This window comes from Streptomyces sp. URMC 126, from assembly GCF_051386555.1.
In the GTDB taxonomy this organism is placed as follows: Bacteria; Actinomycetota; Actinomycetes; order Streptomycetales; family Streptomycetaceae; genus Streptomyces.
The window spans coordinates 1-42,644 of record NZ_JBPQTX010000018.1 but is presented as its reverse complement, the minus strand read 5'-3'; the positions used below and the strand labels follow the sequence as shown (position 1 = coordinate 42,644).

Genomic DNA, 42,644 nt, shown 5'->3' with positions numbered 1-42,644 from the left:
AGCGTGCAGGGCCCCACGCCCCGCCCCGGGGTGGCGCCCTGCACGCTCGACGGCGTGTCCGGCCTCGGCCCCGAGGCGTTCGCCGACTTCCTCGCCGACCCGGCCGTCACCGCGGACGGCTGCCTCCGCACCCTCGTCTGGAACTGGGACGCCCGGCTCGCCCCCGTGATGTCCGACGCGCACGTCCAGGCCGTCTCCCGCCGGATATCCGCCCTCGCGCCGGGGCACGACGGCCGGAACGGCGGTCGTCTGCTGGAGATGCTCACCTACCTTCACGCCGTCGTGTACCACGACTTCTCCCGCTCGGAGATCGACGTCACGGATCCGCCGACCGCCGAGGCCATGCGCCGGGCGATCAGCGCCTTCGGCGGGGCGGCGCACAGCTTCGACGTGACGCGCTCGAACGCGGAGAGCCTGCGCGAGGCCCTGTACGCGGGCAGCGGGCCCGGCCTGCGCCAGTCGCAGCTCGGCCTGATCCGCAAGGTGCTGGCGACCATGGACCCGTACCACACCACCACGTACAAGGACCCGTCCTGGGGCGGCGCCGCACTCGCCGGCCTGTCCGTCAACTACCTGGGCCTGTACCCGGGCAACAAGGACACCGCGTTCCGCACGGTGGTGTCCGCCAACGCCGCCTACCGCGAGGCGTTCCGGAAGTTCGCCGGCTACACGCACCTCAAGGGCACGCCCAACGCCTGGGTGGTGCGGGACGCGCTCGGCGAGTACGGCCGCTTCGGCGAGGTCGACGCGCTAAGGGACGAGACGGTGTCCGGCCTCGGCGCGCTGCTGCCGGTGGCCGAGCGGAATTTCGGCGCGCTGAGCTCACCGTGGGCCAAGGCGGCCGGCTGGCTGGTCTACTACCGGGCGTGCGCCGCGTACGACGTCTGTAAGCCGGACATCGAGCGGCGCCTCTTCCCGGCCGCGTACACCTACGACGGGGGCGGCATCAAGGTGCGCACCGCCCTGGACCGGGTCACCGTCGACCGGCTGTATTACGCGAGCAAGCAGGTGAAGGCACAGTTCCACCGGGTGCTGGGCAGCGAGCGGCCGCTGGCCGGCGACGACAACGCCACGCTCACCATCGTCCTGTACGCCTCGCGCGCCCAGTACGAGGACTTCCAGCCGCTGCTCACCGGGCTGAGCACGGCCAACGGCGGTATGTACATCGAGCAGGGCGCGACCTTCTACACGTACCAGCGCCGCGTCCCGCAGGACTCGTCGCTGACGCTGGAGGAGCTGTTCCGGCACGAGTACACGCACTACCTCAACGGGCGGTGGGCCGTGCCCGGCCTGTTCGGCGAGGGCGCCTGGTACCAGGGCGACCGGACGACCGCGATGGACGAGGGGACGGCGGAGTTCTTCGCCGGCGCCACTCGCGGCGAGGGCGTGAAGGTGCGCAAGTCGCTGGTCCGGGGCGTCATCAAGGACACGGCGAACGGCGGCCCCCGGATGAGCGTCGACCGGCTGCTGCACGCCACGTACGACGGCGACGGCTTCCGCTTCTACGACTACGCGGGCACGTTCTTCGGGTTCCTGTGGACGGAACGGCCGTCGCTGCTGCGGGAGATGTACGGTCTGCTGCGGGCGGACGACCCGGCCGGGTTCGACGCGTGGCGCGACCGGATGGGGAAGGACGCCGGGCTCCAGCGGGCCTACGACGCTTTCCTGGACGCGCGGATCGCCGAGGTGGACCGGCTCTACGTGCCCAGCACGGACGTCATCCCGAACGACCGGCTGCGGGACGCCTCCCCCGAGGCCGTACGCGCGTCGCTGGCCTCGGCCACCTCGCTGACGCCCGCCTGCGCCGCGGGGCCCGACCCGTCGGTGCGGCGCTTCGTGTGCACCGGCCGGATCACCGCGAACCTCGTCGACGCGGCCGATCCGGACCGGGTCTTCCGCGATATGTCGGACACGGTCGACTACTTCCTGCTGGAGCGGGCCCGGCCCGCTTCCACCAACCTGGAGGAGATGAACTGCTCGTTCGGCCCGGTCGACGTCTGGCCTGACGGCCGGGCCGGAAGCGCCGACTACTCCTGCGAGGGGCCGCTGCGCGGCTGAGCCGCTTGCGGGCCGGCGGCGGGCCCGCGCCGCCGGCCCGCCCGGTCACCGCCCGGTGCCGGGCTCTTGCTCCATCGGCGGCTCGGCGGGGGCGTGCGGTTCGGGGCGCAGCAGGACGGCCCGGGCGACGGCCGGCGCGAGCAGGGCGGACGGCGGGACGACGAGCCCCGTCACCGCCCGGAAGGCCGCGCCGACGACCGGATCGCCGGTGGCCCGCCGGGCGACGCGGGACATGTACCAGGCGCCCGGCCGGTCGACGGCCCGGACGCCGGCCGCGTTGCCGACGGCGCCGGGCAGCAGCCGGTCGCCGCCGGCGGAGACGGTCCACGCCGGGCGGACGGTCGCGGACAGTGCCCGCTGGACCCGCCGGGTCGTCGGTGCCCGGCGGGTGCCGTCCAGGGCGGCGCGCAGGGCCAGCGCGTTGAGCGCCGCCACGGTCATGCCCTGTCCGTAGACGGGGTTGAAGGCGCACAGCGCCTCCCCGACGGCGAGGAAGCCCGCCGGGCGGCGGCCCGGCCGGTCGTAGCGGCGGCGGACGTTGGCAGTGGCCCGGTAGCCGTGGACGGCGGTGAGCGGCTCGGCCTTGTCGATCCACTCGCGGAAGACCGGGTGCGGGAGGCAGTCGGCGAAGGCGGTGAACCCGGCCTCGTCGGTGGGCGGTTCGCAGCCCCGGAGCCCGGACAGCAGGACGGCCCAGCGGTCGTCCTCCATGGGCAGGATCAGCCCGCCGTAGGGCTGGGTGGCGTCGGGGACCACGTAAATCCCCCGGAACGGCGCGTCCTTGTTGCCGCCCGCCCGGTAGAAGCGGGTGGCGTAGGCGAGTCCGGTGTCGATCCGCTCCTCGGGGGCCGGCTCGGCGCCGAGCTCCGCCAGCCAGCCGGGGGCCTTGGAGGAGCGCCCGGAGGCGTCCAGGACGAGACCGGCCGGGAGCGCACCGGGCTCCTCCCCCGCCCGTCCGGCGCCCCGGGTACGCAGCCGGACGCCGCGCACCCGGGTCGCGTCGCCCGTCAGACCGGTGACCTCCGTGCCCTCGACGAGCCGGATCCGGGGGTGGGCCAGCACGCGGCGGCGCACCACCCAGTCGACGAGGGGGCGGGAGGCGCTGACGAAGCGGATGGTGGCGGGGGTGCGCCGGTACCAGCGGCCCGCCTGCCAGTGCAGCAGGTCGTCGGGCATCCCGATCGCCAGGGCGCCGTGCGCGCGCAACTCGTCGACGACGCCGGGCAGCAGCCGTTCCAGCGCCTGCCGGCCGCTCTCCAGCAGGACATGGGTGTGCCGGTCCTGCGGCAGACCGGGCCGGTGCTCCGGCCCGTCGGGATAGCGATCGCGTTCCACGAGGGTCACCGCGTCGGCGTGATCGGCCAGCACGTGCGCGGCGAGAAGCCCGCTCAGACTCCCCCCGACGACCACGGCATGCCGCCGCCCTTCCCCACACAGACCTTCCGCCGTCTCCGCCACACTCCACCCCCAACGCCCGCCACCGCGACTCGCGTAGCGGCGGCCTCCCTTCCACTGAGCGGTCACGTTACCGGGCCGCCGACCGGTCCGGGGGCGGAGTCCGGGACGAATGGGGGATGCGTTCGGTTCTGCGGAGCCTTTCGGCCGGCTCAGCCCTCGGTGTCCGCCAGGAGCACGGCGATGCCGTCGAGGAGGCGCCGCAGCCCGAACTCGAAGAGGCCGTCGAGATCGAAGTCGTAGGGAACGGCGGTGAGCCGCGCCATCGTCGGGAAGCGCCCGTCGGCCAGCACCTGCCGCAGGGCGGGCTCCTGGGCATCCATCCAGCGGTCGGCGTCCATGCCGGTGGCTTCTTCGGCCTCCTCGTCGGCCTCGATGCCGACCGCGGTGCCGCGAATGTAGTTGATCAGGGTCAGGTGGGTGGAGAAGACCGTCGCGGGGTCGAGGCCCCGGCCGTCCAGAGCGCCGAGCACCCACTCGGTGAAGGGCAGGGCGCTGGGCACCAGTTGTGGGCGGGCCACGGAGAGGGCGGGGGCGAGCCACGGATGGCGGCGGAACGCCCGCCACAGCAGCCGGGCCGCGACGGTCAGCCGCTCCCGCCAGTCGTCCGGCGGGACGTCGGGAAACGGGGTCCGGGCGAAGGCGGCCTCCATCATCCCCATCAGCAGGGCTTCCTTGTCGGCCACGTGCCGGTAGAGCGACATGGTCGCCACCCCGAGACCGGTGGCGACCCGCCGCATCGAGACGGCGGCCAGGCCCTCGGCGTCGGCGATCGCCAGGGCGGACTCGACGATCCGGTCGAGGGTGAGCCCTTGGTCCGTACTCCCCCGCCGGGCCGGGAGGGCCTGCGGCGCGGCCGGGCGGCGGGCGGCGCGCTCGGCGCGCCGGGGCGGCGTGGCGACGACGGTGCCGACACCCGGGATCGCGCGGACCAGCCCCTCGTGGCGGAGCTCGGTCAGCGCCTTCGTCGCGGTCGCCATGGCGACGCCCCACTGCCGGGTGATGTCCCGTGTCGAGGGGACCCGGTCCCCGGGGCCCAGTTCGCCCGTTTCGATCCGCCTGCGGATCTCCTCGACGATCCGACCGGAGCGCGAGTCCGTACGCCGATCCACGATCCCCTCTCTTCCCGCACTAGTGCACTTAGGAGGGCATCACCGTAGCGCCACACCGCGCGGTACACCGAAGGACCGCTCCGAGCAGCCGCCGACGCTCCACCGCGCACTAGTGCGCACCGTTCTCCAACTACCCCTCTGTACCCGCCGATTGCACAGATCATCGCTTACCCCCTCCTCGGCGTACGGCGTACATTCACTGCCATGCAGAACACCGACATCCTCATCTCCGGCGGCGGTATCGCCGGACCCGCGCTCGCGTACTGGCTGTGCCGAGCGGGCTTCTCCGTCACCGTCGTCGAACAGGCGCCCGCCCCGCGGCCCGGCGGCCAGGCCGTGGACCTCCGCGGCGCCGGCCGCACCGTCGTGACCCGGATGGGGCTCATGGAACAGGCCCGGGCGCTCGCCCTGGACCAACGTGGTTTCGCCTGCGTGGACGCGTCCGGCCGAATCTCCGCTCGTATGACGGCGGACAGCTTCGGCGGCGAGGGAATCGTCTCCGAGATCGAGATCCTCCGCGGCGACCTCGCGCGTCTCCTGTACGAGGCCACCGGCCCCGGACGGGACACGGAGTACCTCTTCGACGACACCATCACGGAGCTGACCCAGGACGAGACCGGCGTCACGGTCGCGTTCCGCTCCGCGGGCACCCGCCGGTTCGGGCTCGTCATCGGAGCGGACGGCCCTCATTCGACGGTGCGCGGCCTCGCGTTCGGGCCGGAGCACGCGTACGTGCGCCCACTGGGCCTGTACACGGCGTGGTTCACCGCCCTGGACGGTCCCGACCTCGACGGCTGGTTCATGATGCACAACGCGCCCGGCGGACGCGTCGCCTCAGCCCGGCCCGGCCGGCTCCCCGGCGAGATCAAGGCCGGCCTGAGCTTCCGTTCGCCGCCGCTCGCGGTCGACCGGCGAGACGTCGCCGCTCAACGGCGGCTGCTCGCCGAGCGGTTCACGGGGGTCGGCTGGGAGGCTCCGTACCTGCTCCGGGCGGCCCGGGAGGCGCCCGACTTCTTCTTCGACTCGATGGGCCTCATCCGCCTCGACCGGTGGACGCGGGGCCGGGTGGCGCTGCTCGGCGACGCGGGATACTGCCCCACGCCGCTCACCGGGCTCGGCACCAGCCTGGCGCTGGTCGGGGCGTACGTCCTGGCGGGCGAACTGGCCACGGCCGAGGGCGACCACCGGGTGGCCTTCCCGCGCTACGACCGCGTGATGCGCCCCTATGTCGACCGGGCCCAAGAGCTGCCGCCGGGGGGCGCCGCGGGCTACGCGCCGTCGAGCGCGCTGGGCATCCGGCTGCGGAACCTCTCGATGCGACAGATGAACCGGAGGCCCCTGCGGAACCTGCTCGCCGCCCAGTTCGCCAAGGCGGGATACATCGACCTGCCCGACTACCAGGTCGCCGCCCCGCGGTGACACGTGGCGCGGCCCGGCCAGTCTCCGCCGCGCGTCACCGCGGGATCCGGCCGCCGTGCGGCGGCCGGGGGGTGCGGAGCGGGGTGTGGTCTAGCGGTTGCGGGTCGGGTGTTCGATGACGACGCAGCGGGTTTCCGACAGGACGGCGACCAGGCTGCCGCAGTTGTTGCTGTGGTCGACGGCGGTGCTGGTGAGGACGCCGGTCAGGACGCCGTTGAAGGTGTCGGTGTTGTGGGTGCGGCCGGGGCCGCGGACGGTGTCGTTGCGGCAGTCGCGGAAGGAGAGGACACCGACGGAGTCCCGGCAGTTGTTGGAGGAGTCGTCCGCCTGCTTGTTCCGCACCCCGCTCGCCACTCCCGACGCACCGACCACGTTCCGGTCACCGTTCCGTCCGCCGTCGTCCGCCGACGCCGGGCCCGCCAGGCCGAGCAGGGCAACGGCAACCGAGCTCACCGCGATGCCGGTCCGCATCAGAGCACGCATCATTCATCACTCCGTCACGAGGTCATTCGATCGCACTACGCTCCGCCGAGTGGCGGATCCGTACGACCAACGGCGCACGGCTCATACGAGAAACGGACCACCCCGTCGACCCACCCGAAAGATGAAACCGCTCTCGGAAGATGACAATGGGAGGAGGAGCCCGGCTCCTGCCCGCCTACCGGCTCTCCATGGGAGCGGCACATGACGAACCCCGACCCATCGGCACGGCGCCTGCGCACCCGCGTGGACCTCCACGGCGGTCGCGCCGCCATCCGCCTCACGGGCGAGGTGGACCTCGGCACCGCGCCCGGACTGCGCCGGGCCATCGGCGCCTGCCTCGGGCAGCACCATCCGTGCGCCCTCGACCTGGACTTCGCCGAAGTCAGCTTCTGCGACTGCACCGGACTGAACACCCTGCTGTGGGCCCGGCTGGAAGCCGCCGACGCCGGGACCGCGCTGGTGGTGCGGGGGCCGCTGCAGAGCGGCGTCGCCCGCCTCCTCGCCGTGACCGGCACCGACAGGCTGCTCGGTGCCCTGCCGGCCGCCTGAGCGGGGACGGCCCCGCCGGTCACCACCCGGCCGTACGCCTCCGGCACCGCCGCCTACGGGCCGGTGGGCACCCGGTAGACCACCAGCGCCTCGTTCTCCTTCTCCAGTGTCAGCCCGCCCGGCACCGGCGCGGTCTCGCCGTCGTACGCGAAATGCGCGTCGGGACGCAGCCCGCCGATGCGCAGCCGCCGCAGGCGGGCCGTGCCCAGGACGGGGGTGCTGCGGATGCCGCCGGTCAGGGCCGCGGCCAGCAGGCGGGTCCGGGCCAGCCGGCCGGCGGACACGATCCGGACGTCCAGGACGCCGTCGGCGAGGTCGTGCCGGCGCACCGGGGCCGCGCCGAGGCCGCGGTAGGTGCAGTTGCCGGCGAAGACCGTCCAGACCCGCCGCCGCCTGCCGTTGATCTCCACGGTGACGGGCCGGCCGGTGCGCAGGACGTGCACGGCCGCGAGGATCCCGGCCGGCCACGCGCCGATGCGGGAGGCCCACCGCTCCCGGACCCGGACCAGCTCCGGGTAGGCGCCGACGCTGAACGTGTTGAGGAACCACCGTTCGTCGCGTTCCATGCCGCCGCGGATCCGCACCATGTCGACGGCGACCGCCTCCCCGCACTCGATGGCCCGGCAGGCGTCGCCGAGGGTCTCGATACCCAGGTCGTAGGCGAAGTGGTTGTGCGTGCCGCCGGGCAGGACGGCCAGCGGCAGCCCGTGCCGCCTGGCGACGGCCGCGGCGGCGTTGACGGTGCCGTCGCCGCCGAGGACGCCGAGCGCGCCGCCGAGCTCCCGCGCCCGTTCCGCGCCCGTCTCCAGGGCCTCCTCCAGCGAGGGGCCGGGCCCGTCGGTGCCGGTGCGCACGGTCAGGAATTCGGCGCGTGGCAGCACGGAACGCAGGGGGTCGGCGGCGTCCGGCCGTTCGGTCAGCCGCTGGCCGGAGCCGGGATTCGCCACCACGACCAGGCCCTCGCCCTCCGTGAGGGCGGGGGCGTCGGCCCGCGGCCGGGCGGGCGGCGCGAGCTGCTGCCGGGTGGGGACCAGGCCGCGCACGGCGAACGCGGCACCCGCGCCGAGCGCGGCGCCGACCAGCACGTCACCCGGGTAGTGCACACCCGTATAGACGCGGGAGAAGCAGACGGAGGCGGCGAGCGGCGCCAGGGCGAGCCCCCAGCCGGGGTTCTCCAGGGCGACGCCGGTGGCGAAGGCCGCGGCGGAGGCCGAGTGCCCCGAGGGGAACGACGTGGTGATCGGCTGGCGGGCCAGCCGGCGGACGAGGGGGACGACGTCCACCAGGGGCCGGGCGCGGCGTACGGACCGTTTGCCGAGCGTGTTGACCGTGGCCGAGGCCAGGGCGAGCGACGCGGCGCCCCGCAGGGCCGCGCGCCGGGCCGGCCTGCCGCCCAGCACCGCCGCGCCGGCCGCGAGGCCGAACCACAGCAGGCCCCGGTCGGCGCTGCGCGACAACCGGGGCAGGACGCGGTCGGCGCCGGGCCAGTGCCGGGTCGCCACCGCGCGGAAGGCCGCTTCGTCCCATGAACTCACCGCTTTGCGCATGCGCCACGACTACCCCCGTGGCGAGGGATGATGCGGACGCGCCGGAGGGCGGCGGCACGCGCTTTCGGCGGTGCCGCCGCCCTCCGGCGGGGAATTTTGTGGCCTATCAGTAGGCGGAATTCACGTTGTCCATCGAGCCGTACTTGTCGGCCGCGTAGTTGCAGGACGCGACGATGTTGGCGACCGGGTCCCAGATGTCCCAGGACGTGCCCTCGACGTGGTACGCCTTGAACGTCGGGTCGATGATCTGCAGCAGACCCTTCGACGGCACACCGTTGACGGCGTTGACGTCCCAGTCGTTGATCGCGCGCGGGTTACCGGTCGACTCGCGCATGATGTTGCGCTTCACGCCCTCGTAGGAGGCCGGGATGCCCTTGGCCTTCATGATGTCCAGGGCCTCGGAGATCCAGCCCTCCAGGTCGTCCGCGTACACCTTCGGCGCAGGGGCGGCAGCGGGCTTCTCGATGGGCTTGCGGGTGGTGGAGCGGTTCGCGGCCTGCTTGCCGGCGCGCTCCTTGTCCGCCTTCGCCTCGGCCTTCGCCTTCGCCGCCTCGGCCTTCGCCTGCGCGGCGGCCTTGTCGGTGGCCTGCGCCCGCTCGGCGTCCTGCGTCTGGGCGAAGCTCTCCACGCTCTGCGCGACCGGCTTGACCGACGCCGGCACCGGCGCGGCCACGGCCTGCGAGGCGGCACCGAACGCCACAGCGGCGGCACCGGCCGCGGTCAGCGCCGCGGCGGAGAACTTGTGGGCCTTGGTCAGACGGGGATAGCCAGAGTGAGTGGAACGCATAAGGGGGCTGAACCTTTCGGATCGGGAACCCGCACGGGCCTGGACCGGCGCAAACGAAAGCGCCGTTCTCGGTCGGACGGCGCCGTGCGGTCCAGCCATTCTTAGCGGCGCCCGAAATCCCCGACAAGCACTGTGACCTACTCCCCCGCATCGTTCACGCGCCCCCGGAAGACCCCGGAAATCCCCGGGAAATGCGCGCCACCCGGAACTAAAGAGGGCCGTATGTGATCGAGGCCCTATGCGCGGCCTCACACGCCGGGCCCCTCCGGCTCACGCTGCGCGAGGGTGCGCCTACGAACGAACGGCATCAGGCCCGCCGCCCGTATCGCCGGGCCCTCCCGGCTCCTCCCGGGCCCGCGCGTCACCCCGTGTATCCGCCCGCGTGCGTTCGTCGGCGACGGCGCGTTCCCGGCGCGTGCGCCAACTTGCCGCTCCGTCACGCCGGTTGTGGCGCATCGGCCGGGGAGGAGCGGGCATGCGGTCCGGTGCCCCCCGGCGGCGCGGAGCCGACGGCGATGGGCGCAACGGCACGGACGGCATGGACGGTTGTGAAACCGGGAGGTGAACGATGCTCTGGTGGGGCTGGCTGATCATTGCGGCCGTGGGCCTGCTCGTCGTGGCCGGCGCCTTGGCGGGCGTGCAGGCGCGGCGGCGGTCCGGAACGGTGATCGTGGTCCGGCGTGGGCAGCGGGCGGGCAGGGGAGGTACGCGGTGGACGCGCTGATGCTCGCCTCCGAGCTGGCCAAGCGGCCGGTGGTGACCCTGGGCGGAGAAGTCGTCGCGGAGATCAAGGACACCGTCTTCGACGGCACCGCGGGACAGATCACCGGGTTCACGCTCAACGGGCGCGGCCTGCTGGCCGGGCCGCTCAAGCAGAGCCTGCCGTGGTCCTCGGTGCACGCGCTGGGACGGCACGCCGTGATGATCCCCGGGCGGGAGGCGCTCGCCGAGCCGGCGGCCGTGGTGGTCTCGGGCGAGGCGGCGCACGGCGCGGTGCCGGGGGCGAAGGTGCTGACGGACGAGGGTGTCGAGGCGGGCAGCGTGCTCGACGTGGTGGTGGCTCCGGATGGGCGGGTGGTCGGCTTCCGGATCTCCGCCACCGAGGCGTTCGTCCACCGGGAGCACGGGCGGAACAGCGTCTTCGTGCCCCGGGGCGAGGCGCTCGCCGTCTCGGGCCGGGCGCTGGTGGTGCCTTCCGACGCGTCCCACTTCGTGGCGGACGACCTGCCCAGTTTCACCACCCAGGTCGAGATCTTCGCCGCCAGGGCGGCGACCGCCGGCCCGCGGACGGGCGCCGGCCCGCGGCCGGGCGCCGCGGCGGAAGGGAAGGAGCACCTGTGATGATGCTGTTCAGCGGGACGAAGGGGCTGCCCGTCGTGACGGCGGACGAGGCCGCGGAGCTCGGTACGGTCGAGGCGCTGGCCGTCGAGGCGCCGCTGGGGCTGATCGGCCACCTGCGGCTGTCCGGCGGCCCGGCCCGTAGGGGCCGGGCCTGGCTGCCCTGGAGTCTGGTGCGGGCGGTGGGTCCGGACGCGGTGATCGTCCGCTCGGCCGCGGAACCGGTGGTGTCACGGGAACCGGACCACCACGAGCTCCTCGGCAGCCGGGTGCTCACCGACCGGGGGGACGAACACGGCACGGTCAAGGACGTGGCCTTCGACCCCGCGACGGGGCGCATCGGGACCGTGCACACCACCCAGGGGAACGTGTCCGGGCACCGGCTGCTCGGGCTGGGCGACTACGCGCTGGTGATCCGCGCGGAGTGACCGGCCGGCCGGCTTTCGAGCCGGGCGGCCCGGTCCGCCGGCCGCCGTGCCGGGCGGCCCGTCGGCGCGGCGGAGGGGGCCTGCGAGGCCATCGGGACCGCCTGGCGGGGCAGGACGGCGTCGACCGGGCCGGAAGCGGCCGTACCGGCGCCCGCCACGGGGTCGGGCGCGTCGGCGAGCCGACGGCGGGCGGCCCGCAAGGCGTCGGCGATATCGCGGGTCCCGGTGGTGACGCACAGGGTGTAGGTCACGTCCGCCAGCTGCCGCCGGAGCGCCGGGTCCGCCGGTCGCGCGGTCGCGGAACGCTGAAGCGCCGTGTGGCGCTCGACGAGGTCGCGGAGAACGGCGGGGTGGGCGAGCAGCATGGATTCCTCCCGGAAGGGTGTGGGCAGGCGTACCGACCAGTACGCGCCTGCCCCGTATTCGGCCGCTCATTCCGTTTCCGTTCACCGAGGCCCTCCGCTTCTCCCTCGGCCCGGCCTTTCCGCCGTCGTCCCGGGGCCTCTTCCGTCTCTCCGCTGTGCCGTCTGCTCCGCTTTCCCACGCGGTGCGGCGAGGAGCACGAAGAGCGGTCCTCGGGGGGTGGTCGGGGGCATCAGTTCCGGTCTCGCGGATACACGCACCGGTATGACCGGGGAACTCGCAGCCGTGGAAGAACTGTTGACGGGGGCGCGTACGCGCCGCCAGGTCGCCCGCGCCTACCGGCGGATCCGGGCGGGGGACGGGCCGGGGCGGGACGGGCCGTACGCCCGCGGCGCCGCGGCCGGCTACCGGTGGGCGCTGGGCGCGCCCGGCGGGGCGCCCGTCACCGGCGCCACCCTCCATGCCGGCGTGGACATGGAGACGCTGATGGCCGAGGTGGACGCGGCCGTGGTGCAACTCGACGATCCGGCCCAGCCGCCCGGCGCCGCCCTGTTCACCCAGGGCGCGCACGACGCCCTGGCGTGGATCTGCGGCCTCAGCGACGATTGCCCCTGAGACGCAGCGACCGCCCCTGGCGCCCGCCCGGCGGTCACAGTGTCCCGGTCGGCGGTGCCTTTCCGACAGCAGGTCGCGGTACCCCGCTCCGCGCGCCGGAGGCCCGGGCGTTCACTACGGATTCTTCCTCGTCGGCCACGGAGTCGGCCATGCCCCCATGGTGGCGACGCCCCGTACGGGCGCGGTCGGTGGAGTCCCCCCTGGAGCGGACCGGCGGCCCAAGACCCCGCCCGGCCAGGGCCTCGGAACGGCGTGCGGGAACCGCCCGGGGCAGCGGGCGGTTCCCGGCGGTCGCGGACGGTCCGCGACCCCGTCTCGGGCCTCAGTCGCGGTCCTCGTAACGGGCGAGTGCCAAGCCGAGGGTGAAGAACGTCGGTGCCCACTCGCCGACGAAGATGCCCCAGCGGTCGGCTCGAGCGGTGCCGGCGCTCTCCGCCTTCAGCGACCCGGCCCAGGCCACCACCGTCAGCGCGATGGAGCCGAAGGCCATGCAGTAGGCGTGCTCGCTCCGCAGGCCGGCTTCGTGCAGTTTCTGGACGATCATGCTCCTTCACCCTTTCGTCGGGGGATGTCGAGATCGTCGTTCCAGCGTGCACGCCCGCCCTCCGGGCCGCATCTCGGGCGGGGGCGGGACACGCCCGGGCCGTCGTGGACCCGCCGATAACAGTTCGTATTGCACGTTTTCTGAACAATACGGCCGCAATCTCGTGTGAAAATTAAATCAAACTTACACTTTCCTTTACACCGCTCCGATCTTCCTTGTATAGGGTTTTCGTGTCGGAAGGCCGGTACGGCGTATTCGAGGGGGGATTGTGCGCTTTCTGCACCCCGAACGAGCGACACTCGAGAAGTTACTCCCGGGGCTGGACGCCCGGTTGGCGAAGTACTCACTGGAAGAGCTGGAGAAACCCGGGGGCGAGGCCCTGCGCCTGTTCCGCGAGGCCGCCGGCCCCGCCCTGATCGTCTCCGCGTCGCACGCCGGAAAGGGCGCGACCTGCCGGGAGGCGGTACGCGTCCAACGCGCCGTCGGCGCCCGGTCGCCCTCGCTGGCCGTCGCCACCACGATGCACCACTTCTCGGTGGCCGGGCTCAAGGCCAGTGCCGCCGCCTCGGGCGGCAACGAATGGATGCTGCTGGAGGCCATCGCCACCGGCGACCTGCTGGTCGCCTCCGGATTCGCCGAGGGGCAGTCCGGCCGCGGCATCCTGGAACCCACCATGGAGGCCCGCCGGAACGGCGACCGCTACCTGCTCACCGGCCGCAAACGCCCCTGCAGCCTGGCCCGTTCCATGGACCTCTTCACCGCGTCCGTGACGCTCCTCGACGAGAAGGGCGAGCCCGAGGGCGCCGCCGTGGCCCTGCTGCCCAAGGACTCCCCCGGCCTGAGCGTGCGCCCGTTCTGGCGCACACCCGTCCTGGCCGGCGCCGAGAGCGAGGAGGTCGTCCTCGACGGCGTCGAGGTCACCGAGGACCTGATGGTCCGTATGGCCTCGGCCGCGGACCAGGGGCTGGACGAACTGCAGAAGGTCGGGTTCGTCTGGTTCGAACTGCTCATGTCCGCGTCCTACCTCGGCGCCGCCAGTGCGCTCGCCGAGCGGCTGCTGGACCGGCCGCGGATCGCCGACGACTCCCTGTCCGGCGTCCTGGTCCCCCTGGAGGCCGCCGCGGCGGCCCTGGAAGGCGCGGCGGGCGCCCTCGACGGCGACCTCGCCGGCGCCGACCTGGACGCCGTGTTCGCCCGCACCCTGGCCTGCCGCTACGCCGTGCAGGAGACCGTCCGCACGGTGGCCGCGCGGTGCGCGGAACTGCTCGGGGGCATGGAGTTCATCGGCTCGGGCGACGTGGCCCTGCTGCTGGCCTCCTGTTCCGGCCTCTCGCTGCATCCCCCGTCCCGGGCGCGCACCGCCGGGCCGCTCTGCGACTACTACCGGGGCGCGCCGCTCCTCGTGACGTGACGCCCTCCGGCCCCCGGCGTCCCTGACGCCGCGTGCCTCCCCGCGCGCGAGGTTCCCCGGCAACGGCGCCGCGGCACCGCGCGGGCCAGGCGTCCCGGCCCTCGGGCCGGCCCCGCCCCGCAGCCCCTTCCCACCCGGCCGCCGAGCCGGCGGCGCGGCGTGCGGTGGCGGTGTCTTTCCTTCATCACCGTCTTCCTTCATCACCGTCTTCCTTCATCACCGTGTCATCGCGACAGGCAAGCGGGTAATCGGTATGCCGAAAAACGTTCTTCTCACCGGCGCCTCCGGGGTCATCGGAAGCGCCCTGCTCGGACAGCTCTCCCACCACCACGTGACCTGCCTGACACACCGCCGCCCCGTGCGCGGCGCCGCCGGCGGCCACCCGGTCGTCTCCGTCCAAGGGGACACCGCCCGACCGGACTTCGGGCTCTCCCCCGGCGCGTACCGCGCGCTGGCCGAGAACACCGACGTCGTGGTGCACTGCGCCGGCAACACCTCGTTCGACGCGGCGTCGGAGACCTCGCACCGCGTCAACGCGGACGGTGCGCGGAACATGGTCCGCTTCGCCCGCCGGAGCGGGGCGGTGCTGCACCACGTCAGCACCGCGTTCGTCGTCCGGCGCGCCCGGGAGCGGGAGGTGGCCGGCGAGTCGGCCACCACCGCCCACCACTACCTGGACTCCAAGCGGGCGGCCGAGGAGGCGCTCGCCGAGGAGGGGCACACCGGTACGGTGCTCCGGCCCGGCATCGTCATCGGCCACTCCGTCACCGGGCGCATCAGCGCGCTCCAGGGCCTGCACAGCATCATGCTGGCCACGTTGCAGAACACCCTGCCCATGGCGCCCGTCCTGCCCGACCACCGTGTCGACTTCCTGCCCGTCGACGTCGTGGCGCGGGCGATCCGGTCGATCGTCGACCACGGCGTCGACTCGGGCGAGCACTGGCTCACCGCGGGCGACGCCGCGCTCCCCGCCCAGCGGCTGATCGACCTGATCCTGGAGGTGGCCCGCGACCACGGCCTGGAGCCGCCCCGCCCCCGGCTGGTGGAGCCGGACGTCATCGACCGCCTCATCCGCCCGGTCTTCCTGGGCCAGTTGCCCGAGCGGGACCGCGGGCGCTTCGAGACGATGCTCGGGCTCACCGAGCTCTTCGACACCGTCGAGTGCTTCCCGTCCACCCTCGGCGCGCTGCCCGGCATCGCCCAGCCCACGTCGGACGAGCTCGCCGACGCCTGCCGTGCCTCGGTGGCGTACCTGATCCGGATCCGCCGCCTCGACCGGCGCGGGGCCGCCGCGTGACCGCCGTCCCGGACCGGGCCGCGGTCCACGACGGCTACCGGCGCCATCTGTCGACGGGCCGGGCCCGGCTCTCCTCGATGCTCGGCGGGGCGCTGGAGCTCGGCGGCGACGGCTGCCGGGTCTACGACGACGCGGGCACCCGCTATCTGGACTGCGGCGGCTACGGCGTCTTCCTGCTCGGCCACCGGCACCCGGAGGTCGTGGCGGCCGTCCACGCCCAGCTCGACCGGCACCCGATGGCCACCCGGCTGCTGCTGGAACCGGTCGCGGCGCGCGCCGCGGAGGCGCTGGCCTCGGTCGCGCCGCCCGGTCTCACCCGGGTGCACTTCGCCAACTCCGGGGCGGAGGCGACCGAGACGGCGCTGAAGCTGGCCCGTGCCGCCGGCTGCGGGGCGCTGGTCTCCGCCCACCAGGGGTTCCACGGCAAGACCAGCGGCGCCCTGGCGCTGACCGCCCGGCCGCTCTACCAGACGCCGTTCCGCCCGCTGCTGCCCGGTGTGCACCACGTGACGTACGGGGACGCGGCCGAGCTGGACGCCCTGCTGGCCGAACTCCCGGACCGGGCCTGTGTGTTCCTCGAACCGGTGCAAGGAGAGGCCGGGGTGGTCATACCCGAACCGGGTTACCTCGCCCGGGTGGCGGAGATCTGCCGCGCCCGCGGCGCCCTGCTGGCGGTGGACGAGATCCAGACCGGCCTGGGCCGGCTCGGCACCTGGTGGGGCGCGGACCGGGACGGCGTCTCCCCGGACCTGATGCTGGTCGGCAAGGGGCTGAGCGGCGGTGTGGTCCCGGTCGCGGCGGTGCTGGCCACGGAGGAGGTCTACCGGCCGTTCGGCGAGGACCCGTTCCTGCACAGCTCGACGTTCGCCGCGTCCCCGCTGGCCATGGCGGCGGCCGAGGCGGCGGTCCGGGTGACCCGCGAGGAGGACGTGGTCGCGCGGACGGCCGCGACCGGCCGCGTCCTGCTGGCGGCCGTGCGGGAGGCGCTGGACCCGTACCGCGACGGCGTGGTGACGGACGTGCGCGGCGCGGGCCTGCTGATCGGCGTGGAGTTCGCGACCGAGGCCGCCGCCGGGGAGTTCACCCTGCACATGCTGGAGCAGCACATCCTGGTCAACCACTCGCTCAACTCCGGCCGGGTGATCCGGCTGACCCCCTCGTACCTGCTCACCGAGTCCGACGTGGCGCGGATCGCCGCCGTCTGCGGCGAGGCCGCGGCGCACGTGGCCGCCCGCCTCGTCCCGGTCTCCCCCGTACCCTCCCCGTCGAACGGAGCACAGGCATGAACAACGTCAGGGTCGCCGCGCTGGTCGTGGGCATGGACGCGGACCAGGTCTTCGACCGGGTCAGTGACTTCGCCTCGTACCGCGAGTACACGCCGGCCGTGCGGGACATCAAGGTGGACCGGACGGACGGCAGCACCTGCTCGTCCACCTGGTGGGTGCACTTCCGCGAGGGCGTCATCCGCTGGAGCGAGGTCGACACGATCGACCGGGAGCGGCTGCGGATCGACTTCGAGCAGACGGAGGGCGACTTCGCGCACTTCTCCGGCTCCTGGGAGGTCCGCGCGACGGAGGAGGGTACGGAGCTGCTCTTCGACTCCGTCTTCGACCTCGGCATGCCGAGCCTGGCCGCCATCCTCGACCCGGTGGCCGTCAACGCGCTGACCGAGAGCATCCGGGAGATCGTCTCCGGGCTGATGGACGGCACGGTCACCTTCCGGCCGACTCCGGCCGGGGTCGCCGGCTGACCCGCGCACGGCCGGCGGCCGGTGCTCCGGAAGGGGCACCGGCCGTCGGCCGTCCCCGGGGCCTCAGCCCGCGGGCCGCAGCCGCGGAAGCGCCGCGCCGGCGGGCTCCCCCAGCCGGAAGCCGACGCCCCGGACGGTGGCCAGCACCGACGGGTCGCCGAGCTTCCGGCGCAACGCGCTGACGTGCACGTCCACCGTGCGTTCCGAGCCGTACCAGTTGTCGCCCCACAGCCGGGCGATGATCTCCTCCCGGGTGCAGACCGAGCCGCGTGCCTCGTGCAGGAAGCGGAGCAGGTCGAACTCCTTGCGGGTGAGGCGCAGCGGCTCGCCGCGGAAGGTGGCCTGCCGGGCCCGTTCGTCGATCCGGACGGCGCCGGCCGCCTGGTCCGGCCCGGGGTCCTCCGGCGGGGCGGCCTCGGGCGGGTGACCGCAGTGGCCGGCGCAGCCCGCGCGGGCGGCCCTCCGGGCTCGGGCGGTGAGCTCCCAGAAGCGGTACGGCTTGGCCATGTGGTCGTCGGCGCCGCTGCGCAGGAAGGTGACGCAGCTCAGCTCGTCGGGCGCGCAGTCCAGGACGATGACGGGCGCGCCGTGCAGCCGGCGGAGCCGTCCGCAGCGCAGGTAGGCCTCCTCGCAGGTGCGGGTGACGTCCATCAGGACGACGTCGGCGTCGCGGGGGCCGTGCTCGGCCTCGGCGGCGGAGACTGTCTGGACGGTGTGGCCCGCGTACTCCAGTTCGCGGGCCAGGACGCCGGCGGCGTCGATGGTGTCCTGGACGAGAAGGAACCGCATCAGTAACCCCGATCTGTCGGCGATCATGCCGGTGACCCCTGCCGTTCGTGCCGCTGCCGGAACGGCGGGGCGCGGCACGCCGGGGCGCGGTGGGGCGCGCGATGCCTCACGGCCGCCCCGCGCTCACCCCGGACGGCGCCGGGGCGGACGCGGGCGCGCCGCGCCCGTCGTCCTCGTCCTCGCTCCCGCCCTCGCTCAGCCCGATCCGGTCGTGGAGCCGGCGGAGCGGGCCCGGGGCCCACCAGTTGACGCGGCCGGCGAGCCGCATGAACGCCGGCACGAGCACGGCCCGGACCAGCGTCGCGTCCATGACCACCGCGAGCGCGAGACCGACGCCGAGGAGCTTGAGCAGGGTCACCCCGCTGATCGCGAAGACGACGAGGACGACGGCGATGATGACGGCGGCGGCCGTGATGATGCCGCCGGTGCGCTGGAGGCCGTGGGCCACGGACTCGGTGTTGTCGCCGGTGCGCAGGTAGCGCTCGCGGATCCGGGAGAGGAGGAACACCTCGTAGTCCATGGACAGTCCGAAGGCCACGCAGAAGGTGAGGATGGGGATCGCCGCGTCGAGCGTCCCGGTGTGCGGCGGACTGCCGACGAGGAACGCCAGGTGGCCCTCCTGGAAGACGAAGACCATGGCGCCGAAGGTGGCCGTGAGGCTGAGGGCGTTGAGGGCCAGCGCCTTGAGGGGCATCAGCAGGCTGCCGGTGAAGAGGAAGAGCAGGACGAGGGACGAGCCGACGACGATGCCCACGGCCGCCGGGGTGGCCCGGCCGATGGCCGCACTGCTGTCCTTGACGTCCGCCGCGCGCCCGCCGACGGAGACCCTGATGTCGCCGCCGCCGGCGGGCGGTTCGACCGCGCGGAGCCGGCCGACGAGCCGGCCGGCCTCCTGGGAGTCCTGGTCGGCCGTGGAGACTGCGGTGAGCAGCGTCGTCCGGTCGTCGGCGAGGGCGGCGGACGCCGGGCCGGGGCCGCGGACGCGCCGCCCGTCGGCGTAGTCGCCGGTCGGCGCGGTCACGGACCGGACACCGGGGGTGCGGGAGAGGTCGAGCGCGTAGCGGTCGACGGCGGTCGTGGCGCCGCGTCCCGCGCCCTCGACGACGATGGGCATGCCCCGGGTCACGCCCGGGTCGAAGTCGTGGCGCAGCCGGTCCGTGGCGCGGTGCACCTGGGCGGAGGCGGGCAGCGAGCGGTCGTCGAAAAGGCCGGGGGTGACGTCGGAGAACGGCGAGGCGAGGACGGCCAGGAGGACGACGACCCCACCGCCGTACACCAGCGGCCGGCGCATCACGGCGTGGGCGAGCCGGTGCCAGCGGCCCTCGGCGGCGGTGGCGGGCGCGGCCGTCCCCCCGGTGCCGCCCGGGGCCGGGCGGCGCCGGCGGGCGAACACGTCGAACCGGTTGACGCGCGGGCCGAGGACGGCCAGCAGGGCGGGCAGGACGAGCGTCGCGCCGGCGGCGGCCGCGAGGACGACGACGATGCCGCCGTAGGCGAACGAGCGCAGGAAGAACTGGGGGAAGACCAGCAGCGCCGTCAGGGACAGCGCGACGGTCAGCGCGGAGAAGGCGACCGTGCGACCGGCGCTGCGCATCGTCCTGCGGAGTGCCTCCTCCACGGTGGCGCCGGCGCGGAGTTCCTCGCGGAAGCGGGCCAGGACGAACAGGCTGTAGTCGATGGCGAGGCCCAGGCCGAGGGCCGTGGTGAGGTTCATCGAGTACACCGACACCGATACGGCGCCGGCGAGGGCGTTGAGGACGGCCCGGGTGACGAGGATCGACAGCAGGGCGATCACCAGCGGCAGGGCGGCGGCCACCGCGCTGCCGAAAACCAGCAGCAGGAGCAGCAGGGTGACGGGGGCGGCGATGACCTCGGCGAGCAGGAGGTCGCGTTCGGTGCGGTCGCCGACCTCGGCTTGCACTTGGGCGGAGCCCGCGGCGTGCACCGTCAGGCCGCCGGCGTGTTCGCGCAGCTCGGGGAGGAGGCGTTCGGCGGTCTTCGCCCGGTCGTTCTCGTCGCCGCGCAGGGAGAGGGTGACGAGGCCGGTCCGGCCGTCGGACGACCGCATGGCGGCGGGTTCGCCGGCGGTCCAGTACGAGGTGACGGCCCGTACGCCGCGGTCGGCGGCGGCCCGTTCGCCGAGGTCCCGCGCCGCCGCCCGGGTCGCCGGGGCGCCGACACCGCCGGGGCCGGTGAGCAGCAGCACCATGTCGTCGTCCGCGGCGGGGAAGCGCTCGGAGAGCAGCCGTTCCGCCCGTGTCGACTCCGCTCCCGGGTCGGCGAACCCGCCGTGCCGCATACGGTGTTCGACGCCCAGGCCGCCGAGGGCGGCGAGGATCATCACCACTGTGGTCACCCACAGCACGGTGGTGCGCCTCCGGTGGAGCGAGGCGCGGACACGGTCGGCCATGGGGTGCCTTTCGACGAGCGGGAGCCGGGGGGCGAAGGCGGGGGCGTGCCGGGGCCCGGTAGGGGCCCCGGACGGCCGACGGCGGGGGACGGCCGGCCGGCCCGGGGCCCGCGCCCGGCTTCGCGACCGGGCGGATCGGGGGCATCCGCCTCGAGTCTGGGCGCCCGGCGGCGGTACGGGCTTGTACGCAGCCGCTGTCTTCGCCCGGCGACGGTTCCACCATGAGGGTTGTGCTCCGGCGTATCCGTAGACTGGCGGCTTCCGGCCGGTGGTCCGGGACGGGCGGTGCCGGCCGGGGTGGTGGGGGCGGCGTGCCCCGGGTCCGGGGGACGCGGCGCGGCCGGTGCCGGTGGAGGGGAAGAGGGAGTAGGGAGTGCGGGGGTCTGTGGCGGCGGTGGGCGGACGGCCGTGGGACGGCGCGGTGTTGCTGGAACCGGGGTGGCTGGTCTTCCTGGGGTGGTTCGCGACCGCGCCCGCCCATCTGCACAGCGCCTGGCAGCTGTTGCTGGCGGCCGAGGGCGAGGTGACCCTGCGGACGCCGGAGGGCGCGGAGCGGACGCTGACGGCGGCGGTGATCCCGGCCCGGGCTCCGCACGTCACGGTCGCCCACCGGGCCCGTGGGGTGATGCTGTGGCTCGACGCCAGGAGCGCGGCGGCGCAGGCGCTGGACGCCCGGTTCGCCGGCCCCCGGGCGGGTCGGGGCCCGGCGGACCGCGCCTCGGTCGCCGCCTGGGCGGAGGCGGGCGGGGCGTTCGCGGGCCCGGCGGGCGACCTGGTCCGGGGCCTGTCTCCGGCGACGGCGACCCGTGGCGAACTCACCGACGCGCTCCGCCCGTTGCTGGCGGCGGTCGGCGATCTGCCCGGCGCGGCGGTGGCGCCCCGGCCACGGCATCCCGCGCTGTCCGACGCCTTGGCCCTGCTCCCCCGGCTCACCGGCGGGCCGGTCACTCTCGGGCAACTGGCGGCCGAGGTCGGCCTGTCCGCGAGCCGGCTGGGCCGGCTGTTCACCCGGGAACTCGGCCTCTCCTTCACCGACTGCCGCCGCTGGGCCAGGCTGCGCCGGGCCATGGAGGAGGTCCGGCACGGCGCCTCCCTCACCCACGCGGCGTCGGCGGCGGGCTTCACGGACTCCGCCCACCTCACGCGGGTCACCCGGGAGATGTTCGGCCTGTCGCCGTCGTTCCTGGCCACGTCGGTACGGTGGCTGTGACGCACGGGCGGCGGCTCCTCCGGCCCTGGGGGCGGCTCCGGCGGTCCGCCGTACGGACGTGAGCCGCACGGGCGGCGTCACCGGGGGCGGTCGGGCGCCTCGTCCGGCTCGGTGACCCAGCCGGCGGCCAGGATCAGCCCGGTCTCCCGGTGTACGGCCAGGAAGCCGTACGGGCGGGTGAACCGGACGGACACGCGTCGGGACCGCCCCGTCGGCACCCCGGCCGGAGCCATGCCGAAAGCGGTCACAGCCGCCGCTTCGAACCCCCGGGCGCCGAACGCCGCCACGGCGTGCTGCAGCGCCGACGAGACCGCGAGCGGGAGCGGGCTGACGCCCGGGAAGTGCCCGGTGGAGCGGTCGACCGCCGTCCGCAGGCCGAACGTTTCCGGGCGCGCGAGCAGGTCGTGCTCGGCGCGGAGGGTGAACCGGACGGTGGACGTCACCAGGACGGGACGGCCGTCCCGACCGGCCGCGTCCGAGACGGTGACACCCGGGCCGGGCGTGCCGTAGGGCAGGGCGGAGCCGGGAACCGTGACGTGGTCCCCGGCGAGCACGCCCGGGCCCGCCGCGAGGACGTCCGCCCCCGCGGCGCCCTCGGCTCCGAGCAGCAGGTGCGCGTCCAGGCCGTTGTCCCCCCGGACCTCGGCGACGGTCAGCGGGCCGGCGGGGGTGTCCGGGGCGACGCGGACCGCGTCGAGGTCTCCGGTGGTCCGGTGCAGGCCGACGAGCCGACGCCCCCGCCAGGGGCCGGTCTCGGGGGTGAGCCGGCCGTCCGAGAAGGGCGTCGTCCACTCGGTGCGCAGGGCCAAGGCGGCGGCCAGGACCAGCGCGAGGTCGGTGCCGGGAGGCACGGGCATCGACGTGACGATCCCGCCCGTGTGTCCGGAGGCCCAGGCGCCGAGTGCCCGGCCGTCCCGCTCGGGGTCTCCGGTCAGTTCGCCCCGCACTCCGTCGGGCAGCCGGGCCTCCCACACCGGCCGGACCGGCACGCCCCGCCGTGTCCACAGCCCGACGGCGGCGTCGACGCCGCCGGCCGCGCGCAGGGTCTCGACCAGCCACCGCCCCCGCCCGGCCGCGTCGGCCGTTCCGGGGAGGCCGGCGACGGCGCGGAGTTCCGCGCGGGCCGGTCCGTCGGCGCCGGCCGCGAGCAGGGCGAGCAGCGGCCAGACGGCCGCGGCGGAGAACACGATCCCACGCCCCTCGCCCGGTCCGACGGCGATGCGCGCCCAATGGGCCGTCAGGTCGTTGACGGACCGTACCGAGCCCTCGGTCGGATCGTCGCCGGCGCTTGTGTCGGCTCCGGTCGGCACCGGGCGGTCACCTCTTCCTCAAGGTCGTCTCGGGTGGGTCGAAGGGGCGTCGGGGCCGTCGGGTTCCCGCGCGCGGGCGGCCGGCGACGCCGGGTCGGGTCCGCTCCGGGAGCAGGTGGCTCCAGGTCACGTCCGGCCGGCCGAGCGGATCCGCGTTCCGCGCGCGGTGGACGGCGGTGAGGCCGCACCGGCGCGCCAGGGCGGCCGTCTCGTCGGCGGTGACGGCGCCCCGCCGGGACGGGTCCGTGCCGGCGGGAGAGGACGGCCCGGCCGCCTCGGCCGACGAGCCGGCTCACGGTCGGCATGGCCGTCGAGCGCTCGTCCTCGTCCAGGTGCGTCCACACGGCGGTCGGCGTGACCAGGTCGAACCGCCGCCCTCGCAGGGGCCGCGGTGCGGGCAGGGCGTCGTCGACCCACTCGGTCCCGCGGTCCGCGTGCGGGCGCCGGCCCTCCGCGCGGAACCCGGCCGTCGGCTCCACGGCGACGACGCGGTGCCCGCGCCCGGCCGGAGCGGCGGCGTCCCGCCCGCCGCCCGCCCCGATGTCGAGTACCGTCCCGGCCGCCGGGGGAACAGGTGCGGCACTCCGCCGTGCGCCTCGGCGAAGTCCACGCTCTCGTACTGCGCGGCGAGCGTCGCGGCGGCCTCGTCGTCACCGGCGGCGCCGGGTACGGAAAGAGGTTCGGTGGGCGTCTCGTTGTCCACACCGCCGCACTCTAGGTGGTGAAGCGCGCCCTCCGCTGCCGGTGTCGGTCGCGGACGACGGTGGCCCGGCCTGCAAGGGACGGATCCCGGACGGCGGTTCACCGCCCGCGCCGCGTTCGCCGCCGGCGACGCGGGCGGTGGGCGGTCAACGCGTCCCGCGCCTTGCGGGCCGTCGGCCCGCTCGCGGCGATGAGGAGCGCGGACAACAGATTTCCCAGCAGGTCGTGGGTGACGAAGTCGTACAAGGCGGTCCGGCGCGCGTCAGCGATGCCGGACCGCGCGCCGTACTCCTTCGCGTACGCCGAGGTCACGGACGTCCGGCACCACCCCCCGGCTACCGGCGTCGTGCGTGGCCGCCGCGCTCCCCCGCCCCTCGGGGCGCCGTGGGGTACGGGCGGTCCGGTACCGCGTCCCAGTCTGCACCGGCTCCGGCCGGAGGGGAAGCGGCCGTCTGTGACGGACAAGTGGCGCGGGCTGTCGGGTAGTTGTCCCGCCGTCTCCGTGTCGGCCGGCGGGGGGTGTGGTTCCGGTGGTCAGCCGTAGGAGAGGCGGGAGCAGATGTCGTCGTCGGCGGAGCGGGCCTCGTCGGTCACGCGGGAGGGCACCGAGGAGGGGGCCGGGGCGGACGGCGAGGGGGTGGCCTGTGCGCGGTGGGACGCGTAGGAGGCGCCGAGGGTGACGTCGATCCCGGGGGCGGCCGATGACCTCAACTCCGCGCCCGGGAAGCGGTCGGCGACGGTCCGGGCGCGGTCGTGGAGGCCCGGGCCGTAGGTGACGACGGTCGTCCGCCCGGCACCGGCCGCGGTCCGCTCGCCGGGCCGCGCGTCGCCGGTGCCGGTGACCGTGAAGCCGGCGGCCCGCAGGGCGCCGGCGGCCTCGGCGGCCAGGCCCGGCACGGAGGTGCCGTTGTGGACGCTGACGCTGATCCCGGCGCCCGAGGAGGGTGACGGGGAGGGTTCCGGGTGCCGGGAGGGGCCGGTGGACGGGCTCCGGCCGCCGGTCTCCCGGCCGTCGAGGGTGCGGTCGTGCCGGAGGGCGTCCCAGAGGGCGTCGGCGTCGGGCTGGACGACCGCCACCCGGTTGCCCTGGTAACGCCAGGGCAGGGTGACGAACTTGGTGTCGTGCAGGTCGACGTCCTTGAGCGACATGGCGAAGGAGAGCAGCTTGCGCGCCGAGCCGAGGCCCGGGTCGACGGTCAGGGAGCGGGTCGCGGCGTCGGCCAGCGGCAGCAGCGTGGTGGGGTCGAATCCCTCGCCCTTGACCTTCTTCAGGAGGGCGGCGACGAAGGCCTGCTGGCGTCGGATCCGTCCGATGTCGGAGCCGTCGCCCAGGCCGTGGCGCAACCGCACGTAGTCCAGGGCCTTCCGGCCGGACACGGTCTGCGGCCCTTTCGCGAAGATGCGCTCGCCGCGCGATCCGCGATGGGGGTCGAGGTCGCCCTCGTAGACGTCGCCGGGCAGGCACACCCGTACTCCGCCGACGGCCGAGGTCATGGTGGCGAACCCCGCGAAGTCGACGACGACGGTGTGGTCGACGCGCAGACCGGTGAGCTTCTCGACCACGTTCTGGGTGCAGGCGGGGTTGCCCTTGGCCGTCAGTCCCACGGAGAAGGCGGAGTTGAACATGGCGCCGGACTTCGGCTCGGTCCACCTCCCGTCGGGCAGCCGGCAGGGCGGGATGTCGACCAGGGTGTCCCGCGGGATCGACACGGCGACGGCGTGTCTCCGGTCGGCGTACACGTGCAGGAGGAACGCCGTGTCGGAGCGTCCGACGTCCCCCTCTCCCCCGCCGAGCGCGCTGTTGGCCCCGGAGCGCGAATCCGAGCCGATGACGAGCACGTTCCGGCCGCCCTCTCCGCCCGAGGGGCGGTTCTTGGACAGCCCTCCGGCGTCGAAGCTGTCGATGTTGCCGTCCAGCCGGCAGTAGAACCACACGCCTCCCGCGAGCAGCAGAAGCACGCAGACCCCGGCCGAGACCGACAGGACGCGTATCCGGCCGCGCCGCCGCCGCTTCAGCCGTGTGGTCCGCCGGTCGGCGCGACGACCGACGTGACGGCCGGCTGCCGTGGGGCGCGTCATGTGTACACCTTCATCCACAATTTCATGGTTGCGCAATATAGCAAGTATGGGAGACGGCGCGACCGGACGGCGCCCGGGCCGGGAGCGCACCTCCGTGCGGTGCGAGGGCGGGACTTCGGCGGGCCGCCTGATGGGTAGGCATTTTCCGGGCGGACCGCCCACCCGGGGATGTTCCGGAAGACAAGCCTCCGAGCGGTCGGCCCGGGACATTCGGCGACGGATCACGAGCCGCACCACCTCCCGACGCCCGCAGTACGCCGCCCCCTTGCCCACCGCCCCACCGCGACGACGAGGACCGCGCATGCCGAGCACCGACCCCACGCGGACCGAAGACCGAGCCGACTTCGAGGACATCCTTGAGCAGGGCCTGAGTTCACCCGGGATCACCGAGGCGCTCCGGGCCGCGGACACCGTCACCGGCGACCAACTCCGCGCCTGGGCACTGGAGTCGCGCGCGGCCATCGCGGCCGCCGCCATCCCCGAGTACCGCACGTACGTCGAGCTGCGCTCGACGCGCCCTCGCGCCGCGCCGTCGCGGCTGGGGAACGGGCTGGGCGCGCTGGCCGTTCTCGTCCCGGCGCTGGCGGCAGCCGCGGCGGCGGTGTTCCTCGTCCTGGGGTACGGCTTCCGGCTTCTGGGCGTCCAGCAACGGCTCGCACGCGGACTGCAGGCCGCCGGCTGGCTGGCGGTCGCGGTGGCGACCGCGGCGGTTCTGACCGGGATCGTCGCGGTGCTCGTGATCGCCGTACGCCACCGCATGGCGCGCCCGGCGTCTCGGGACGGCGCACGCGTGGCGGAGGCCCGGGCGGCCTGGCAACGGGCCTTGCTGGAGCGCGGGGTTCTGCCGTTCCTCCGCCACCGGATCGAGGAGGCCGGGCGGCCGGGCTGAGCCGGGCGACGACGGTCGGTTTCTTGCTTGCGCAATTAGGAAACTATAGGGTCCCACCTGGGGTTGTCCTCAGCGTCAGCCCGGCCGATCACGACTCATCCGGAGGAAGTTCATGGCAGTGACCCTGGCCAAGGGCGGCAACGTCTCACTGAGCAAGGAGGCGCCGGGCCTGACCGCCGTCACCGTCGGACTCGGCTGGGACGTCCGCACCACCACCGGCGCCGACTACGACCTGGACGCCTCCGCCCTGCTGTGCGACGTCGACGGCAAGGTCCCGTCCGACGGGCACTTCGTCTTCTTCAACAACCTGCGCAGCCCCGAGGGTTCGGTCGTCCACTCCGGCGACAACCTGACCGGTGGCGGGGACGGCGACGACGAGCAGATCCAGGTGGACCTGGCCGGGGTGCCGGCCGAGGTCGACAAGATAGTCTTCCCCGTCTCCATCTACGACGCCGCTCGGCGCGGCCAGAGCTTCGGCCAGGTCCGGAACGCCTTCATCCGGGTGGTGAACCGGGCCGACGGCCGCGAACTCGCCCGCTACGACCTCACGGAGGACGCCTCCACCGAGACGGCCATGGTGTTCGGCGAGCTCTACCGCCACGGGCCGGAGTGGAAGTTCCGCGCGATCGGCCAGGGTTACGCCTCGGGGCTCGCGGGCATCGCCCAGGACTACGGCGTCAGGGTCTGACCGGGAGCTTCGGGGCGCGCCGGGCGGGGGGGCGGAACGTGAGGTGCGGGTCGGCCACGGCGCGCGGGTGACCGTCCGCACGACCCGTCCCCCGCCCGCGCTTCGGCCGCCCGGCTCGCGCATCAGGGACGGACCAGGGTTCCCTCAGGGCGATCACTGATAGGCACCGGCTCCCCCGTGCAGGAGAGTTGGTCGTGGCCGGCCGGCCGTGCCGCCCGGGCACCCGCCAACGCCTCGCCGAAGGAGCCGCCGTGCGTATCCGCCTCGCCATCGCCGCATTCGCGATGACCGCCGCCGTCATCGTCGGCGGCGGGACGTTACCCGCCGGACCGTGCGCCGCCAGGCTCGGCGCGGCCCGCCTCGGGACGATATGAGCGGCACCCCTTTCGCGATGGAGGCCCGCAGGCCATCGTGCGCATCGCTGTCGCCATGTGCCGGAAGAAGACGGCGGTGTGACGGCTGCGACGCCGCGCCACGGCCGGGCTGCCGCTCCCGAGACAGCCACCCGCCGGCTCACGCAATCCGAGACTCCAGACATAGTACTCTGATTGGAGTGGATAAGTTCGGCACTACGACTGGAGCATTCTCATGGCACGCCGCAACGACCAGCGCCGCGCCGCCCTCGTCGACGCCGCGATCGAGGTGCTGGCCGCGGAGGGGGCGCGGGGGCTGACGTTCCGGGCGGTGGACAACGAGGCGGCCGTGCCCGCCGGCACCGCGTCCAACTACTTCGCCAACCGGGACGACCTGCTCACCCAGGCGGGCGCCCGCGTCTACGAGCGGCTCCAGCCCGACGAGGCCACGATCGCCCGCCAGCGGGCGGCCGGCCGCGACCGCGAGAGCTACACGGAGCTAATGCGGGAGGTCGTCGGCCGTGTGGCCTCCTTCCGCACCGGTTACCTGGCGCTGTTGGAACTGCGCCTGGAGGCCACCCGCCGCCCGAAACTGCGCGAGATCCTCACCGAGCGGGTCCGGGCCGACATCGACGCCAACCTCGCCTACCACGAAGCCTCCGGCCTCCCCGGCGACGCCACGGCCGTCAAGTTGCTCATCGCGACGCTGAACTGGCTGATCGTCGAGCAACTCACCCTGCCCGATGTCTTCTCGGAGGCGGAGCGCGACGAATTGGTGAGGGCCGCGGTGGAGCGCATCGTGGCGGAGTGACCCGGCCGGGCGGGCGACGAGCGGTCGGGCCGGGGAAATAATGCGTGTGCTTCCGCGGGCGGCAGCGGGTAGCGTGCCGGCCATGTCGAGCCCCGAGGCATCCAGGGTGGGGGCCGCCGGTCACGCCGTCGGCCCCCAGCGTCGCTGAGTTCCGCGGTCCCGCCGGACGCGCGACGGACATCCGTCGAGCGCGCGGCGGATCCGCCGTGCGCTCGTGCGCCCAGGGTGCCGGCAGCGGTGACGAGACGAGCCTTTCCGCGCCTCTCCTCACCTCGCTCGGAGCCACTCGATGCCTCTCCCCTTGTACCTGCTCGCCTTGGCGGTCTTCGCCATGGGAACCTCCGAATTCATGGTCGCCGGCCTGGTGCCGGACATGGCCTCCGACCTCGGCGTATCGCTGGGAACGGCGGGCTCGCTCACGCCGGGCTTCGCGGTCGGGGCGGCCGTCGGCGCCCCGCTCGCCGCCGGGCTCGCGCGCGGCAGGCCGGGGCGGAGCAGCCTCCTGCTGTTCGTCCTCGCGTTCGCGGCGGCGCATGCCGTGGGCGCGGTCACGACGAGCTTCCCCGTCCTGTTCGCCACCCGGGCCGTCGCCGCGCTCGCCTACGCGGGGTTCCTCGCCGTGGCGCTGACGACCGCCGCCGGGCTGGTGCCGCGTCATGAGAAGGGCCGGGCTCTGGCCGTCCTGCTGTCGGGAACGACGCTCGCCACGATCGCCGGCGTTCCGGCGGGCGCGCTGCTCGGCACCCTGCTCGACTGGCGGGCCACCTTCTGGGCGGTGGCCGCGCTCTGCCTGCCCACGGCCGTCGGCATCCTCACCGGTCTGCCCGCGCGCCCCGGACACGAGGACGACGCCGCCCGGCCGGACCTCCGCTCGGAACTCGCGCGGCTCAGGAGTCCGCGGCTGATCCTGGTCATGCTGCTCGGCGCACTGGTGAACGCGGCGACCTTCGGGTGTTTCACGTTTCTCGCCCCTGTCGTGACCGACCGGGCCGGGCTGGGGAAGTTGTGGGTGCCGGTCGTCCTGATGCTCTTCGGGCTCGGTTCCTTCGTGGGCGTCACTCTCGCCGGGCGGCTCGCGGACCGGCGTCCCGGCCCGGTGGTCGCGGTCGGCGGCCCCCTGCTGCTCGCCGGCTGGCCGGCGCTGGCCCTGTCGGCCGAGCGGCCCGCCGCGCTGCTCGTCCTCGTGTTCACGCAGGGCGCCCTGTCGTTCGCGCTGGGCGGCACGCTGATCACCCGGGTTCTCTACGAGGCGGCGGGCGCCCCCACCATGGCGGGCGCGTACGCGACCGCCGCGCTCAACGCCGGCGCCGCCGTCGGACCGCTCGTCGCCGCCACCACGCTCGGCACGGCCCTCGGGCCCGTCGGACCGCTGTGGTCCGGTGCCCTCTTCGTCGCGGTGGCGCTGTCCGTCGGGCTGCCCTTCCGTGGGGTGGTCGCGGGTGTGAAGGAGCGCGACGAGTCGGCCCGGTGACGCGTTCCGCGTCCGCCGCGCGGTCCGTGACGCCGTCGCTTCCTCGCGTCCGGCGGCCCTGCCGGGCCGTGGTACGTCGCCGCCTCCCCGGCAGTACAGGGGCGTCGGATCCGCCTTCGACTTTCCGCCAAGTTCCCGTAACCATGCGGTGATCGCGCGCCGAGCCGGCCGACCGGTCCCCTCCCGGGAAACCGCCGCTGTACGCCCTCTTCGGTCCCGGCTGTGCGGCGACCGGGAGTGGCCGGTTCCTTCCCCCTTTGGCCCCTCTCGTTCCGGTTCCGCTCAACGGGTGGGCGCCTCACGGAAGTCCTGTCTCCCGTACACACCGCTCACCTCAACCGACCCGAACGGAGACTGCGCATGAGCAGAAGAACGGCGCACAAGGCCCTGGTCGCCCTGGCGGCGGCCGTGACGGTGGCCGCGACCGCCGCCACCTCGGCCGTGGCGGCCCCGGCGGCACAAGCGGCCCCGGCAGCCGGCCAACACACCTCGCGGCACCAGGCGACGCGGGCCGCGCTGGAAGCACAGGTGCGGGCCGGCCTGCCCGGTGTACTGGCGGAAGCGCGCGACGAGCACGGGCGGTGGAACGGTTCCGCGGGCGTCGCGAACCTTGAGACGCACCGCAAGCGGCTCCCTCAGGACCGGTTCCGAATAGGAAGCGTCAGCAAGGTGTTCAGCTCGGTCGTTCTCCTTCAATTGGAGGCCGAGGGCAAGGTCGACCTGGATGACACCTTGGAACGCAGACTGCCCGGCCTCGTCCGGGGCAATGGCAACGACGGCAGCCGCATCACCATCCGGCAGGTGCTCAACCACACCAGCGGCCTCTTCAACTACACCGAGGACCCCGTCCTGTGGAAGTCCCTCGGCACGGACTTCTTCAAGCACCGCTACGACACCAGGAAGCCGGCCGACCTCCTGCGTACCGCCCTCTCCCACCGGCCGGACTTCCGGCCGGGCACCGGCTGGCACTACTCCAACACCAACTACGTCCTCGCCGGGATGCTCATCGAGAAACTGACCGGCCACTCCTACGCCGACGAGATCGAGCGCCGTGTCCTCAAACCCCTGGGGCTCCGCGCCACGACGCTGCCGGGCACCTCACCGGGCATCCCCGGCCCGCACGGCCGCGGCTACAGCAAACTCTTCGGCGACGCCTCCTCGAAGGTCTACGACACCACCGAGCAGAACCCGTCCTGGGCGTGGGCGGCAGGCGAGATCATCTCCACCACGGGCGACGTCAACCGCTTCTACAGCGCCCTCCTCGGCGGCCGGCTCCTCCCCGAACGGCAGCAGCGCGAGCTGCTGACCACCGTCCCGAGCCAGGGCCAGCCCGGCGAGACCGGCTACGGGCTGGGCATCTCCCACGCCGTCACCACGTGCGGCAAGGAGGTCTGGCTGCACACCGGCGGCATTCACGGTTCCACGACGCTGGCCGTCTCGTCGCCCGACGGGCGGCACACCGCGGCGTTCAACCTCAACGGTGACTGGGGCGGCGACCTGGCCGCCCTCGTCGACGCCGAGTACTGCGGCACGTTCAAGCCCTCACCGGACACCTCCGGCCGGCACCAGGCACTCCGGCGCCTGACCTCACTGCGCTGATCCGGACCGCCGGAGCCCGCTCTCGACCACTCCGCTCGAAGCCCACGCCCCGGCGGTTCCCGGGCGGGGCGGAACGGCCGTCGTCGGGGCGGCGCGGGGCCGCGGCCGTGTCTCGCCGGAACGGATCGCGTCGACGATCCGTTCCCTGGCGCCCGGACCCGCGTCGAGGGCGCCTGTCTCGCGTACGCCGGGCGGCGGGGCGGGGCCGTCGGCCACGACGGAGATCCGCTCGGGCGCCACGCCGAGGGCGAGCGCGGTCTCAGCCGCCTCCCTGACGAACAGGTCGGTCGCGGCGGTGCCCCCCTCGGGCGGCAAGGCCCGCACCCGGTCCGCCAGGCCGGGGCCGTACGCCACGGGTTCGGCGCCCAGCCCGCGCAGGAATCCGGACGTGCGCTCGGAGGCGGTGCCGAGCGTCGAGACCGTCCTGTGGGTTCGCCTCCGGACGCGGGGGCGCCGGTGCCCGGCAGCCGCCGCCGGCCGGTCTGCCGCGGGCGTCAGAGGTCCGTCCCCCCGCCCCCTGCCCGGCGTCAAGGTAAAGTTGCCCGGTGGTGCGGGCGGCTTCGTCGTCCGCCCGTTGTCGTGTCGGGGCCGCCGCACCCTCGGCTGGGGTCCGGACGCGGCAGGAGACGAGTGTGCGCGAGCCTGTGACGCCCCGCGCCGCCGCCGGTCCGCCGTGATGTCCCGCCGCCGGATGTGAGCCCGGCCGGCCCGGTGCCCGAGCCCGTCGGCTCGGCCCTTCTCCCCTCTTTCCGGTCCTTCCGGTCCTTCCGGTCCTTCCGGTTCCGTCCCACCAGAGCCCCCGCGGGGTGCCGTCGGCACCGCCGTGTTCCTTCCGCACGCCTGCCAGAGAGGGTGTGCCCGAGTCCGACAGGTACCCGTTTCCTTGTCCTCTTCCGTTTCCGCACTCTCCCCGGCCGCGCGGCTGCGCGGTCTGAAGCCCGACTGGCTGCGTGACCCGGGAGTCTGGCGTACCGAGGTGCTGGCCGGTCTGGTGGTCGCGCTCGCCCTGGTTCCCGAGGCGATCTCGTTCTCGGTCATCGCGGGGGTCGAGCCCGCGATCGGCCTGTTCGCCTCCTTCACGATGGCCGTGACGATCTCGGTCGTCGGCGGCAGGCGGGCGATGATCTCCGCCGCCACCGGCGCGGTGGCCCTGGTCATCGCGCCCCTGAACCGCGAGCACGGCTTCGGTTACCTGGTCGCCGCGGTGATCCTCGCCGGTGTCTTCCAGGTCGTCCTGGGGGCGCTGGGGGTGGCGAGGCTGGTGCGGTTCATTCCGCGCTCGGTGATGGTCGGCTTCGTCAACGCGCTCGCCGTCCTGATCTTCATGACGCAGATTCACGAGATGCGGCACGTGCCGTGGGCCGTCTACCCGCTGATCCTGGGCGGTCTGGCGCTGATGGTCTTCTTCCCGAGGATCACCACCGCGATCCCGGCTCCGCTGGTCTCGATCACCGTTCTGACCGTGATCACCGTCGCGGCCGGGATCGCCGTTCCGACCGTCGGCGACAAGGGGACGCTGCCGTCCGCCCTGCCCGTGCCCGGTGTGCCGGACGTGCCCCTCACCCTGGACACTCTGGCCACCATCGCCCCGTACTCGTTCGCCATGGCGCTGGTCGGCCTGATGGAGTCGCTGATGACCGCGCAGCTCGTGGACGAGATCACCGACACCCGCTCCGACAAGACCCGGGAGTCCGTCGGGCAGGGCGTCGCCAACATCGTCACCGGCTTCTTCGGGGGCATGGGCGGCTGCGCCATGATCGGTCAGACGATGATCAATGTGAAGGTGTCCGGTGCGCGCACCCGGCTGTCGACCTTCCTCGCCGGAGTCTTCCTGATGGTGTTGTGCGTCGCCTTCGGATCCGTCGTCTCCGGCATTCCCATGGCCGCCCTCGTCGCGATCATGATCATGGTGTCGTTCACCACCTTCGACTGGCATTCCGTCGCACCGAGGACGCTTCGCCGTATGCCCGTGGGCGAGACCGCCGTCATGGTGATCACCGTCGTGTGCGTGGTGGCCACCCACAATCTCGCCGTCGGCGTCGTGGTCGGCTCGGTCACCGCCATGGTGATCTTCGCCAAGCGCGTCGCTCGTGTCGCCGAGGTCACCGCCGTCACCGACCCCGACGGCGGCACGGTCGTCTACCGGGTCACCGGCGAGCTCTTCTTCGCCTCCTCCAACGGCCTCGTCGGGCGCTTCGACTACGCCGGCGACCCGGACCGGGTCGTCATCGACCTGTCGGCCACCCGCGTTTGGGACGCCTCCTCCGTCGCCGCCCTGGACGCGATCGAAACCCGGTACGCCCGGCGCGGCAAGCGCGTCGAGATCACCGGCCTCGACGAGCCGAGCGCCCGGCTCCACGGCAGGCTCAGTGACAGGCGCGACGGCGAACTCGCGGCCGGCCACTGACGCGTGCAGGCGCAGGCCGCGGGGGCAGCCGGCCGCGGAACGCCGGTCGCTACGCCCGTCGCTCACGGCGCCGAAGCGGGTTCAGGGGTGCGGGACGACCGCGACCGGGCCCGGCGCGTGATGCAGGGCCGCGAGGGCGACCGGCCCGAGCCGGTGGACGCCGTGCCGCCCGGGCAGCCGGCGCCCGACGACCACCAGTGCCGCCCCGGCGCCATGCGTGAGCAGGACCTGGGCCGCGCTGCCCGTCTCGGCGTACGCGGCCACGTCGACCCGGGGGTGGCGTTCGCGCCACGGGCGCAGGGCCTCGTCCAGGCCGCGGCGCTCCCGCTCGGCCATCCCGTCGTCCTCCTCCGCGAGCCACAGGGACCCTGGGCTCCAGGCGAAGACCGGCGGAACCGTCCAGGCCCGGACGGCCCGGAGCCGCGCGCCCAGCCGTTCCGCGGCGGCGAACGCGAAGTCCAGCACGGGGGCGGCGCGTTCCTCCAGGTCCTGCACCCCCACGACGACCTCGCCCGCGGCCGGTTCGTCCGCCGGCCCGTCCGCGTACCGCCGGCTCCCCCACCCGCCGCCGTCCCGCGGGCCGCGGACGACCACGACCGGGCCGGTGGCCTGGCGCAGCACGTGCAGGCCGACGGAGCCGAGCAGGTGGCCGACGACGGTGCCGTGGCCGCGCGAGCCGAGGACCAGCAGATCGGCCCCGGCCGCCTCGGCGATCAGGGCGGGGACGGGGTCGGCGGCGAGCTGCCGGGTGACGACGGTGAGCTGGGGGAACGTCTTGGCCACCCGTTCGCCCGCGTCTTGCAGGACGTCGGCCGCCCAGCGCTCCCGCGCGGCGGCGTCCTCGGCGGGCATCACGGTGCGCGGACGTCGTACGGAGGCGTGTACCAGGCACAGCTCCATGCCGCGCCGGGCGGCTTCGGCCGCCGCCCAGTCGGCCGCGGCGCGGCTGTGTTCCGTTCCGTCGACTCCGACGGCGATGGTGCCGGGCATGGGACCCTCCTGGGGGCACGGGAGCGTGCCGCGCCGGGCGCGGTACGCGGTACGTCGGGCGGGGCCGCCCGCCGCCTCCACCATGGATGCCGCGGCGGTTACTCGGACAGGGGCCGAAGGGCCCTGGGCCAGGTCCGGTCGGGGTCCTACACAGGCCGCCCCGGCGGTACGGGCGGTCAGGCGCCGTTCACGGGCTGACCGCGAGCACCACGTACGCCGCCAGCAGCGACAGGTGCACGCCGCCTTGGAGGGGCGTGGCCCGGCCCGGGATCACCGTGAGGGTGCCGACGGCGACGGTGAGGGCGAGCAGGACCATGTGGGTCGCGCCGAGGCCGAGGACGAGCGGTCCCTCCAGCCAGACCGAGGCCGCGGCGACGGCGGGGATGGTCAGGCCGATGCTGGCCATGGCCGAGCCGAGGCCGAGGTTGAGGCTGGTCTGGACGCGGTCGCGGCGGGCGGCGCGGACGGCGGCGATGGTCTCCGGCAGCAGCACCAGCAGCGCGATGACGACGCCGACGACCGACGCGGGCAGGCCCGCCGCCGCCACGGCGGACTCGATCACCGGTGAGACGCCCTTGGCCAGTCCGACGACCGAGACCAGGGCGACGCCCATCAGGCCGAGGCTGACGAGCGCGGTCCGGGCCGGCGGCGGATCGGCGTGGTCGTCGGTGTCGATGACCTCGCCGGCGGCCGTCACGGGCAGGAAGTAGTCCCGGTGCCGTACGGTCTGGGTCGCCACGAACAGGCCGTAGAGGATCAGGGCCGCCAGCGCGGCGAAGACGAGCTGGGCGGCGGAGAACCGCGGTCCGGGGGTGCTGGTGGTGAACGTCGGCAGGGCCAGGCTGAGGCCCGCCAGGGTGGCCACGGTGCCGAAGGCCGCCGCCGTGCCCTCGGCGTTGAAGACCGCGACCCGCCGCCGCAACGCTCCCACCAGCAGGGACAGTCCGACGATCCCATTACAGGTGATCATGACGGCGGCGAAGACGGTGTCCCGGGCGAGCGAGCTGCTCTTGTCACCGCCGTCCGCCATCAGTGTGACGATGAGGGCCACCTCGATGACGGTCACGGCCAGGGCGAGCACGAGCGACCCGAAGGGCTCCCCGACCCGGTGCGCGACCACTTCCGCGTGGTGCACCGCGGAGAGCACCGCGCCGGCCAGGCAGCAGCTCACCAGGGCGACCAGGCCGGGGGACAGCGTCCGCCCCCAGGTCAGCGCGAGGACGGCGGCGGCCAGGACGGGCGCGCCCACCGGCCAGCGCGCCAGGAGGGAGCGGAACCGAGCGCTCATGAGCCGATCTTCGCAGATCGCTCGTTTCCCGCATGTTTTCCGCTCTGCGCCGCCTTCGCCCGGCTCTCCCCTCCCTATCCGTTCTCCCTGCCTCCGCCTGCCTCCGCCCGCTTCCGCCCACCTCCGCCGCCCGGCGATCACAGCGCGTGATGCGATCGTCCGTATATCGGACGCGGCCCGCACCTCCTCACCCGTTTGCCCATAATCGAGACCTCCCGATCTCGCATATTGGACAGGCATGACCATGAGCCGGACACTGACGCCCTCTCCGCCGCCCCCGGGCGGCGGGCCCGCCACCGACGCGCCCGCCGGTGGCACCGCCCTCGCCGACCCCTCGCCCTCGGGGTCGCTGTCGAACGGTCTCAAGCAGCGGCACCTGTCGATGATCGCGCTCGGCGGGGTCATCGGCGCGGGTCTGTTCGTCGGCTCGGGCGCCGGCATCGCCGCCGCCGGACCCTCCATCGTGCTGGCCTACGCGGCGTCCGGTCTGCTGGTGATGTTCGTGATGCGGATGCTCGGCGAGATGTCCGCCGCCAACCCGGCGTCCGGTTCGTTCTCCGTGCACGCGGACCGGGCGATCGGCCCGTGGGCCGGCTTCACCGCCGGCTGGATGTTCTGGACCCTGCTGGTGGTGGGTGTGGCGATCGAGGCGATCGGTGCCGCCCACATCCTCCAGGGGTGGTTCCCCGGCACCCCGTCCTGGATGTGGGTGCTGATCCTGATGGCGCTGTTCTGCGGCGCCAACCTGGGCTCCGTCGCGCACTTCGGCGAGTTCGAGTTCTGGTTCGCCGCCCTCAAGATCGGGGCCATCGCCCTCTTCCTGGGCCTCGGCGTGCTGGCGGTCCTCGGCGTCCTGCCCGGCAGCGACTCCCCCGGCACCGCGCACCTCCTGCACGACGGCGGTTTCCTGCCCAACGGTACGAACGGCCTGCTGATCGGGTTGCTGGCCTCGGTCGCCGCCTACGGCGGCCTGGAGACGGTCACCATCGCGGCCGCCGAGTCCGAGAGCCCGGTGCGCGGCGTGGCCAAGGCCGTCCGGACGACGATGTGGCGGATCGGCGTCGTCTACGTCGGCTCGATGCTGGTGATCGTCACGCTCCTCCCATGGGACGACGAGGCAGTCACCGAGCAGGGCCCCTACGCGGCCGTGCTGGACCGGCTCGGCGTGCCGGCCGGCGGCCAGATCATGAACGCGGTCGTGCTGATCGCACTGCTCTCGGCGATGAACGCCAACATCTACGGCTCGTCGCGCATGGCGTACTCGCTGGTCGCGCGGGGGCAGGGCCCGGCGTTCCTGGGCAGGGTGTCCGGCGGGATCCCGCGCCGCGCGGTGCTGGCCTCGTCCGGCTTCGGCTTCTTCGCCGTGCTGCTCTCCTTCTGGTGGCCCACCACGGTCTTCGCCTGGCTGCTCAACATGGTCGGCGGTGTCGTGCTGGTCGTCTGGGGTTTCATCGCCGTCTCGCAACTGCTCCTGCGCCGCCGGCTGGAGCGCGAGGCCCCCGGCAGGCTGGTCGTGCGCATGTGGGGCTTCCCGTACCTGACGTGGGTGACGCTGGCCGGGGTGGCCGGGGTCCTGGTGCTGATGACGCTCGACGGGGACACCCGCGTCCAGCTCTACTTCACGGGCGGTCTGGCACTGGCCCTGGCTCTGGTCGGACGCCTCCGGCAGCGCGCCGGGAGCCGCTGAAGGGGATGCCCGGAGGACCAGGCCGCCTGCGGCACGGTCCGCTGGTCCTGCACCGCGGAGGCCGCTTCCCGTACGCCCGGGGAGCGGCCTCCGCGCGTCCGCGCCCCGCGCCGAGGGGCGGGCCACGGCGTACGTCCCGGGCGGGACCCACGCTCACCAGGCCTCCCACCGCCGTTGGCCGGAATGACACCGTCATCTGCCGATGGCAAGTTCTCGCCCTCGACCCCTTCCCCGTCGGCCTGTTGACTCGGCTCGCACACTCGCACAGTAGAACGTTGTACGAACTCACGCACGGCACATCACGCACGGACCAGCACCCCAGCGCGCCACCGACCGCCCGAGGAGTCACCGTGAAACGCCTGCACACCGCCTTCGCCCTGAGCGCCGCCGCCCTCGCCTGCACCGCCGCCCTGGCCACCCCGGCCGGCGCCGCCGACCGGGCCCCCGCCAAGCCCGCGAAGTTCTGCACCTACATCGTCGACACCGGCCAGTCGGGCTGCTTCTCCAGCGAGTCGAAGGCCGCCGCGGCCTTCGGCACGCAGGCGGCGGCCTACAAGGATCTCGGCAGAATCTGGTCCGACGCCAACTCGGGCGGCAACCAGCTCACCTTCCGCGGCAGCCAGGGCTGCGGCTGGCGGTACCCGGAGTTCGCGAGCCTGGGCGGCGACTGGAACGACAAGGTGAGCTCCGCGCAGGGGCTGGCCTGCCCGATCACCCTCTGGGAGCACAGCGACTTCCGCGGCGCCCACCAGACGTACCACGGCTACAACGCCTACGTCGGCGACGGCATGAACGACAAGGCCAGCTCCGTCAGCTTCGACCTGAACTGACCTCTCCGTCTCCTCACCTCCTCCCCGCCCGCCCGGGTGCCGCCGGCCGTCAGTGCCGGCCGGCGCCGGGGCGGTTCGTCGTTCCCAAATCCGCCCGGGCGGGCGGGAGTAGGGCGCGTCACAGGAATAGCGGGCGTCCCTCCGGGCAGCCGTCAGATCAAGAGATCGTCACGCGACGACGCGGACGGCCGGTGACCGGCGGCTCGCCGGGCTCGGAGACCGCGCGTCGTCGCCCGCGGGCCGTCCTCGACCGTTCGAGAGAAAGGACGGACATGTTCTTCCTTGTCCTGGCCCTCTTTCTGCTCGGCGTCCTGACCGGGACGGCCGCGCATGTGCCGCTGCCCGTGACCCTCGTTTCCGCGGCGGCGATCCTCGCCTGGCTGGCCGCCTTCGCGGTACGGGAACGCCGGGCGCACCGGCGGCACCGGTAAGGAGGAGTCCCCGTGAACCCCTTTGCTTCACTCGACACCCGGAAGCCCGTCGACGCGCACGGGACCGCCCATGACGACGAGGCCGTCGGCACACGGCACTCCGTCGACGGCCGTGACGCCGCCGAGACGCACGAACGTGCCGGTGAACGCCTCACGGCCCCCGTCCGGCCGGACGCCGGGCACCCGGAACACCCGCGTCATCCGGCCGACATCGGCCCCGAGGGCCGTCATCAGGCCAACAATCACGACAGGAACCGCCATCAGGGTCCGAATCAGGACATCCGCGCCCACGGCGCGGGTCGACGGTTCCGCGGGGGCCGGGCGGCGGGTACCGACGCGACCGAACGGCGGCGCCGCAACGCCGACTTCATGGCCGTGACGTCGTTCGTCACCGGTCTTCTCGGGCTGCTGATCGCCAATATCGTCTTCGGCCCCTGCGCCATCGCGCTGGGCGCGACCGCCCTGGCCCGGGGTACGGTCCGGCGCTTCCGGGCCCGGCTCGGCATGGTGCTGGGCGTCCTCGGGCTCGTGCTGTACTTCGTGCTCTCGGTGGCGGACGGAACGCCGAGCTGGCATCTCTGAGCCGGACTCAGGGCTTCTTCCCGGGCGGGGCGGCGGGCAGGGCGCCGTCGTCGTTCAACCGCGCACTCGGACCGTTGACAGCCTGTTGGTCTGAACCAATGATGCGGGCATGTCAGGACGACGCCGCGCGCCCCTCCCGTTGCTCCTCGCCCTCCTGCTCCTCACGGTTCTCACCGTCCTCGTGGGGCCGGGTGGCTCCGCCGCCGCCCAGGGCGCCGGCCGGCACCGTCTGCCGCCGGTGCTCTCGCACATACCGACGCGCGACCGCGTCGTCTTCCTCACCATCGACGACGGCTGGTACCGCGACCCGGCGGCCGCCGCGCTGCTCAGGGACCGGAGGGTGCCGGTCACGCTGTTCCCGCTCCCCGACGCCGTGAACCAGGATCCCGGCTACTTCCGGGAGTTGGCGGGGCGGCGCGCCTCCGCCGTGGGGAACCACACCGTCGGTCACCCCGATCTCACCACACTCGGTCTCGCGGACCAGCGGAAGGAGATCTGTACGGCCCGCGACCGGCTGAAGGCCGCGTTCGGACGCGCGCCCGCGCTGCTCCGCCCGCCCTTCGGCCGCTACGACGACACCACCCGGACCGCGGCGCGCGAGTGCGGCGTCCGGGCTCTGGTGACCTGGACGCACGACTTCACGACCTGGGGCGACACGCCTCCGCCGGTACCCCGGCTGCGGCCCGGGGACGTCGTCCTGCTGCACTTCACCCCCACCCTGGCCGCCGACCTCACCCGCGCCCTCACCGCCGCGCGGGACGCCGGGCTCGTCCCCGCGCCGCTGCGGGCGTACGCGCCGTAGCGGCGGCGCGCGTCGCCCCGGGCACCCGGCCGGCGTCCATCGCGCCGCTCCGATCGTCGTTCACCGGGCCCGGCGAACACCGGCCCGGGGCACGGCGATCGGCGGTCCCTGCCGCCCGTCGACCGCCGGTCCGCACGACCTCCACGTGCGCGCGGACCGGCTTACTCCCGGGCGGGGCGAGGTGCCCTGGGATCAGTGGTCGATCTGCACCTCCTCCAGACCCAGGTACATCACCGACGGCCGCGCCGGGTTGAAGGCGATGGACGAGATGCCGTCGTGGGCGTTGTGCGTCTTGCCGACCTTGCCGGTCCGGGCGTCGTAGCGGTACAGGTCGGTGCCGTAGGCCTGGAAGTAGGTGCCGTACTCGAAGTAGAGGACGTTCGGGTCCGCGGGGCTGGGCGCCAGCAGGGTGCTGTTGGTGAGTTCGGTGTCCGGGGTGTCGTCGACGATGCGGGTGTACGTCCGGCCGCCGTCGGTGGAGCGGTAGAGGTGCCGGCCCTCGGCACCCGAGCTGGGGGCGGCCTCCACGAGGTCGATGCCCAGGGCGTAGACGACGTTGCGGTCGGCCGGGGAGACGGCCGCGGCGAAGAGGTTCGCCTTGCCGTCGGGCGTGGCGGACAGGCCGGTGGCGACGGTCCAGGTGGCCCCTCCGTCGGTGGTCACCGCGCCGCCGGTCGTCATGCCGCCGGCGACCGCGTGGTCGAGGTCGGCGGGGTCGAAGGACACGGTGTAGAGGTTGGCTCCCTCGCCGAAGGCGAGCTTGCCGATGGGCTTCCAGGTGGCGCCGGCGTCCGTCGAGTCGTACAGCCGCCCGTCGCTTCCGGCGACGCGGACGTGGTCGCGCCGCGCCTTGTCGGTGCCCACGCCGACGATGTCGGCGGTGGGCGAGGCGAGCTTGGTGACGGTCCTGCCGTCGACGCGGGCGAGGTAACCGCCGTTCTTCTCCCAGGCGAACGCCCGTCCGCCGGTGGCCGCCGTCAGCCAGGTGGAGCCGCTGCCGAGCGTGGCGACGCGGGTCCAGGTGCAGCCGGCGTCCGTCGAGCGCTGGAGCTCGTCGTTGTGGGTGGCGAAGAGCGTGTTGGGGGTGTCCAGCGCGACCAGGCCGTGGGTGTAGCTGACGGACTTCAGGGTGCCCGTCGTCGGGGCGAGGGTGGCGCCGTCGTCGGTGGTGAAGGTGACGGCGCCGTCGCCGGTGACCTTGGCGCACGAGGGGGCCCGCCACCCGGAGGTGGAGTCCGCCGCCTGGGCGGCGAGGGACGACTGGGCCAGGACGATGGTGGTGACGGCCGCGGTGACGGCCCATCCCATCCGCTTCACGATCTCTCCCTTGTGGGGCACAGACACGAGGTGTTCTTGACCAGAAGGTTCTATCGGGGCGGAGCTTCGGAGCAGAACACGCTCGGGCGCCAATCTTCCTGTCCAGAAAGGATCTTGACGTAAGGTTTCCGGTCTGCGGGCGGGCGATTCGTTACCTTTCCGACCGCCGCCGTTCACCCGCGTGCCGGCCCGCCGTGCTCCTTGGCCTCCGTCGCCCGTGAACCGGTCTCCGTAGCGTGTCCGCGCCGTCCGGTGCCGCGGCCGTGCCGCGGGAGTCCTTCGCCGGCCGGCCCGGCGCGCCTCCGCCCGCCGGTGCGCCGATCGATTCCCCCGGCCCGTCCGGAGGCGGCTATACCGCTTTAGTGGGCGCGTTCTCTCCACCGCGCCTCGGGCGTCCGGCGTTTTTCGATCTTGTTACCCGGCTTATTACCAGCCGGTATTCGCGACGGTCCCGACCTGCGCTTACCCTTCAAGTTTCGGAACGCACCGGCTTCGCCGCAAGCGGTCTTTGCGCTGCCCATCTATCCGCCGGTCGGAGCGATACGGGAGCAGGATCACATTCCCGCGATCACCCATTGACACGCCGCATTAGGTGATCAATCATCGCCGTACAGTCCAGACACCGAACACGGCGGCTGTCGTCCCGCGTGCGTCACGCCAAGGCGATCAGTGCGGCCCGGAGGTTTGCCATGCCCTGACGACGCCTCATGAAGTCGTTCATGACGGCCGGTCGTTACCGGTGCAGCAACCGGATCCCCCACTCACGCCCCGCGTACCTCATGCGCCACCCGGGCCGGGCGGCGCTCCCCTCTCGCCCCTCCCCGCCCTTCCCCGCCCTTCCAA

The 42,644-nt window shown here is 73.9% G+C and carries 41 protein-coding genes; 24 read left to right on the top strand and 17 right to left on the bottom strand.

What is annotated here, in order from left to right; translation table 11 throughout:
* Nucleotides 1-2,058, top strand: a 2,058-nt coding sequence (locus ACSNOK_RS04230) for a collagenase (protein WP_436779181.1), incomplete at its 5' end; no start/stop codon positions are given.
* Between the two features lie 45 nt (nucleotides 2,059-2,103).
* Here the strand turns inward: ACSNOK_RS04230 and ACSNOK_RS04225 are convergent.
* Nucleotides 2,104-3,426: a monooxygenase gene (locus ACSNOK_RS04225; protein ID WP_436779180.1), complete on the bottom strand. Its 1,323-nt coding sequence runs from the start codon at nucleotides 3,424-3,426 to the stop codon at nucleotides 2,104-2,106.
* A gap of 239 nt (nucleotides 3,427-3,665) precedes the next feature.
* Complete coding sequence (locus tag ACSNOK_RS04220) at nucleotides 3,666-4,625, bottom strand: TetR/AcrR family transcriptional regulator C-terminal domain-containing protein (protein WP_436779179.1); 960 nt, start codon at nucleotides 4,623-4,625, stop codon at nucleotides 3,666-3,668.
* 204 nt (nucleotides 4,626-4,829) lie between these two features.
* Here ACSNOK_RS04220 and ACSNOK_RS04215 point away from each other — a divergent pair, with 204 nt between their 5' ends.
* Nucleotides 4,830-6,044 (top strand): FAD-dependent monooxygenase, encoded by a 1,215-nt coding sequence (locus tag ACSNOK_RS04215; RefSeq protein WP_436779178.1) that lies wholly within the window; start codon nucleotides 4,830-4,832, stop codon nucleotides 6,042-6,044.
* A gap of 90 nt (nucleotides 6,045-6,134) precedes the next feature.
* On the opposite strand, the gene ACSNOK_RS04210 is transcribed toward ACSNOK_RS04215, so the two are convergent.
* Nucleotides 6,135-6,530, bottom strand: a complete 396-nt coding sequence (locus tag ACSNOK_RS04210; RefSeq protein ID WP_436779177.1) for a hypothetical protein — start codon at nucleotides 6,528-6,530, stop codon at nucleotides 6,135-6,137.
* Nucleotides 6,531-6,728: 198 nt separating this feature from the next.
* Between ACSNOK_RS04210 and ACSNOK_RS04205 the strand changes: the two genes are divergently transcribed.
* Nucleotides 6,729-7,076 carry an STAS domain-containing protein gene (locus tag ACSNOK_RS04205; RefSeq protein WP_436779176.1) on the top strand — a complete coding sequence of 116 codons (348 nt, stop codon included), beginning with the start codon at nucleotides 6,729-6,731 and terminating at the stop codon, nucleotides 7,074-7,076.
* A 53-nt stretch (nucleotides 7,077-7,129) separates the two neighbouring features.
* Here the strand turns inward: ACSNOK_RS04205 and ACSNOK_RS04200 are convergent, their stop codons facing one another.
* Together ACSNOK_RS04200 and ACSNOK_RS04195 are read right to left on the bottom strand one after the other, a co-directional pair.
* Nucleotides 7,130-8,623: a bifunctional phosphatase PAP2/diacylglycerol kinase family protein gene (locus ACSNOK_RS04200; RefSeq protein WP_436779175.1), complete on the bottom strand. Its 1,494-nt coding sequence runs from the start codon at nucleotides 8,621-8,623 to the stop codon at nucleotides 7,130-7,132.
* A gap of 106 nt (nucleotides 8,624-8,729) precedes the next feature.
* Complete coding sequence (locus ACSNOK_RS04195; RefSeq protein ID WP_436779174.1) at nucleotides 8,730-9,410, bottom strand: transglycosylase SLT domain-containing protein; 681 nt, start codon at nucleotides 9,408-9,410, stop codon at nucleotides 8,730-8,732.
* A gap of 568 nt (nucleotides 9,411-9,978) precedes the next feature.
* Between ACSNOK_RS04195 and ACSNOK_RS04190 the strand changes: the two genes are divergently transcribed.
* The 3 genes from ACSNOK_RS04190 to ACSNOK_RS04180 are packed head-to-tail and all read left to right on the top strand — an operon-like array spanning nucleotide 9,979 to nucleotide 11,176.
* Entirely contained in the window at nucleotides 9,979-10,134 is a 156-nt protein-coding gene (locus ACSNOK_RS04190) for a hypothetical protein (protein WP_436779173.1), read from the top strand.
* On the top strand, nucleotides 10,122-10,751 hold the full coding sequence (locus ACSNOK_RS04185) for a PRC-barrel domain-containing protein (protein WP_436779172.1): 630 nt from the start codon (nucleotides 10,122-10,124) through the stop codon (nucleotides 10,749-10,751). Before ACSNOK_RS04190 ends, ACSNOK_RS04185 begins: the two co-directional genes overlap by 13 nt.
* On the top strand, nucleotides 10,751-11,176 hold the full coding sequence (locus tag ACSNOK_RS04180; RefSeq protein ID WP_436779171.1) for a PRC-barrel domain-containing protein: 426 nt from the start codon (nucleotides 10,751-10,753) through the stop codon (nucleotides 11,174-11,176). Before ACSNOK_RS04185 ends, ACSNOK_RS04180 begins: the two co-directional genes overlap by 1 nt.
* Here ACSNOK_RS04180 and ACSNOK_RS04175 read toward each other — a convergent pair.
* A complete protein-coding gene (locus ACSNOK_RS04175; protein WP_436779170.1) occupies nucleotides 11,149-11,541 on the bottom strand; it encodes a DUF5133 domain-containing protein in 393 nt (130 codons plus the stop codon). The two genes, ACSNOK_RS04180 and ACSNOK_RS04175, sit on opposite strands and share 28 nt — an antisense overlap.
* Before the next feature lie 262 nt (nucleotides 11,542-11,803).
* On the opposite strand from ACSNOK_RS04175, the gene ACSNOK_RS04170 reads away from it, so the two are divergent.
* The gene (locus ACSNOK_RS04170; RefSeq protein WP_436779169.1) at nucleotides 11,804-12,154 is read left to right on the top strand and encodes a hypothetical protein; all 351 of its coding nucleotides are present in this window, start codon (nucleotides 11,804-11,806) and stop codon (nucleotides 12,152-12,154) included.
* A gap of 322 nt (nucleotides 12,155-12,476) precedes the next feature.
* Here ACSNOK_RS04170 and ACSNOK_RS04165 read toward each other — a convergent pair whose 3' ends face one another.
* On the bottom strand, nucleotides 12,477-12,698 hold the full coding sequence (locus ACSNOK_RS04165; protein ID WP_185943109.1) for a hypothetical protein: 222 nt from the start codon (nucleotides 12,696-12,698) through the stop codon (nucleotides 12,477-12,479).
* A 331-nt stretch (nucleotides 12,699-13,029) separates the two neighbouring features.
* On the opposite strand from ACSNOK_RS04165, the gene ACSNOK_RS04160 reads away from it, so the two are divergent.
* The 4 genes from ACSNOK_RS04160 (at nucleotide 13,030) to ACSNOK_RS04145 (ending at nucleotide 17,156) form a co-directional block, all read left to right on the top strand.
* Nucleotides 13,030-14,109, top strand: coding sequence for an acyl-CoA dehydrogenase family protein (locus ACSNOK_RS04160; protein ID WP_436779168.1), 1,080 nt, complete (start codon nucleotides 13,030-13,032; stop codon nucleotides 14,107-14,109).
* Nucleotides 14,110-14,362: 253 nt separating this feature from the next.
* A complete protein-coding gene (locus ACSNOK_RS04155; RefSeq protein ID WP_436779167.1) occupies nucleotides 14,363-15,406 on the top strand; it encodes an SDR family oxidoreductase in 1,044 nt (347 codons plus the stop codon).
* A complete protein-coding gene (locus ACSNOK_RS04150; RefSeq protein ID WP_436779166.1) occupies nucleotides 15,403-16,692 on the top strand; it encodes an aspartate aminotransferase family protein in 1,290 nt (429 codons plus the stop codon). The genes ACSNOK_RS04155 and ACSNOK_RS04150 overlap by 4 nt, the downstream gene beginning before the upstream one ends.
* A complete protein-coding gene (locus ACSNOK_RS04145; protein WP_436779165.1) occupies nucleotides 16,689-17,156 on the top strand; it encodes a type II toxin-antitoxin system RatA family toxin in 468 nt (155 codons plus the stop codon). Before ACSNOK_RS04150 ends, ACSNOK_RS04145 begins: the two co-directional genes overlap by 4 nt.
* Nucleotides 17,157-17,219: 63 nt before the next feature.
* On the opposite strand, the gene ACSNOK_RS04140 is transcribed toward ACSNOK_RS04145, so the two are convergent.
* Both ACSNOK_RS04140 and ACSNOK_RS04135 read right to left on the bottom strand, forming a co-directional pair.
* Nucleotides 17,220-17,972 (bottom strand): winged helix-turn-helix transcriptional regulator, encoded by a 753-nt coding sequence (locus ACSNOK_RS04140; protein ID WP_436779164.1) that lies wholly within the window; start codon nucleotides 17,970-17,972, stop codon nucleotides 17,220-17,222.
* 79 nt (nucleotides 17,973-18,051) lie between these two features.
* The gene (locus ACSNOK_RS04135) at nucleotides 18,052-20,355 is read right to left on the bottom strand and encodes an MMPL family transporter (RefSeq protein ID WP_436779163.1); all 2,304 of its coding nucleotides are present in this window, start codon (nucleotides 20,353-20,355) and stop codon (nucleotides 18,052-18,054) included.
* Nucleotides 20,356-20,728: 373 nt separating this feature from the next.
* Between ACSNOK_RS04135 and ACSNOK_RS04130 the strand changes: the two genes are divergently transcribed.
* Complete coding sequence (locus ACSNOK_RS04130) at nucleotides 20,729-21,565, top strand: helix-turn-helix transcriptional regulator (RefSeq protein ID WP_436779162.1); 837 nt, start codon at nucleotides 20,729-20,731, stop codon at nucleotides 21,563-21,565.
* Between the two features lie 77 nt (nucleotides 21,566-21,642).
* Here ACSNOK_RS04130 and ACSNOK_RS04125 read toward each other — a convergent pair whose 3' ends face one another.
* From ACSNOK_RS04125 to ACSNOK_RS04110, 4 genes are all read right to left on the bottom strand, one after another.
* Nucleotides 21,643-22,875 (bottom strand): serpin family protein, encoded by a 1,233-nt coding sequence (locus ACSNOK_RS04125; protein WP_436779161.1) that lies wholly within the window; start codon nucleotides 22,873-22,875, stop codon nucleotides 21,643-21,645.
* Nucleotides 22,803-23,417, bottom strand: coding sequence for a methyltransferase domain-containing protein (locus ACSNOK_RS04120; protein ID WP_436779184.1), 615 nt, complete (start codon nucleotides 23,415-23,417; stop codon nucleotides 22,803-22,805). The genes ACSNOK_RS04125 and ACSNOK_RS04120 overlap by 73 nt, the downstream gene beginning before the upstream one ends.
* A gap of 259 nt (nucleotides 23,418-23,676) precedes the next feature.
* Nucleotides 23,677-23,889, bottom strand: coding sequence for a hypothetical protein (locus ACSNOK_RS04115; protein ID WP_436779160.1), 213 nt, complete (start codon nucleotides 23,887-23,889; stop codon nucleotides 23,677-23,679).
* Between the two features lie 222 nt (nucleotides 23,890-24,111).
* Complete coding sequence (locus ACSNOK_RS04110; RefSeq protein WP_436779159.1) at nucleotides 24,112-25,656, bottom strand: LCP family protein; 1,545 nt, start codon at nucleotides 25,654-25,656, stop codon at nucleotides 24,112-24,114.
* Nucleotides 25,657-25,957: 301 nt separating this feature from the next.
* Here ACSNOK_RS04110 and ACSNOK_RS04105 point away from each other — a divergent pair, with 301 nt between their 5' ends.
* From ACSNOK_RS04105 to ACSNOK_RS04080, 6 genes are all read left to right on the top strand, one after another.
* Nucleotides 25,958-26,545: a hypothetical protein gene (locus ACSNOK_RS04105; protein ID WP_436779158.1), complete on the top strand. Its 588-nt coding sequence runs from the start codon at nucleotides 25,958-25,960 to the stop codon at nucleotides 26,543-26,545.
* 112 nt (nucleotides 26,546-26,657) lie between these two features.
* Entirely contained in the window at nucleotides 26,658-27,233 is a 576-nt protein-coding gene (locus tag ACSNOK_RS04100; RefSeq protein WP_436779157.1) for a TerD family protein, read from the top strand.
* A 251-nt stretch (nucleotides 27,234-27,484) separates the two neighbouring features.
* Nucleotides 27,485-27,607, top strand: coding sequence for a hypothetical protein (locus tag ACSNOK_RS04095; RefSeq protein WP_436779156.1), 123 nt, complete (start codon nucleotides 27,485-27,487; stop codon nucleotides 27,605-27,607).
* 214 nt (nucleotides 27,608-27,821) lie between these two features.
* Nucleotides 27,822-28,397 (top strand): TetR/AcrR family transcriptional regulator, encoded by a 576-nt coding sequence (locus ACSNOK_RS04090; protein ID WP_436779155.1) that lies wholly within the window; start codon nucleotides 27,822-27,824, stop codon nucleotides 28,395-28,397.
* 289 nt (nucleotides 28,398-28,686) lie between these two features.
* Nucleotides 28,687-29,868, top strand: coding sequence for a Cmx/CmrA family chloramphenicol efflux MFS transporter (locus ACSNOK_RS04085; RefSeq protein ID WP_436779154.1), 1,182 nt, complete (start codon nucleotides 28,687-28,689; stop codon nucleotides 29,866-29,868).
* Between the two features lie 360 nt (nucleotides 29,869-30,228).
* Nucleotides 30,229-31,467, top strand: coding sequence for a serine hydrolase domain-containing protein (locus ACSNOK_RS04080; protein WP_436779153.1), 1,239 nt, complete (start codon nucleotides 30,229-30,231; stop codon nucleotides 31,465-31,467).
* On the opposite strand, the gene ACSNOK_RS04075 is transcribed toward ACSNOK_RS04080, so the two are convergent.
* Nucleotides 31,456-31,821 (bottom strand): hypothetical protein, encoded by a 366-nt coding sequence (locus ACSNOK_RS04075; RefSeq protein ID WP_436779152.1) that lies wholly within the window; start codon nucleotides 31,819-31,821, stop codon nucleotides 31,456-31,458. The genes ACSNOK_RS04080 and ACSNOK_RS04075 overlap by 12 nt on opposite strands.
* 529 nt (nucleotides 31,822-32,350) lie before the next feature.
* Here ACSNOK_RS04075 and ACSNOK_RS04070 point away from each other — a divergent pair.
* A complete protein-coding gene (locus ACSNOK_RS04070) occupies nucleotides 32,351-33,874 on the top strand; it encodes a SulP family inorganic anion transporter (RefSeq protein ID WP_436779151.1) in 1,524 nt (507 codons plus the stop codon).
* A gap of 81 nt (nucleotides 33,875-33,955) precedes the next feature.
* On the opposite strand, the gene ACSNOK_RS04065 is transcribed toward ACSNOK_RS04070, so the two are convergent.
* Together ACSNOK_RS04065 and ACSNOK_RS04060 are read right to left on the bottom strand one after the other, a co-directional pair.
* Entirely contained in the window at nucleotides 33,956-34,864 is a 909-nt protein-coding gene (locus ACSNOK_RS04065) for a universal stress protein (RefSeq protein WP_436779150.1), read from the bottom strand.
* Between the two features lie 187 nt (nucleotides 34,865-35,051).
* Nucleotides 35,052-36,152: a calcium:proton antiporter gene (locus ACSNOK_RS04060; RefSeq protein ID WP_436779149.1), complete on the bottom strand. Its 1,101-nt coding sequence runs from the start codon at nucleotides 36,150-36,152 to the stop codon at nucleotides 35,052-35,054.
* Nucleotides 36,153-36,396: 244 nt separating this feature from the next.
* On the opposite strand from ACSNOK_RS04060, the gene ACSNOK_RS04055 reads away from it, so the two are divergent.
* The 5 genes from ACSNOK_RS04055 (at nucleotide 36,397) to ACSNOK_RS04035 (ending at nucleotide 40,484) form a co-directional block, all read left to right on the top strand.
* A complete protein-coding gene (locus ACSNOK_RS04055; RefSeq protein WP_436779183.1) occupies nucleotides 36,397-37,839 on the top strand; it encodes an amino acid permease in 1,443 nt (480 codons plus the stop codon).
* A 350-nt stretch (nucleotides 37,840-38,189) separates the two neighbouring features.
* A complete protein-coding gene (locus ACSNOK_RS04050; RefSeq protein WP_436779148.1) occupies nucleotides 38,190-38,669 on the top strand; it encodes a hypothetical protein in 480 nt (159 codons plus the stop codon).
* 272 nt (nucleotides 38,670-38,941) lie between these two features.
* Nucleotides 38,942-39,100 (top strand): hypothetical protein, encoded by a 159-nt coding sequence (locus tag ACSNOK_RS04045; protein WP_436779147.1) that lies wholly within the window; start codon nucleotides 38,942-38,944, stop codon nucleotides 39,098-39,100.
* Between the two features lie 12 nt (nucleotides 39,101-39,112).
* Entirely contained in the window at nucleotides 39,113-39,682 is a 570-nt protein-coding gene (locus tag ACSNOK_RS04040) for a DUF4190 domain-containing protein (RefSeq protein WP_436779146.1), read from the top strand.
* Nucleotides 39,683-39,791: 109 nt separating this feature from the next.
* Entirely contained in the window at nucleotides 39,792-40,484 is a 693-nt protein-coding gene (locus tag ACSNOK_RS04035) for a polysaccharide deacetylase family protein (protein WP_436779145.1), read from the top strand.
* A 192-nt stretch (nucleotides 40,485-40,676) separates the two neighbouring features.
* Here ACSNOK_RS04035 and ACSNOK_RS04030 read toward each other — a convergent pair whose 3' ends face one another.
* Nucleotides 40,677-41,792 carry a WD40/YVTN/BNR-like repeat-containing protein gene (locus ACSNOK_RS04030; protein WP_436779182.1) on the bottom strand — a complete coding sequence of 372 codons (1,116 nt, stop codon included), beginning with the start codon at nucleotides 41,790-41,792 and terminating at the stop codon, nucleotides 40,677-40,679.
* Nucleotides 41,793-42,644: the final 852 nt, after the last annotated feature.

Bases quoted from the DNA above. Each gene is read 5' to 3' on its own strand.
- ACSNOK_RS04165 (WP_185943109.1), bottom strand. From the start codon at position 12,698: ATGATCGTCCAGAAACTGCACGAAGCCGGCCTGCGGAGCGAGCACGCC.
- ACSNOK_RS04145 (WP_436779165.1), top strand. From the start codon at position 16,689: ATGAACAACGTCAGGGTCGCCGCGCTGGTCGTGGGCATGGACGCGGAC.
- ACSNOK_RS04180 (WP_436779171.1), top strand. From the start codon at position 10,751: ATGATGCTGTTCAGCGGGACGAAGGGGCTGCCCGTCGTGACGGCGGAC.
- ACSNOK_RS04155 (WP_436779167.1), top strand. From the start codon at position 14,363: ATGCCGAAAAACGTTCTTCTCACCGGCGCCTCCGGGGTCATCGGAAGC.
- ACSNOK_RS04170 (WP_436779169.1), top strand. From the start codon at position 11,804: ATGACCGGGGAACTCGCAGCCGTGGAAGAACTGTTGACGGGGGCGCGT.
- ACSNOK_RS04175 (WP_436779170.1), bottom strand. From the start codon at position 11,541: ATGCTGCTCGCCCACCCCGCCGTTCTCCGCGACCTCGTCGAGCGCCAC.
- ACSNOK_RS04215 (WP_436779178.1), top strand. From the start codon at position 4,830: ATGCAGAACACCGACATCCTCATCTCCGGCGGCGGTATCGCCGGACCC.
- ACSNOK_RS04190 (WP_436779173.1), top strand. From the start codon at position 9,979: ATGCTCTGGTGGGGCTGGCTGATCATTGCGGCCGTGGGCCTGCTCGTC.
- ACSNOK_RS04080 (WP_436779153.1), top strand. From the start codon at position 30,229: ATGAGCAGAAGAACGGCGCACAAGGCCCTGGTCGCCCTGGCGGCGGCC.
- ACSNOK_RS04140 (WP_436779164.1), bottom strand. From the start codon at position 17,972: ATGATCGCCGACAGATCGGGGTTACTGATGCGGTTCCTTCTCGTCCAG.
- ACSNOK_RS04210 (WP_436779177.1), bottom strand. From the start codon at position 6,530: ATGATGCGTGCTCTGATGCGGACCGGCATCGCGGTGAGCTCGGTTGCC.
- ACSNOK_RS04055 (WP_436779183.1), top strand. From the start codon at position 36,397: ATGAGCCGGACACTGACGCCCTCTCCGCCGCCCCCGGGCGGCGGGCCC.
- ACSNOK_RS04085 (WP_436779154.1), top strand. From the start codon at position 28,687: ATGCCTCTCCCCTTGTACCTGCTCGCCTTGGCGGTCTTCGCCATGGGA.
- ACSNOK_RS04205 (WP_436779176.1), top strand. From the start codon at position 6,729: ATGACGAACCCCGACCCATCGGCACGGCGCCTGCGCACCCGCGTGGAC.
- ACSNOK_RS04090 (WP_436779155.1), top strand. From the start codon at position 27,822: ATGGCACGCCGCAACGACCAGCGCCGCGCCGCCCTCGTCGACGCCGCG.
- ACSNOK_RS04105 (WP_436779158.1), top strand. From the start codon at position 25,958: ATGCCGAGCACCGACCCCACGCGGACCGAAGACCGAGCCGACTTCGAG.
- ACSNOK_RS04035 (WP_436779145.1), top strand. From the start codon at position 39,792: ATGTCAGGACGACGCCGCGCGCCCCTCCCGTTGCTCCTCGCCCTCCTG.
- ACSNOK_RS04135 (WP_436779163.1), bottom strand. From the start codon at position 20,355: ATGGCCGACCGTGTCCGCGCCTCGCTCCACCGGAGGCGCACCACCGTG.
- ACSNOK_RS04060 (WP_436779149.1), bottom strand. From the start codon at position 36,152: ATGAGCGCTCGGTTCCGCTCCCTCCTGGCGCGCTGGCCGGTGGGCGCG.
- ACSNOK_RS04200 (WP_436779175.1), bottom strand. From the start codon at position 8,623: ATGCGCAAAGCGGTGAGTTCATGGGACGAAGCGGCCTTCCGCGCGGTG.
- ACSNOK_RS04110 (WP_436779159.1), bottom strand. From the start codon at position 25,656: ATGACGCGCCCCACGGCAGCCGGCCGTCACGTCGGTCGTCGCGCCGAC.
- ACSNOK_RS04045 (WP_436779147.1), top strand. From the start codon at position 38,942: ATGTTCTTCCTTGTCCTGGCCCTCTTTCTGCTCGGCGTCCTGACCGGG.
- ACSNOK_RS04030 (WP_436779182.1), bottom strand. From the start codon at position 41,792: ATGGGATGGGCCGTCACCGCGGCCGTCACCACCATCGTCCTGGCCCAG.
- ACSNOK_RS04100 (WP_436779157.1), top strand. From the start codon at position 26,658: ATGGCAGTGACCCTGGCCAAGGGCGGCAACGTCTCACTGAGCAAGGAG.
- ACSNOK_RS04065 (WP_436779150.1), bottom strand. From the start codon at position 34,864: ATGCCCGGCACCATCGCCGTCGGAGTCGACGGAACGGAACACAGCCGC.
- ACSNOK_RS04195 (WP_436779174.1), bottom strand. From the start codon at position 9,410: ATGCGTTCCACTCACTCTGGCTATCCCCGTCTGACCAAGGCCCACAAG.